The sequence below is a fragment of the Sphingobium sp. BHU LFT2 genome (assembly GCF_018604485.1).
In the GTDB taxonomy this organism is placed as follows: domain Bacteria; phylum Pseudomonadota; class Alphaproteobacteria; order Sphingomonadales; family Sphingomonadaceae; genus Sphingobium; species Sphingobium yanoikuyae_A.
The window spans coordinates 54,267-110,611 of the sequence record NZ_JAFCGW010000009.1; the positions used below are offsets into that span (position 1 = coordinate 54,267).

At 64.8% G+C, this 56,345-nt stretch carries 54 protein-coding genes and 2 tRNA genes (2 of these 56 cut by a window edge); 30 read left to right on the forward strand and 26 right to left on the reverse strand.

Translation table 11 applies throughout. The annotated features are described in order from the left end of the window. Together glyS and ppdK are read left to right on the forward strand one after the other, a co-directional pair. Nucleotides 1-1,091: the 3' portion of a glycine--tRNA ligase subunit beta gene (gene glyS / locus JQK15_RS16670; RefSeq protein WP_214866523.1), read on the forward strand. It extends 913 nt beyond the left edge of the window; the window shows 1,091 of its 2,004 coding nt (coding positions 914-2,004); its start codon lies beyond the left edge, outside the window; it ends in the stop codon at nt 1,089-1,091. Between the two features lie 138 nt (nt 1,092-1,229). Continuing rightward, complete coding sequence (ppdK, locus tag JQK15_RS16675) at nt 1,230-3,929, forward strand: pyruvate, phosphate dikinase (RefSeq protein WP_214866524.1); 2,700 nt, start codon at nt 1,230-1,232, stop codon at nt 3,927-3,929. 46 nt (nt 3,930-3,975) lie between these two features. Here the strand turns inward: ppdK and JQK15_RS16680 are convergent, their stop codons facing one another. Further along, nucleotides 3,976-4,467 (reverse strand): helix-hairpin-helix domain-containing protein, encoded by a 492-nt coding sequence (locus JQK15_RS16680; RefSeq protein ID WP_004207304.1) that lies wholly within the window; start codon nt 4,465-4,467, stop codon nt 3,976-3,978. Nucleotides 4,468-4,605: 138 nt separating this feature from the next. Here JQK15_RS16680 and JQK15_RS16685 point away from each other — a divergent pair. From JQK15_RS16685 to JQK15_RS16700, 4 genes are all read left to right on the forward strand, one after another. Beyond that, a tRNA-Arg gene (locus tag JQK15_RS16685) sits at nt 4,606-4,682 on the forward strand. A gap of 106 nt (nt 4,683-4,788) precedes the next feature. Continuing rightward, nucleotides 4,789-4,968, forward strand: coding sequence for a hypothetical protein (locus tag JQK15_RS16690; protein ID WP_004207303.1), 180 nt, complete (start codon nt 4,789-4,791; stop codon nt 4,966-4,968). Nucleotides 4,969-5,060: 92 nt separating this feature from the next. Beyond that, nucleotides 5,061-5,243, forward strand: coding sequence for a DUF4175 domain-containing protein (locus JQK15_RS16695; RefSeq protein ID WP_136187347.1), 183 nt, complete (start codon nt 5,061-5,063; stop codon nt 5,241-5,243). A 120-nt stretch (nt 5,244-5,363) separates the two neighbouring features. After that, a tRNA-Arg gene (locus JQK15_RS16700) sits at nt 5,364-5,440 on the forward strand. Nucleotides 5,441-5,512: 72 nt separating this feature from the next. Here the strand turns inward: JQK15_RS16700 and JQK15_RS16705 are convergent. The 10 genes from JQK15_RS16705 to JQK15_RS16750 form a co-directional block, all read right to left on the reverse strand. Continuing rightward, the gene (locus JQK15_RS16705; RefSeq protein ID WP_214866525.1) at nt 5,513-6,961 is read right to left on the reverse strand and encodes a cobyric acid synthase; all 1,449 of its coding nucleotides are present in this window, start codon (nt 6,959-6,961) and stop codon (nt 5,513-5,515) included. 47 nt (nt 6,962-7,008) lie between these two features. Then, nucleotides 7,009-8,652: a TadG family pilus assembly protein gene (locus tag JQK15_RS16710; RefSeq protein WP_214866526.1), complete on the reverse strand. Its 1,644-nt coding sequence runs from the start codon at nt 8,650-8,652 to the stop codon at nt 7,009-7,011. Then, on the reverse strand, nt 8,649-9,095 hold the full coding sequence (locus tag JQK15_RS16715; RefSeq protein WP_251007820.1) for a TadE/TadG family type IV pilus assembly protein: 447 nt from the start codon (nt 9,093-9,095) through the stop codon (nt 8,649-8,651). The genes JQK15_RS16710 and JQK15_RS16715 overlap by 4 nt, the downstream gene beginning before the upstream one ends. A 166-nt stretch (nt 9,096-9,261) precedes the next feature. Continuing rightward, entirely contained in the window at nt 9,262-10,170 is a 909-nt protein-coding gene (locus JQK15_RS16720; protein ID WP_010337851.1) for a histidine kinase, read from the reverse strand. A 123-nt stretch (nt 10,171-10,293) separates the two neighbouring features. Next, nucleotides 10,294-10,515 (reverse strand): hypothetical protein, encoded by a 222-nt coding sequence (locus tag JQK15_RS16725; RefSeq protein WP_029547748.1) that lies wholly within the window; start codon nt 10,513-10,515, stop codon nt 10,294-10,296. 29 nt (nt 10,516-10,544) lie between these two features. Then, nucleotides 10,545-11,804, reverse strand: a complete 1,260-nt coding sequence (locus JQK15_RS16730; RefSeq protein ID WP_214866527.1) for an N-succinylarginine dihydrolase — start codon at nt 11,802-11,804, stop codon at nt 10,545-10,547. After that, the gene (locus tag JQK15_RS16735; protein ID WP_210729757.1) at nt 11,801-12,820 is read right to left on the reverse strand and encodes an arginine N-succinyltransferase; all 1,020 of its coding nucleotides are present in this window, start codon (nt 12,818-12,820) and stop codon (nt 11,801-11,803) included. Before JQK15_RS16735 ends, JQK15_RS16730 begins: the two co-directional genes overlap by 4 nt. 16 nt (nt 12,821-12,836) lie before the next feature. Continuing rightward, nucleotides 12,837-14,054: a hydrolase gene (locus JQK15_RS16740; RefSeq protein WP_214866528.1), complete on the reverse strand. Its 1,218-nt coding sequence runs from the start codon at nt 14,052-14,054 to the stop codon at nt 12,837-12,839. 41 nt (nt 14,055-14,095) lie between these two features. Beyond that, entirely contained in the window at nt 14,096-14,995 is a 900-nt protein-coding gene (locus JQK15_RS16745; protein WP_010337856.1) for a DUF481 domain-containing protein, read from the reverse strand. Nucleotides 14,996-15,036: 41 nt separating this feature from the next. Continuing rightward, nucleotides 15,037-15,522, reverse strand: coding sequence for an RNA pyrophosphohydrolase (locus JQK15_RS16750; protein ID WP_214866529.1), 486 nt, complete (start codon nt 15,520-15,522; stop codon nt 15,037-15,039). 189 nt (nt 15,523-15,711) lie between these two features. On the opposite strand from JQK15_RS16750, the gene JQK15_RS16755 reads away from it, so the two are divergent. Beyond that, on the forward strand, nt 15,712-17,088 hold the full coding sequence (locus JQK15_RS16755; RefSeq protein ID WP_214866530.1) for a cryptochrome/photolyase family protein: 1,377 nt from the start codon (nt 15,712-15,714) through the stop codon (nt 17,086-17,088). Between the two features lie 37 nt (nt 17,089-17,125). Continuing rightward, a complete protein-coding gene (locus JQK15_RS16760; RefSeq protein WP_214866531.1) occupies nt 17,126-18,394 on the forward strand; it encodes an SAM-dependent methyltransferase in 1,269 nt (422 codons plus the stop codon). On the opposite strand, the gene JQK15_RS16765 is transcribed toward JQK15_RS16760, so the two are convergent. Together JQK15_RS16765 and purF are read right to left on the reverse strand one after the other, a co-directional pair. Then, nucleotides 18,391-19,107: an SDR family NAD(P)-dependent oxidoreductase gene (locus JQK15_RS16765; RefSeq protein ID WP_214866532.1), complete on the reverse strand. Its 717-nt coding sequence runs from the start codon at nt 19,105-19,107 to the stop codon at nt 18,391-18,393. The genes JQK15_RS16760 and JQK15_RS16765 overlap by 4 nt on opposite strands. A 96-nt stretch (nt 19,108-19,203) precedes the next feature. Beyond that, a complete protein-coding gene (gene purF / locus JQK15_RS16770; protein WP_017499557.1) occupies nt 19,204-20,664 on the reverse strand; it encodes an amidophosphoribosyltransferase in 1,461 nt (486 codons plus the stop codon). A 202-nt stretch (nt 20,665-20,866) separates the two neighbouring features. Here purF and ccmC point away from each other — a divergent pair, with 202 nt between their 5' ends. The 8 genes from ccmC to JQK15_RS16810 all read left to right on the forward strand — a co-directional run bounded on the left by ccmC (nt 20,867) and on the right by JQK15_RS16810 (nt 27,719). Continuing rightward, entirely contained in the window at nt 20,867-21,589 is a 723-nt protein-coding gene (gene ccmC / locus JQK15_RS16775; protein WP_037506637.1) for a heme ABC transporter permease CcmC, read from the forward strand. A 2-nt stretch (nt 21,590-21,591) separates the two neighbouring features. After that, the gene (gene ccmD, locus JQK15_RS16780; protein ID WP_010337862.1) at nt 21,592-21,723 is read left to right on the forward strand and encodes a heme exporter protein CcmD; all 132 of its coding nucleotides are present in this window, start codon (nt 21,592-21,594) and stop codon (nt 21,721-21,723) included. Then, nucleotides 21,720-22,166, forward strand: a complete 447-nt coding sequence (gene ccmE, locus JQK15_RS16785; protein ID WP_214866533.1) for a cytochrome c maturation protein CcmE — start codon at nt 21,720-21,722, stop codon at nt 22,164-22,166. The genes ccmD and ccmE overlap by 4 nt, the downstream gene beginning before the upstream one ends. After that, nucleotides 22,163-24,091 carry a heme lyase CcmF/NrfE family subunit gene (locus tag JQK15_RS16790; RefSeq protein WP_214866534.1) on the forward strand — a complete coding sequence of 643 codons (1,929 nt, stop codon included), beginning with the start codon at nt 22,163-22,165 and terminating at the stop codon, nt 24,089-24,091. Before ccmE ends, JQK15_RS16790 begins: the two co-directional genes overlap by 4 nt. Further along, nucleotides 24,088-24,615 (forward strand): redoxin family protein, encoded by a 528-nt coding sequence (locus JQK15_RS16795; protein WP_249258681.1) that lies wholly within the window; start codon nt 24,088-24,090, stop codon nt 24,613-24,615. The genes JQK15_RS16790 and JQK15_RS16795 overlap by 4 nt, the downstream gene beginning before the upstream one ends. Continuing rightward, a complete protein-coding gene (locus tag JQK15_RS16800; RefSeq protein ID WP_214866613.1) occupies nt 24,615-25,025 on the forward strand; it encodes a cytochrome c-type biogenesis protein in 411 nt (136 codons plus the stop codon). Before JQK15_RS16795 ends, JQK15_RS16800 begins: the two co-directional genes overlap by 1 nt. Further along, nucleotides 25,022-25,663 (forward strand): tetratricopeptide repeat protein, encoded by a 642-nt coding sequence (locus JQK15_RS16805; protein WP_214866536.1) that lies wholly within the window; start codon nt 25,022-25,024, stop codon nt 25,661-25,663. Before JQK15_RS16800 ends, JQK15_RS16805 begins: the two co-directional genes overlap by 4 nt. Nucleotides 25,664-25,796: 133 nt before the next feature. Beyond that, nucleotides 25,797-27,719 carry a potassium transporter Kup gene (locus JQK15_RS16810; protein ID WP_214866537.1) on the forward strand — a complete coding sequence of 641 codons (1,923 nt, stop codon included), beginning with the start codon at nt 25,797-25,799 and terminating at the stop codon, nt 27,717-27,719. A 7-nt stretch (nt 27,720-27,726) separates the two neighbouring features. Here the strand turns inward: JQK15_RS16810 and JQK15_RS16815 are convergent, their stop codons facing one another. Beyond that, on the reverse strand, nt 27,727-28,794 hold the full coding sequence (locus JQK15_RS16815) for a PA0069 family radical SAM protein (RefSeq protein WP_214866538.1): 1,068 nt from the start codon (nt 28,792-28,794) through the stop codon (nt 27,727-27,729). A gap of 86 nt (nt 28,795-28,880) precedes the next feature. On the opposite strand from JQK15_RS16815, the gene JQK15_RS16820 reads away from it, so the two are divergent. Next, nucleotides 28,881-29,393 (forward strand): YbjN domain-containing protein, encoded by a 513-nt coding sequence (locus tag JQK15_RS16820; RefSeq protein ID WP_004207277.1) that lies wholly within the window; start codon nt 28,881-28,883, stop codon nt 29,391-29,393. Between the two features lie 60 nt (nt 29,394-29,453). Here JQK15_RS16820 and moaB read toward each other — a convergent pair whose 3' ends face one another. Genes moaB through JQK15_RS16835 form a run of 3 tightly spaced genes read right to left on the reverse strand, consistent with a single transcriptional unit; the run spans nt 29,454 to nt 32,547 of the window. Continuing rightward, the gene (gene moaB, locus JQK15_RS16825) at nt 29,454-29,981 is read right to left on the reverse strand and encodes a molybdenum cofactor biosynthesis protein B (protein ID WP_214866539.1); all 528 of its coding nucleotides are present in this window, start codon (nt 29,979-29,981) and stop codon (nt 29,454-29,456) included. Further along, a complete protein-coding gene (locus tag JQK15_RS16830; protein ID WP_214866540.1) occupies nt 29,981-31,768 on the reverse strand; it encodes a lytic transglycosylase domain-containing protein in 1,788 nt (595 codons plus the stop codon). The genes moaB and JQK15_RS16830 overlap by 1 nt, the downstream gene beginning before the upstream one ends. Next, nucleotides 31,765-32,547, reverse strand: coding sequence for a uracil-DNA glycosylase family protein (locus JQK15_RS16835; protein ID WP_037519902.1), 783 nt, complete (start codon nt 32,545-32,547; stop codon nt 31,765-31,767). Before JQK15_RS16835 ends, JQK15_RS16830 begins: the two co-directional genes overlap by 4 nt. 81 nt (nt 32,548-32,628) lie before the next feature. On the opposite strand from JQK15_RS16835, the gene JQK15_RS16840 reads away from it, so the two are divergent. From JQK15_RS16840 to JQK15_RS16870, 7 genes are read left to right on the forward strand one after another with little or no spacing between them, the layout of a single operon-like run. Beyond that, on the forward strand, nt 32,629-34,281 hold the full coding sequence (locus JQK15_RS16840) for an electron transfer flavoprotein-ubiquinone oxidoreductase (RefSeq protein WP_214866541.1): 1,653 nt from the start codon (nt 32,629-32,631) through the stop codon (nt 34,279-34,281). 25 nt (nt 34,282-34,306) lie between these two features. Next, nucleotides 34,307-35,923, forward strand: a complete 1,617-nt coding sequence (locus tag JQK15_RS16845) for a tetratricopeptide repeat protein (protein ID WP_214866542.1) — start codon at nt 34,307-34,309, stop codon at nt 35,921-35,923. Beyond that, entirely contained in the window at nt 35,923-36,801 is an 879-nt protein-coding gene (locus tag JQK15_RS16850) for a 4-(cytidine 5'-diphospho)-2-C-methyl-D-erythritol kinase (protein WP_502956828.1), read from the forward strand. The genes JQK15_RS16845 and JQK15_RS16850 overlap by 1 nt, the downstream gene beginning before the upstream one ends. Next, a complete protein-coding gene (locus JQK15_RS16855) occupies nt 36,798-37,514 on the forward strand; it encodes an N-formylglutamate amidohydrolase (RefSeq protein WP_214866543.1) in 717 nt (238 codons plus the stop codon). Before JQK15_RS16850 ends, JQK15_RS16855 begins: the two co-directional genes overlap by 4 nt. 52 nt (nt 37,515-37,566) lie before the next feature. After that, complete coding sequence (locus tag JQK15_RS16860) at nt 37,567-37,923, forward strand: hypothetical protein (RefSeq protein ID WP_214866544.1); 357 nt, start codon at nt 37,567-37,569, stop codon at nt 37,921-37,923. Beyond that, nucleotides 37,923-39,314, forward strand: a complete 1,392-nt coding sequence (locus tag JQK15_RS16865) for an NAD(P)H-hydrate dehydratase (protein ID WP_214866545.1) — start codon at nt 37,923-37,925, stop codon at nt 39,312-39,314. The genes JQK15_RS16860 and JQK15_RS16865 overlap by 1 nt, the downstream gene beginning before the upstream one ends. Beyond that, on the forward strand, nt 39,311-40,516 hold the full coding sequence (locus tag JQK15_RS16870; protein ID WP_214866546.1) for a class I SAM-dependent RNA methyltransferase: 1,206 nt from the start codon (nt 39,311-39,313) through the stop codon (nt 40,514-40,516). The genes JQK15_RS16865 and JQK15_RS16870 overlap by 4 nt, the downstream gene beginning before the upstream one ends. A gap of 163 nt (nt 40,517-40,679) precedes the next feature. Here JQK15_RS16870 and JQK15_RS16875 read toward each other — a convergent pair whose 3' ends face one another. The 7 genes from JQK15_RS16875 to JQK15_RS16905 form a co-directional block, all read right to left on the reverse strand. Next, nucleotides 40,680-41,873, reverse strand: a complete 1,194-nt coding sequence (locus JQK15_RS16875; RefSeq protein WP_004207266.1) for a type III PLP-dependent enzyme — start codon at nt 41,871-41,873, stop codon at nt 40,680-40,682. 260 nt (nt 41,874-42,133) lie between these two features. Next, on the reverse strand, nt 42,134-43,306 hold the full coding sequence (locus JQK15_RS16880) for a carboxynorspermidine decarboxylase (protein ID WP_214866547.1): 1,173 nt from the start codon (nt 43,304-43,306) through the stop codon (nt 42,134-42,136). A gap of 6 nt (nt 43,307-43,312) precedes the next feature. After that, nucleotides 43,313-44,404, reverse strand: a complete 1,092-nt coding sequence (locus JQK15_RS16885; RefSeq protein ID WP_214866548.1) for an alpha/beta fold hydrolase — start codon at nt 44,402-44,404, stop codon at nt 43,313-43,315. A 101-nt stretch (nt 44,405-44,505) separates the two neighbouring features. Continuing rightward, nucleotides 44,506-45,711 carry a saccharopine dehydrogenase family protein gene (locus JQK15_RS16890; RefSeq protein ID WP_214866549.1) on the reverse strand — a complete coding sequence of 402 codons (1,206 nt, stop codon included), beginning with the start codon at nt 45,709-45,711 and terminating at the stop codon, nt 44,506-44,508. A gap of 82 nt (nt 45,712-45,793) precedes the next feature. Next, a complete protein-coding gene (locus JQK15_RS16895; protein ID WP_214866550.1) occupies nt 45,794-46,141 on the reverse strand; it encodes a GFA family protein in 348 nt (115 codons plus the stop codon). Nucleotides 46,142-46,168: 27 nt separating this feature from the next. Further along, entirely contained in the window at nt 46,169-47,779 is a 1,611-nt protein-coding gene (locus tag JQK15_RS16900; protein ID WP_214866551.1) for a cisplatin damage response ATP-dependent DNA ligase, read from the reverse strand. A 94-nt stretch (nt 47,780-47,873) separates the two neighbouring features. Beyond that, nucleotides 47,874-48,866 carry a ligase-associated DNA damage response exonuclease gene (locus JQK15_RS16905; RefSeq protein WP_214866615.1) on the reverse strand — a complete coding sequence of 331 codons (993 nt, stop codon included), beginning with the start codon at nt 48,864-48,866 and terminating at the stop codon, nt 47,874-47,876. A gap of 132 nt (nt 48,867-48,998) precedes the next feature. Here JQK15_RS16905 and JQK15_RS16910 point away from each other — a divergent pair, with 132 nt between their 5' ends. Continuing rightward, nucleotides 48,999-50,222 carry a BtaA family protein gene (locus JQK15_RS16910; protein WP_214866552.1) on the forward strand — a complete coding sequence of 408 codons (1,224 nt, stop codon included), beginning with the start codon at nt 48,999-49,001 and terminating at the stop codon, nt 50,220-50,222. Further along, nucleotides 50,219-50,863: a class I SAM-dependent methyltransferase gene (locus JQK15_RS16915; protein ID WP_214866553.1), complete on the forward strand. Its 645-nt coding sequence runs from the start codon at nt 50,219-50,221 to the stop codon at nt 50,861-50,863. The genes JQK15_RS16910 and JQK15_RS16915 overlap by 4 nt, the downstream gene beginning before the upstream one ends. Before the next feature lie 191 nt (nt 50,864-51,054). Here the strand turns inward: JQK15_RS16915 and hemA are convergent, their stop codons facing one another. Then, nucleotides 51,055-52,281 carry a 5-aminolevulinate synthase gene (gene hemA / locus JQK15_RS16920; protein WP_214866554.1) on the reverse strand — a complete coding sequence of 409 codons (1,227 nt, stop codon included), beginning with the start codon at nt 52,279-52,281 and terminating at the stop codon, nt 51,055-51,057. A gap of 183 nt (nt 52,282-52,464) precedes the next feature. Next, nucleotides 52,465-53,268 (reverse strand): glutamate racemase, encoded by an 804-nt coding sequence (gene murI, locus JQK15_RS16925; protein ID WP_214866616.1) that lies wholly within the window; start codon nt 53,266-53,268, stop codon nt 52,465-52,467. A gap of 99 nt (nt 53,269-53,367) precedes the next feature. Between murI and JQK15_RS16930 the strand changes: the two genes are divergently transcribed. The 4 genes from JQK15_RS16930 to JQK15_RS16945 all read left to right on the forward strand — a co-directional run. Further along, nucleotides 53,368-53,910 carry a sugar O-acetyltransferase gene (locus JQK15_RS16930; RefSeq protein ID WP_214866555.1) on the forward strand — a complete coding sequence of 181 codons (543 nt, stop codon included), beginning with the start codon at nt 53,368-53,370 and terminating at the stop codon, nt 53,908-53,910. Between the two features lie 168 nt (nt 53,911-54,078). After that, complete coding sequence (gene plsY / locus JQK15_RS16935) at nt 54,079-54,693, forward strand: glycerol-3-phosphate 1-O-acyltransferase PlsY (protein ID WP_214866556.1); 615 nt, start codon at nt 54,079-54,081, stop codon at nt 54,691-54,693. After that, on the forward strand, nt 54,690-55,772 hold the full coding sequence (gene dprA / locus JQK15_RS16940; protein WP_214866557.1) for a DNA-processing protein DprA: 1,083 nt from the start codon (nt 54,690-54,692) through the stop codon (nt 55,770-55,772). The genes plsY and dprA overlap by 4 nt, the downstream gene beginning before the upstream one ends. Nucleotides 55,773-55,788: 16 nt before the next feature. Next, nucleotides 55,789-56,345, forward strand: partial view of a YoaK family protein gene (locus JQK15_RS16945; RefSeq protein ID WP_251007822.1) — the 5' portion only. It continues 88 nt past the right edge of the window; the window shows 557 of its 645 coding nt (coding positions 1-557); it begins with the start codon at nt 55,789-55,791; its stop codon lies beyond the right edge, outside the window.

Sequence of the window (56,345 nt, forward strand, 5' to 3'; positions counted from 1 at the left end):
TGGCGATCGTCGCCGGCAACCGCAAGGTGCTGGCCGCACGCCTGAGCGACGCCCGCTTTTTCTGGCAGCAGGACCGCAAGACCCCGCTCGCCGATCAGGCGAAGAAGCTGGGCCGCATCACCTTCCATGAGAAGCTGGGCACCGTCGCCGACAAGGTGGAGCGGATTGCCAAGCTGGCCGAATGGCTGGCGGTTGAAGGCATCGTGCCGAACTGCGACCCGGCGCTGGCACGCCAGGCGGCGGACCTGTGCAAGGCGGACCTCGTCACCGAAATGGTCGGCGAATTCCCCGAACTACAGGGGGTTATGGGCGGCTATTACGCCCGCGCCGAAGGCCTGCCCGACGCCGTCGTCGACGCGATCCGCGACCATTACAAGCCGGTCGGGCAGGGCGATGACGTCCCCACCGCGCCGGTTACGGTGGCGGTCAGTCTGGCGGACAAGCTGGATACCCTGCGTTCCTTCTTCGGCATCGACGAAAAGCCGACCGGTTCGCGTGACCCGTTCGCGCTGCGCCGCGCAGCACTGGGCGTGATCCAGATCGTGACCGCCAATGGTCTGCGTATGCCGGTTGCTGAGGGCGATCTACTCGACTTCTTCGCCGACCGCCTCAAGGTCCAGCAGAAGGAAGCCGGCGTTCGTCATGACCTGATCGACGCGGTGTTCGCGCTGGGTGGCGAGGACGACCTTGTCCGCCTGCTCGCCCGCGTGAAGGCGCTCCAGTCCTTCGTCGCGACCGATGACGGCGTTAATCTGCTCGCGGGCTACAAGCGCGCCGCCAATATCCTCAAGAAGGAAGGCGTCGAGCAGGCGGAGGCGATTTCGCTTTCCTATGAACCCGAAAAGGCCGAAGCTGATCTGATCGCTGCGCTCGACGCGGCGGAACCGCAGGCGGCACAGGCTGTCGCGGCCGAGGAGTTCGAGGGCGCCATGGCTGCGCTCGCGACGCTCCGTGCGCCGATCGACGCCTTCTTTGAGACCGTGACGGTGAATGATGCTGATCCGGCGAAGCGCACGACTCGCCTCGCGCTGCTGGCGCGGGTCCGTGATGCAGTGCACAATGTCGCCGACTTTTCGAAGATTACAGGATAAGGAAACGAAATTCCAAAATCTGCGGGAAATATGCGAATTTAAGCGGGATAAGTCCTATCCCCTAATGGCTTGAGCCGCTAATTGCGGCATTATTATTGCAACGCACAACTCGGCAATCAGTGCAGGGAGAGCCGGTATATGGTTATGACGGAAGAGGCCCAGATGAGCACCACTTCGACGCGCTATGTGTATCGTTTCGGCGGTGGCGTGAACGACGGGGGCAAGGGCGACAAGAATCTGCTGGGCGGCAAGGGCGCGAACCTGGACGGCATGGCCGCGATCGGCCTGCCGGTGCCGCCGGGCTTCACCATCACCACCGAAATGTGCACCCGCTATTATACCGATGGCGGCGTCTATCCCGAAAGCCTGAAGGCGGAAGTCGCCAATGGCATCGCCCATATCGAGGCGGTCACCGGCAAGAAGTTCGGGGACGCGGCTGATCCGCTGCTGGTTTCGGTCCGTTCGGGCGCGCGCATCTCCATGCCGGGCATGATGGACACGGTCCTCAACCTCGGCCTCAATGACGAGACCGTGCTGGGCCTGGCCGCCGCATCGGGCGACGAGCGTTTCGCCTGGGACAGCTATCGCCGCTTCATCCAGATGTATTCGGACGTGGTGCTGGAACTCGATCATGGCGCATTCGAGGAAGCCCTTGAAATCGCTAAGGAAGATCAGGGCTACACGCTCGACACCGAAATGACCGCCGAGGACTGGAAGGCGCTGGTTTCGGAATATAAGGCGCTGGTCGCCAAGCTCTGGAACAAGCCTTTCCCGCAGGATGTCGCCGACCAGCTCTGGGGCGCGATCTCGGCCGTGTTCGGCAGCTGGCAGGCGGACCGCGCCAAGGTCTATCGCCGCCTGAACTCGATCCCCGGCGACTGGGGCACGGCCGTCAATGTGCAGGCGATGGTGTTCGGCAATATGGGCGACACCTCGGCCACCGGCGTTGCCTTCACCCGCGATCCTGCAACCGGCGAGAACGCCTATTATGGCGAATATCTGATCAACGCGCAGGGCGAGGACGTCGTTGCCGGCATCCGCACGCCGCAGTACCTCACCAAGCAGGCGCGCGAGCGGGCAGGGGCCAAGCCGCTGTCGATGGAAGAGGCGATGCCCGAAACCTATGCCGAACTGGCACGGGTGTTCGACATCCTAGAAACCCATTATCGCGACATGCAGGACATCGAGTTCACGGTGCAGCAGGGCAAGCTCTGGATGCTCCAAACCCGCTCGGGCAAGCGTACGGCGAAGGCCGCGCTCAAGATCGCGGTCGAAATGGCCAGCGAAGGCCTGATCTCGGAAGAGGAAGCCGTCGCCCGCGTCGATCCCGCCGCGCTCGACCAGTTGCTCCACCCGACCCTCGATCCGAAGGCGGCGCGCGATGTGCTGACCAAGGGCCTGCCGGCCTCGCCGGGTGCGGCCAGCGGCGCGATCGTGTTCGATGCCGACACCGCCGAGCGTCGCAACGAACTGGGCGATGCCGTCATCCTGGTCCGCGTCGAAACCAGCCCGGAAGATATTCACGGCATGCACGCGGCCAAGGGCATCCTGACCGCGCGTGGCGGCATGACCAGCCATGCCGCCGTGGTGGCGCGCGGCATGGGCCGTCCCTGCGTCTCGGGCGCTGGCAGCCTGTCGATCGACAATGCGAACAAGATCCTGCGCATCGGCAGCCGCGAGCTGAAGGAAGGCGATATCCTGACCATCGACGGCGCCACCGGCGAAGTCATGGCGGGCGAAGTGCCGACCGTGCAGCCCGAACTGGCCGGCGACTTCGGCATCCTGATGGCCTGGGCCGACAAGGTTCGTCGCCTGAAGGTGCGCGCCAATGCGGAAACCCCGCTCGACTGCCAGACCGCGCGCGACTTCGGGGCCGAAGGCGTGGGCCTGTGCCGCACCGAGCATATGTTCTTCGACGCGGCTCGCATCACCGCCGTTCGCGAGATGATCCTGGCCGACAGCGAGAAGGGCCGCCGCGTCGCGCTCGACAAGCTGCTGCCCGAACAGCGTGACGATTTCGCGCAGATCTTCATGGTAATGGCCGGCCTGCCCGTGACCATCCGCCTGCTCGATCCGCCGCTCCACGAATTCCTGCCGCATGGCGAAGCGGAATTCGAGGAAGTGGCCAAGGCGGCGGGCGTCGGTGTCGAGGCGCTCAAGCGTCGCGCCGCCGAACTGCACGAATTCAACCCGATGCTGGGCCATCGTGGTTGCCGCCTGGGCGTGACCTATCCCGAAATCTACGAGATGCAGGCCCGTGCCATCTTCGAAGCCGCGCTGATCGTGAAGGAACGGAGCGGCGAAGCGCCGATCCCGGAAGTCATGATCCCGCTCGTCGCGACGAAGAAGGAGTTGGAGCTGATGAAGGCGATCGTCGATCAGGTCGCCAAGGACGTGTTCGCCGAGCAGGGCGCGTCGGTCGACTATCTGGTCGGCACGATGATCGAACTGCCGCGCGCGGCGCTGAAGGCCGGTGAAATCGCCGAAGTCGGCGAATTCTTCTCCTTCGGCACCAACGACCTCACCCAGACGACGATCGGCATCAGCCGCGACGACGCTGGCCGGTTCCTGACGCAATATGTCGACAAGGGCATCTTCGCCCGTGATCCGTTCGTCAGCATCGATGTGGAGGGCGTGGGCCAGCTCATCGAACTGGCGGCCGAACGCGGCCGGGCGACCCGCCCGGGCATCAAGCTGGGCATCTGCGGCGAACATGGCGGTGATCCGGCCTCGATCGCCTTCTGCGAGGCGACCGGCCTCGATTATGTCTCGGCATCGCCCTATCGCGTGCCGATCGCACGTCTCGCCGCGGCGCAGGCCGCTCTGGCGAAGAGGTAAGCGGAAAGGGCGGGAGGGAACTCCCGCCCTTCTTCGTTTCAGGGGATCAGGCCTGGCCGGTGAGGCGGCTCAGCAGGCCTGGCTTCTCGCCCCGTTCCAGATCATGCGCCTGGCCGCGCCAGTCCTCATGGGCGATCGTGCCGGGCTTAAGCCCCAGGCGGGCTTCCAGCGTCGCTTCCTGCTCGCCATTCAGCGCCGCGATCTGGCCATAGCGATGATAGCCCGCCTCGTTGAGCGCGACTTCCTGCGTTTGGCTGATGCCGTTGATGCGGCTGAGGTCATCGCGGCCATGCACGCCGCCGGCCACGGCGGTGGCCGTGCCGGGGCCGATCGGGGCGGACTGCCGCTCCAGTTCGGCGATCCGTTCATTGGCGGCATTCAGCCGCGCATCGCGATCGCGGATGGCATGGTGGTGGGCGCTCTGCTCCTCGCGCCACAGCCGCTTATATTTGCCCCGGCCGCTCATCATCAGGCCAAGCACCAGGCCGGCCAGCAGCGCCACCAGCAGCAGCGCAATCTCATTGGGTGTGAAGCTCATGTCGGCATCCTTTCCAGCGTCGAAACGATCGGCCCGCCGGGAAGTTGCCGAAAACGCCCATGGTTGGGGCATTGTCGAAAAAAGTGAAAGAAAGTGCTTGCCAGCACCGCCGGACGCTTCTAACAGCGCCACTCCAACGCACCCGTAGCTCAGCTGGATAGAGCATCAGACTACGAATCTGAGGGTCGGACGTTCGAATCGTTCCGGGTGCACCATTTTCCTTCATCGCTGAACGATCGAACGCAACTCACTGTAGTTGCTTTAGATTTTTCTGCGTCAATCGGCATTGACGCCGGGCGCGATCTGGCGAAGCATTCCATCATGCGCACGACATTGGGCATCTGCACCCGCAAGGCACGCTATGCCACGGAAGAGGAGGCCTGGGCGGTCGTCCATCGGGCCGATATCGTCCTGCGGCCTTATCGCTGTGCGCTGTGTCGCCAATATCATCTGACCAGCCGGACCAAGGGCATGCGGCTGCGGCCGCCCTATCGGGAATGACCGATTGGAGGCCAAAGCGGCTTCCAGATTATTTTCCCTGCCGAAGTCAGCATGCTAGGATCGACGCATCGTTCGACATGCGGGGAATATCCATGGTCTGGATCGCACGCCTCCTTCTGTTCATCCCGTCGCTGATTGCGGGCTGGTTCGTGTCGCAGGAAGACCCGCGCTATTGGGTGATTGCGCTGGCGATCGGCCTCACTTTCCTGGCGCTGGGCATTGTTGCCGCCATCTACATCCCGATTCTCCATCCCTGGCCGCGTCGCAAGCAATAGGCGGCGAGGGCCAAGTCCCGGAAATGCGGGCTTTTGTCGGTGATTTTTGCATAAATTTCACATTGATGATTTTTGGGGGTTGCCAGATCAGCCGGGCCCTTATATCTGCGCCTCCACAACGCACCCGTAGCTCAGCTGGATAGAGCATCAGACTACGAATCTGAGGGTCGGACGTTCGAATCGTTCCGGGTGCACCATTCCTTCACAGGAATAAAATGGGCCGGAAACCACAAGGTTTCCGGCCCATTTGGCGTTTGGGAAGTGGGCGTTCAGTCGAGTGCCAAGGCGACGATCGCGTCGATGTCCAGATGCTCTTCCAGCTGCGCGGCGATCGCATCCAGTGCCCTGTCGACCGACTGGTCATAATCCGCCACGCCGCCATCGATGCCGAGCCGCGCAAGCAGCGCCGCGCGCAGCGGGCTGCTGGCGAGCAGGCCATGGACATAGGTGCCCATCACCCGGCCGTCGGCGCTGATCGCGCCGTCAGCATCGCCGCCAAGGCGCGCAAAGGGGCGGTCGCTGTCGGGGCCAGTCGTTTCGCCGATATGCATCTCATAGCCGCCAAACACGGCGCCCAGCGCCACGCCCTCGACCCGTTCCAGTCGTTTGCCCGCCAACAGTCGCGTCTCGACGTCGAGCAGCCCCAGGCCCGCGACGGTGCCCGCTGGTCCCTCGATGCCGTCAGGATCGGCGATATGGCGCCCCAGCATCTGATATCCCCCGCAAATGCCCAGGATCGCGCCACCGCGGCGATGATGCGCCAATATGTCGATGTCCCAGCCCTGCGCGCGCATGGCCGCCATGTCGGCGATCGTCGCCTTGGAACCGGGCAGGACGATCAGCGCGGCCTCGGCCGGTATCGGCTGACCGGGCGGCACCATGCGCAATTCCACGCCGGGATCGAGCTTGAACGGGTCGAGATCGTCGAAATTGGAAATGCGCGGCAGAATGGGGCAGGCGATGATGGTGCGCGCGGTTCCGGGCTGTGCTGTCCGCTCCAGCACCACCGCATCCTCGCTGGGCAGACGGGCGGTATCCTCCAGCCAGGGGACGACACCAAAGCCGCGCCAGCCCGACAGCGCCTCGATCTGGCGATAGCCATCCTCGAACAGCGCGGGGTCTCCCCGGAACTTGTTGATCAGGAAGCCACGGATCATCGCGGCATCCGCCGGGTCGATGACGGCTCTGGTGCCGACGATCGCCGCGATTACGCCGCCCCGATCGATATCGCCGACCAGCAGCACCGGCACGTCGGCGGCACGGGCAAAGCCCATGTTCGCAATGTCGCCGGCGCGCAGGTTGATCTCGGCCGGCGATCCGGCGCCTTCGACGACGACGATATCGCATTGCGCCTTCAGCCGCTCATAGCTTTCCAGCACGGCGCCCAATAACTGCCCGCGCGCACTGCGGAAATTGCCGCTGCCCAATGTGCCGCGCACCTGGCCATGGACGATCAACTGGGATGTCCGGTCGGCCTGGGGCTTCATCAGCACCGGGTTCATGTCCGTATGTGCCTCGACCCCGCAGGCGATCGCCTGCAGCGCTTGTGCGCGGCCAATCTCGCCGCCATCGACGGTGACGGCCGCATTGTTCGACATATTCTGTGGCTTGAATGGCCGGATGCGATAACCCCGGCGGAGCAGGGCGCGGCATAGCCCCGCCACCAGCACCGATTTGCCGACGTCCGATCCGGTTCCCTGCAGCATGATTGCGCCCATGGCCTGTTCCTGCAAGCCGGCGGCAATGATGGCAAGGGCTTAGCGCATCAGGCGACCAGCGTGGGCATCCCGCAGCGCATCTGGTGGACCTTGACCGTCGCGGTTCCCAGCTTCACGCCAAGGATGGCGGTGAGGTTGCTCAGCAAGCCGTCGAGAATCTGCGCCGTTTCACCGAGAAGGCTCATGACGGGCGAGATCAGGGGGCTGAGCGGCAGTTGCAGCCCGGCAAGCGTCACCGTGACCTTGGTCTGGTTGGCCAGGCTGGAGGCGACGCCCTGGGTCAGATCCTGGGTGCTGACGGTCTTGCTCTGCTGCCCGGAAATATCGCTGGGCGTGAACAGGACATTTTGCTGGGTCACGCCGCCCAGTGCGATATTGGCATAGGCATGGACCTGGGTCAGCGATCCGAGGACGGAAGCGAGCGTTGCGGTGCGCGGATTGGCGGGCGTCGAGAAATTGGTGAGCGCGGCTTCATCGACGTCAGCGATCACCGCCGTGCCGATCGACGGCTTGACCGCCAGCGTCACGCCATTGTTGATGGCACCCTGATCGCAGACGATATTCGACAATTGCGCTTCGGCCGATGCCAGTTCGACATAGAGCGGGATGCGGATCGTCGCGATCCCGGACAGCAAGGTGGCGACCCGGCTTTCCAGGAAGATGCGGGTCTGCGCCGTGCGCAGAATGAAATTCTTGTCGTTGGTGATGCTGATCAGGGGCGTGCTGGCCTGGCCGGTGCCGGTGATGAGCTTCAGCCGCGTGCTGGTCAGGCCCGGAACGTTCAGGGTCAGGTCCAGTGGCACCGCGGTCGAGGATGGCGGGCTCAGCACCATGCGCAGCATCGAGAAGGAGTCGAGCAGCAGGCTGGGCTGGCCGGTCGAACTGCCGGTCCCCTTCATCGGTCCCAGATCGATGACATCGCTGAGGCGGACGCTCTTGCCCGGCAGCTTGCCGCCGATATTGCGGAGTAGGGCGGCCGTGCTGCTATTGTCCGCGGTGTCGGCAATGGCGCCGATGACGTCGGACAGCGGAATATTGGCGCCGAACAACTCGCCATAGGCGGCATCATTGCGGCCGGTGCGGACCTTGAGCGCATCGGCGAAATGGAGCAGATCGACGTTCAGGTTGGCCAGCCCCTGATAGTCCATGACCGACAGATTAAGCTCCGTTCCGGCCAAGGCGGACAGGAGCATGTTGGGAAGGCCGCCGCTGAGCGAGGCAAGGCCGGTGCCGATCGAGAAGGCTGCCGCGTCGGAGCGTGCGGCGGTGGCATGGGCGCGCACATCGACGCCATCCTTGCCGACCAGCAGGCGGCCGAAGAACAGGGGGGTACGGCGCTGGACCTGGACCTGGATCGCACTGGCGCGCGGGTCGCCCGACACGAAGCGATTGCCGACCGCAACTGCGCTATTCTGGTCATAATAGCCGGTCTGGACCGCCACCAGGGATACGCCGGGCACGCCGCTCTTGGTCAGCAAGGCTTCGGCGGCCGATCGCCCGCCACTGCTGGCTGCCAGCGCGGCGGCATCGGCCACGCCCTGTAACTGGCGCTTGGCGAGATAGACCGATCCCAGGTCGACGGCGACCGTGGCGGCGCCGGCGAGCATGAACAGTGATCCCGCCAACAGAACGCTGATGCCGCCGCGCTTGTCGGCGAGCAGGCGGCGCATGCGCTTGTGCGGCTGGTTCATGACGCAATCCGCACGACGGCGCTCCGCTGGATCTGGGCGGCGGGCATCGGAAAGATGGCGGCGGAAAAGAAGGGCGCGTTGCTGAGATTATAGGTCAGGGTGACCGTATAATAGCCGCTGTTCGCATTGGCGGCGACGCCGATCGTCTGCGCCCCCGGCAACGGAAAGGACGGGCGGCTGGCATTGACGCTTTCGTCGACCAGCGCCCGGCGCTCGGTCGCGGTCATGCCGGCCACGGCCGCGCGTGCCGCGTCATTGGCTGCCTGCTGCAGGCTATGAGCGGTCATCAACCAGCCGCCATAGAGCAGGATACCGAGCAACAGGATGATCATCAGGGGGAGGGCGAAGGCGGCTTCGACAAGCACGCTGCCACGCTCATGACGGGACATGGCCTGGCCCAGTCGAGCGAGGCGAAGCACCGCATGGAGAGGAGGGTTCCGCATGTCACTCCAATAAAGGCGCAACATTCAAAAAGCGGTATGCGAAATTCACGCACCTTTTGTGCGAATTGTGTAAATCAGAGGCAGTGTTTTCGGGGCTTTTCGGACATTTCGGGGAGATGCTGAACGGTCTACACAGACAAATCCGCTACGACCGCTGGATTTTACATCATTGGGAACCGGCTTGGTCGTTTTCGCTCAAGCAGGGCGGGGTCATGACCAGCACGACACCCTCCGTTCCGTAGGTGCCGCGCAGTTGAACGAGGGCGCCCTCCATGGGAAGCAAGGCGCCGCCATTGGTGAGCAGATGGGCCTGGACGCGGCGGTCGCCCTCGCCGCGCAGCACGGCTTCCAGTTCCTGGCGGAAATGCGGCCGCTGTGGCAGGGCGATGAGGTCGGTCATATAGGCGTTGATCAGGCGGGCTTCGGGGAGCCCGACCAGGGTGCAGATGGTGGCATCGACATATTCGATGAAACCCCGGTTGGAGAGACGGGCATAACCGACGCCGCCATGGATGCCCATCGCCTTAAGGATGGCCGATTTGACGTCGGCCAGGCGATGGCGCTGCACGTCGGACGTGATGTCGCGCAGCAGCAGGCCGATCCCGTCTGCGAAGGGAAAGGTTTCGACGTGGAGCCAGCTATCGTCGCGGAAGGGGGAGGGAATATCCGCAGCGCTGATTTCGCCGGACACCTGGCTGTGCCGGGCATGCGCCTCGGTCAGCGTGCCGACCAGTTCTGGCAGCGCATCCCAAAGCATCTGCCCTTCCAGCCGGCGGTCCCAGCGCCGTGCCATGGCCAACGCGACCGGATTGATCAAGTCGATGCGAAAATCGGCGCGGCACAGGATCAGCCCCTGGGCCATGCGCACCGCCAGTTCGCGTAGTCGATCCGGATTCTGGTCGAACTCGTCCTGGCTGGCGAGCGCCTTGAAGCGGTCCAGCCCCATGAAGACATGGGTTTCGCGGCCATGATGAGTGATCAGCAGGGGGTGTCGCGCGCCGATCTCGCGCCAATGGGCAAAGTTGCGGACCAGTTCCGCAGCGGTGACACTCCTGTCGCTTATGTCGTCCGGCATGATTGACCCTCTCCCAAATCTGGGTGCAGGCACAAAGACCCTCACCAACGGGCGGCGGCTACGTAATATCCCTTATGTGCGGCGAACTGGTGTTGCTTTGCGAGCAATGGTGTTCAGGCAGTATCAAGAGCCGTAACTGCGCTGGAGTTCCAGGGCATCGAGCATTTTTCCGCCCGCCATGAAGACGGCGCCGGAGCAGGCGAGGGCGAGCAACTGGCCGCCGACGCCGGGATATTGATGCATATAGACGACGCCGCGCTCGCTGGCGCCCAGCGCGAGCGCGTAGATCACGAGGAAAGCCTCGAACTTGGTCTTGATCGTGAAGAGGCGTTTGATCCGTTCCATCAGACTCATCCGAGGCTCTCGTCCATCTTCTAAGGCATTAAGTCGCCCGAAAGTTGCAAATGGTCAACAAGGCTTAACCATGATTGTTCGATCCGGGCAATAAGGCGCGTGTCGGACAGGTCGTCGGGTGCAATGGTTTCGGGCCAATAGTCCGAAACGATGCGGGCGATTTCATCCAGGCGCGGCTCATCAACCAGGAAACGCGGGTCGATATCCTTTGGATCCGCGACCACGCGCAGGCGCAGGCAGGCGGGGCCGCCGCCATTGGCCATGGACTGACGCACATCGACAGGGATCAGGCTGCGGATCGGGCCATTGCCAGCGATCATCTGTTCCAGCCAGGTCCATACGGCCGGAACCGCCTGCGCCTCGCTCGGCAGGATCAGCGCCATGGTGCCATCGGGCAAGGTGACGAGCTGCGCGTTGAACAAATAGCTCTTGATCGCGTCGGCCAGGCTGACGGCGCTGGCGGGCACTTCGACGATCTCCGCCGACGGCAACAGCGTGCGCAGCGAGGCGTAGAAGGCCTGCTTGTCGGCAAAGGCCTGTTCATGGGTGAAGAGAACGCGTTCATTGGCGACGGCGACGACGTCATTGTGGAAGGCGCCGGCAGTAATTGCCTCCTGCGACTGCTGCACGAACAGCGTGCGGGCAGGATCGAGGCCGTGAATGCGGGCGACGGCCTTGCTCGCCTCGACATGCTGGCGGGCGGGGAAGGGACCGCCCGACTGGCCATAGACGAAAACCTCGATGCCCGGTGCGCCATGGCTGTCGCACAGGCGCATATGGTTGGCCGCGCCTTCGTCGCCAAAGGGTGCGGGGATCGGGTCATGCACGGCAAAGGCGCGGGTGTCGGAAAAGGCGAGGCGCAGTTGCGCCAGGGTCTGGGGCCATTCATGGCTGCGATGCGCCATGGTGACGAGATTGGCGACGGTCAGATGGGTGCGTCCGTCGGCGGTGTCGCCGGCCGGCGAGACGGTCGCGGCATTGGCGGCCCACATCGAGGAGGCCGACATGGCGGCTGCGCGGATATGCGGATCGGCATTGCTGATGTCGGTGCCCAAGGTCGCGAGCCAGGCGCCGTCAGGACGCCATTGCGGCAGGAAAATACCCTGGGCGAGGCCGAGGCGCAGATTGCCGCGCATCTTCTCTATCCCCTGCAAGGCTGCGGCACGGGGGTGCGACACGGCGCCAGCATTGCGGGACGAGGCCAGATTGCCAAGGCTGAGGCCGGCATAATTATGGCTTGGCCCTACCAGCCCGTCGAAATTGATCTCGCGCACGCTCATGCCCGTCCCGCCATGGTGAATGCCTGTCCGATGTCCAGCTGCAGCAGCGCGGCACTGGCTGCGTCGAGAGAGATGCTGCCATCCTCGCCCTCCTGCACATAGCCATAGGTGCAGCGATAATCGGCGAGCAGGCCGGTTGACACCAGCATCTTGTCGCCGCCCTTGTCATGGGTGGCCGCCAAGGTGACGTCGCGTGCCTGGGCCACGGTGCGGAGCTGGTCGATCTGGCCCACCATGGTCGGGCCACCGTCGAAAATGTCGACATAGCCGGCATTGGTGAAACCCTCGGTCTCCAGCATCCGCATAGCCGCGCGACCATTGGGATGGGGCAGGCCGATGACGGCGCGGGCGCTGTCGGTCAGCATTGCGGTGTAGATCGGCGTCTTGGGCATCAGGTCGGCTATGAACTGGTTGCCGTTCACCGCGTTGAACTCGTCGGCCTCCTGGAAATTCATGCCGAAGAAACGGCCGGCAAGACCGTCCCAGAAGGGCGAGCCGCCCGCTTCGTCGATCACGCCGCGCAATTCGGCGATGACCCGGTCGCCGAAGCGATCGCGATGGTTGCGGATATAGAGATAGCGGCTGCGCGCAAGCAGCAGGCCAAGTCCCTCGGCCCGTTCGCGCGGGTGGAGGAAGAGGCCGCCAACCTCGGTCGATCCTTCCAGATCGGTCGTGAGCGAGAGCATCTGCGCGCGGAAGGTGCGGGCCAGTTCGCGGCTATGCTGGGTCAGCACGCCCAGACGATAGGAGTAGAAGGGCCAGCTCTGCCCCACCGTGCTGAAGATCTGGCAGGTGCCGCGCACTTGGCCGGTCTGCGCATTGACCAGCACCAGGACGATCAGGTCGTCCTTGATCCCGCCATCCTGCCGGCTGAGCGCCTGTTCGGTGCGCTCCAGCTTGGCGGTCAGGGCGGCGCGATCGGGCGGCAGGTTGGTGAAGCCACCGCCGGTCAGCTTCGCCATTTCATACAGGGTCTGCAGGTCGTCCGCTCGCGCGGTGCGCATGTAGAAACTCAAAAGGCGGTCCTCTCTCTCAATATTGTCCTTGGGCGATCCGCAGCAGCGCCAGCGCGGACAGTTGCGCGCGCTCGGCCAGGCTGTCGCTGATCAGAAATTCGGCGTCGCTGTGGATGCTGCCGCCGCGCACGCCCATCGTGTCGACCACCGGGACGCCGCAAGCTGCGATATTATTGCCGTCGCACACGCCGCCGGTGTCGCGCCAGCCGATGTCGAGGCCAAGTTCCGCGCCGCAACGCCTGACCAGGCCGAACAGCCGCTCGGCCTTGGCATCCATGGGCTTGGGTGGGCGACCAAAGCCGCCATGGAGATGCAGGCTGACGCCATGGTCGCGGGCGACATCGGCCATGGCCCGATCCAGCAGGGCGCGGGCCGCGATTTCATCGTCCGGCGTGCGCGGGCGGAAATTGACTCGCAGCACGGCATGGTCGGGCACGACATTATTGGGACTGCCGCCGTCGATCTTGGCGGGATTGCAGGAAAAGCCGCTGCCGCTGCCGGCCTTCAGGCGCAGCGCGAGATCGGCGGCCGCGAGCAGGGCATTGCGGCCATCGTCGGGGTTGCGGCCGGCATGGGCGCTGAGGCCGGTGACGATGATCGAGAAATTGCCGCTGCCGGCCCGCGCGCCGGCCAGCGTGCCATCGGGCAGGGCCGGTTCATAGGTGAAGGCGGCGCGCTTGCCGGCAGCTGCCTGGCGGAGCAGGGCGGCGGAAGAGGGGCTGCCGACTTCTTCGTCGCTGTTGATCACCACCTGATAGCCAAGCGTCCGGGTCGCCTCGCTATGCTCGATTGCCGTCAGGGCGGCGAGCATGACGGCGATGCCGCCCTTCATGTCGGCGACGCCGGGGCCGTTGAGAATGCCGGGTTCCAGCCAGCGAAGCGTCTGAAACGGGTGGTCGACGGGAAATACCGTGTCCATATGCCCTGTCAGCAGCAACTGGACCGGCGCATCGGGGCGGACGGTCAGGCGAAGATGCTGGCCATGGCGGATCACCGATATGCGGCCGTCGGGCGCCACGGTTTCGACCGGATCGGGTTCGATCAGGTCGATCGCGCCCGGCAGCACCGAAAAGGCATCGGCGAGCGTGGTGGCCATGGCAGCGAGCCCGGTCAGGTTGCGCGATCCGCTGTTGATGCTGGCCCATGCCTCGACCTGTGCCAGCATCGGCGCGGCGGCGGCCTGTTCCAGCAGGGCGGTTTCAGGGGCTGTTACGGGCGGGTGGGTGCCGTTCATCCCGGAGGTCTATCAGAGCGCGGGCGCCTGCTCCACCCCGATCAGAAATCGTAGCTGAGGGTCAGGCGGCTGAGCGTGTCGAAGTCGCGCGCGGACAGCAGGGTCTCCGACTCATACTGCACCGTATAGGACAGGCCAGCGGACAGGCGGGTGCTCACCTTGGTTTGCAACTGTGTCAGAGAATTGACGGAAAATACGTCAGTTTCTGCGTAACCTGCAGCGGTCTGCTTGAAGGTGACATTGGGCGCCAGACGCCAGGCCAGGTCCATAGATGCACGCGCGCCCAGCTTGGTTTCGCGCGGCCCGATCACATATTTGGCATGACGGACGGACGGGCCCAAGTCTAGCGACAGGTCGATCGGCTTGCTGACGATCACCTTGTAACCGATACCGGCCGAGGCGGTGTAGCGCTCGTCATAGCCGATCGAGGGATCGCGTTCGAACTGGGTCAGGCCATAGGCGAAACCGCGCGGGTCGAACTGATAGCGCGGTTCATAGCTGGCGGTGTAGCGTTCGCGCGAGGTGACGCCATTGGCGCGGCGATAATCGACCGTGGCGCTGAGCTTATGGCTCCATTCCAGCCCTTCGCGCTTGACCTGCGCCGCGGCGCTGATGCCGATTTCGCTGGTCGAACCGGTCGAGCGGAAGCCGCCGGCTTCCAGCTTGCCGGTCCATAATTCGGTGAAGCGCGCCTCGCGAATCACCGTGTCATGGGTCGCCTTGGTCCGTTCCTTCCAGCTGTTGACCATCTGCTGGATCTGGTCAGCCGATTGCGGATTGGTCTGCTTGGCGATTTTGGCGACGGTCGCGATTTCGGTCTCATTGCCATTGGCAATCGCCGCCTCCAGCATCTCGCGAACGGACGGCGGCAGCAGCGCAGGCGCATTGGCCCAGGCCTGGGTGGCAAAGAGGAAGGGCAGGATAGCCAGACAGTGACGCATGCCGCTGTCATAGCGAACCGACCGGGGATTTTAAGCCCCCATCAGATCAAGTCGTGGAATTCCTGCAATATGTCGCGGTAAAGCTTGCGCTTGAACGGCACGATCAGTTCCGGCAGCGTTTCGGGCGCTGCCCATTTCCACTCCCGGAATTCGGGATGCTTGGTCTGGATGTCGATATGGCTGTCCTTGCCCAGGAAGCGGGCGAGGAACCAGATCTGGCGCTGGCCGCGATATTTGCCGCCCCACAGCTTGCCGATCAGTTCGGGCGGCAGGTCGTAGAAATGCTCGTCGCGGCTCTTGGCGATGATCTCGACATGTTTGGGCGTGATGCCGGTCTCTTCGCCCAGTTCGCGCAGCGCCGCCGTCTTGGCGTCTTCCCCGTCGTCGATCCCGCCCTGCGGCATCTGCCAGGCTTCCACGACATTATCGAGGCGCTGGCCGACAAAGACCTTGCCCGCCATGTTGACCAGCATGATCCCGACGCACGGCCGGTAATTCAGTTCTGCATTATCTGGCATCGACGCCATGTCTTCCCCTGCATCGCTGCAGCCATGGCCGGTTGGCGACCCATGGCTAGTGTATTGGGTTCCAGAATAGGCGGCGGCGATGCGCGCGTCCATTGGCCGAATCGACATTCATCGGATTTGCAGGTCATCTCCCGGAAGGGCGCGGAAAATTCATTTGGAACCGGGGGACTAGGCAGGCATTGGGCGATCATGCCAACCCCCACCATAATCTGGTTCCGCCAGGATCTGCGCCTCTCGGATCAGGCAGCGCTTGCCGCCGCCGCGCAGGCCGGCCCGGTCATTCCGCTCTATATCCTTGACGATGAAAGCCCGCGCCAATGGGCGATGGGTGGCGCATCCCGCTGGTGGCTGCATCACAGCCTTGCCAGCCTGGACGAGCGACTGAGGGCCAAGGGCTCGCGATTGATCCTGCGGCGCGGACGCTGCGCCGATGTTCTGGCGCAGGTGGCACAGGAAAGTGGTGCGCAGGTCGTGCATGCCATCCGCCATCATGAGCCCTGGTGGCGCAACGCCGAAAAGGCGGTGGCGAGGCAGATCGACCTGCGGCTTCATGACGGCGGGCTGCTATTGCCGGTGGAAGCGGTGCGGACGGGCAGTGGGACGCCCTATCGCATCTACACGCCCTTTTCCCGCGCGGTGATGCTGCACATGCCACCCGCGCCACCGCAGCCAGCGCCGCAGCGGATCGAGGCGCCATCGCATTGGCCGGTCAGCGACAGGCTGGAGGACTGGACGCTGCTGCCGCGCGACCCGGACTGGGCGAGCGGATTCCCTGCCGACTGGTCACCGGGCGAAGAGGGGGCAAAGCGCTATCTCGACAGTTTTCTGGGAGAAGTCGGCGACTATGCCGTCGCGCGCGATTTGCCGTCGCAGGAGGGAACGTCCCGCCTATCTCCCCATCTTCACTTCGGGGAGATTTCGCCGGCCAAGGTCTGGCATCGGGTGGCGCAGGCGCCGGGGGACGCGACCGTCTATCTCAAGGAACTGATCTGGCGCGATTATGCCCATAATCAGGTCTGGGCCTTGCCGACCTATGGATCGGAAAATGCCCAGCCGGCCTTCGACGCCATGCACTGGCGCGATCTGCGCGAAGCGCGGAGCGACTGGACGGCGTGGAAACGGGGACGAACCGGCTATCCGATCGTCGATGCCGGCATGCGCCAGCTCTGGCAGACGGGCTGGATGCACAATCGGGTGCGGATGATCGCGGCCAGTTTCCTCATCAAGCATCTGCTGATCGACTGGCGCCATGGCGCGCGCTGGTTCTGGGACACGCTGGTCGACGCGGATTACGCCAATAACAGCGTCAACTGGCAGTGGGTGGCGGGCAGCGGCGTCGATGCCAATCTCTTCACCCGGATCATGGCGCCGCTGACCCAGTCGGATAAATTCGATGCTGCCGATTATATCCGCCAATGGGTGCCGGAATTGGCCGATCTGGACGATCGCGTCATCCATGATCCGGATTTTCATGGGGTTAGGCCATCATCCTATCCCGAAAAGCGGATCGGCCATCGCGAGGGGCGCGAGCGTGCGCTGACGGCCTATCGCCAGATGAAGGGGTGATTGCAGCGACGCGCGGCATGGGGCAGAAAGAGGCCCAATGAATGCAGTCGACCCCCGTCGCGGCAAGGCCGCATTGTCGATCCGGCGCCCGCCGGCAGAGCGGACGCCGGGATGGCGGGCGCGCCTGCTCGCGCCACTTTTCCATCGCATGCTCGATCGCATCGACCAGGGACTGGAGCAGGGCTCGCTGGATGCGACTTTGCCGGACGGCACGCGCCGGCTATTGGGCGGGCGAGGGCCGGGGTTCGACTGTGTTGTGGACCTGGTCGACTGGCGCGCCTTGGTGCGACTGGCGATGGGTGGCTCGGCGGGCTGGTATCGCGCCTGGGCGGCGGGCGAGTGGCGCAGTGCCGATCCGGTGCCGCTGTTCGCGCTGTTCATGGCCAATGCGGTACCGCTGGGCCGCGTTGCCCGGCCCCATGGCCCGGCCCGTTGGGCAGGACGGCTACTGCACTGGGCGCGACGGAACAACCGTAACGGCTCGCGCCGGAACATCGCCTTCCATTATGATCTGGGCAACGACTTCTACAGCCTATGGCTGGACAGGAATATGCATTATTCCAGTGCCTTGTTCCTCAATCCTGAGGATCGTATCGAAAGCCTGGAACGGGCGCAGCAGCGCAAGGTGGACGCCCTGCTGGAACGGCTGGACCTGCGCGACGGACAGGCGCTGCTGGAAATCGGATGCGGCTGGGGCGGCCTCGCCGAACAGGCGATGGAACGCTGTGCCATCCAATATGACGGGCTGACCCTGTCGGTCGAGCAGGCAGATTATGCGCGCGATCGGCTGGGGTCCGGCGCGCAGATCCACCTGACCGACTATCGCGACGCGCAGGGGCAATATGAGGCCATCGCCAGCGTGGAAATGGTGGAGGCCGTCGGCCAACATTATTGGCCCGACTATCTGGATGCGGTCGCACGCCTGCTGAAGCCCGGCGGGCGCGCCGCGATCCAGTATATTTTGATCGACGATGCGATCTTCGATCATTATGCGCGCGGCGCCGACTTCATCCAGACCTACATCTTCCCCGGCGGCATGCTGATATCCGAAAGTCGCTTTCGGGCCTTGGCGCGGGAACGCGGGCTGGAATGGCACGACGCGCGCCATTTCGGCGGCCATTATGCCGAAACGCTGCGCCGTTGGCGCGAGCGGTTCGACCGGGCCATCGACGAAGGGCGATTGCCGGCCAGTTTCGACCAGCATTTCGTCGGCTTGTGGCGCTATTATCTGATGTATTGCGAAGGCGGTTTCCGGGGCGGCACCATTGATGTCGCCCAGGTCACGCTGGCAAAGCCGGCCGCTTAACCCTCGACGCGCAGGCGATGGCCGTTCGGCGCATCGCTCAGAACCAGATCATGGATGGCCCTGGCTACCGTTTCCGGCCCCTTGAGCGTTGCCGGATCCTCGCCGGGGAAGGCGCGGGCGCGCATCGCGGTGCGGGTGGCGCCGGGATCGACGATATGGGTGCGGATGGCGGAGATGTTCTTCACCTCCTCGCCATAGGCGCCGACCAGCGTTTCGAGCGCGGCCTTGGACGCGCCATAGGCGCCCCAATAGGCGCGTGGCGTGACGCCGACCGAGGATGTCAGCGCGATCACCCGCGCGTCGGCGCTCGCCCGCAGCATCGGATCGAAGGCGGCGATCAGCGCCTGGGGCGCAGCGATGTTGAGCATCAGCAGCCGGGCAAGTTCCTTGGCATCAATCGCCGGAACCGATGCCAGCGACCCGAGCGTCGCCGCGTTGAGGACGAGGATGTCGAGCGCCTTCCAGCGACCCGAAATGGCCTGGGCCAGGCGGCCGATGCTTTCGCCGTCGATCAGGTCGAGCGGTGCGATGGTGGCGCTGCCGCCGGCCTGATGAATGCGATCTTCCACCTCTTCCAGTCCGCCGCTGGTGCGCGCGGTCAGGATCACATGGGCGCCGGCTGCGGCCAGCGCTTCCGCAGTCGCAGCGCCGATGCCCCGGCTGGCGCCGGTGACGAGCGCAAGTTTTCCGAACAGCGGCAAGGTATCAGACATCGGCTCTCCGTTCGCCCCGGCCGATGCCGGGTGTCGTCGTGGGAAAAGGAAAGGGCGGGGTCGTGCGACCCCGCCCGGTCGGGCCTTGCCCGTGGATCAGGAGACCCGTTCTGCCAGCAGTTCGAACTGGTTTTCGACCACGGCTTCATCCTGGTCGGTGAGCTTGGTCGGATAGTCGCCCGTGAAGCAGGCGTCGCAATATTGCGGGCGGATGTCGGCGCGCTTCGCCTCACCCAGCGCCTTGTACAGGCCGTCGATCGAGATGAAGGCCAGACTGTCGGCGTGGATGAAGTCCTGCATGCCGCCAATGTCCAGCTTGTGCGCCAGCAGCTTGGTGCGTTCGGGCGTATCGACGCCATAGAAGCAGCTATGCTTGGTCGGCGGCGATGCGATGCGCATATGCACTTCGGCCGCGCCCGCTTCGCGCATCATCTGCACGATCTTCAGCGAGGTGGTGCCGCGCACGATCGAGTCGTCGATCAGCACGATGCGCTTGCCCTGGATCAGGGCGCGGTTGGCATTATGCTTCAGCTTGACGCCCAGGTGGCGGACCTTGTCGCCCGGCTGGATGAAGGTGCGGCCGATATAATGCGACCGGATGATGCCCAGTTCGAACGGGATGCCCGATTCCTGCGCATAGCCGATGGCGGCCGGCACACCGCTGTCGGGCACCGGGATGACATAATCGGCCTCGACCGGATTTTCGATCGCCAGCTGCGCGCCGATCGCCTTGCGGACCGAATAGACGCTGGAATTGTCGATGATCGAATCGGGGCGGCTGAAATAGACATGCTCGAAGATGCAGGGGCGCGGATGCACTTCGCCGAACGGGCGGATCGAGCGCATTTCGCCATCCTTGGTGACGATGACGAGTTCGCCCGGATCGATCGAGCGGACATAGTCGGCGCCGACCACGTCGAGCGCGACGGTTTCCGAAGCGAAGATGGTCGAATCGCCCAGCTTGCCCATCACCAGCGGGCGGATGCCCAGCGGATCGCGGCAGGCGATCATGCCCTCGGGGGTCATCACGATCAGCGAATAGGCGCCTTCGATCTGCTTGAGCGCGTCGATGAACTTGTCGAGCAGGGTGCGATAATTGGACGTCGCGACCAGATGGATGATGACTTCGGTGTCCGAGGTCGACTGGAAGATGGAGCCGCGGCGGATCAGTTCGCGGCGGACCTTCATCGCGTTGGAGATGTTGCCGTTATGGGCAACCGCGAAACCGCCGGAATTGAGTTCGGCATAGAGCGGCTGGACGTTGCGCAGCGAGGTTTCGCCGGTGGTCGAGTAACGGACATGGCCGCAGGCCGTGTCGCCGGGGAGGCCTCGAATCACCTCGTCGCGGTCGAAATTGCCGGCAACATGACCCATGGCGCGATGGGTATGGAAATCATGCCCGTCCCAGCTGGTGATGCCTGCCGCTTCCTGGCCGCGATGCTGCAGGGCGTGAAGGCCGAGCGCTACCATCGCGGACGCGGTTTCTGCGCCAGATACGCCAAAAATGCCGCATTCTTCGCGCAACTTGTCGTCGTCGAAAGGATTCGTCGTAATCATGGGTGTGAGCGGGTCCATTGCCGTTCCTGACCACCCCTCTGGGGCGACCTTTCGCGCGCATATAGTCCTTCCCGGTCGATTTGTCGCCTGCCTGTAACAAAAAAGCGTGGCCAATCGTGGCAACGCTGCGTTTTGCTGGCTTTTCCATGGGCTAAACGGCCACTGGCGTTGGCGTTCGGGTGTCGCTAAGAAACCTGTACTCATGCACCGTTTTGCCAATCCCGCCCGCTTCCTGAAGATCGCCCGTCCGATGACGGGCTGGCTGTTCTGGCCCGGCCTCGTGCTGCTGCTGGCCGGCTGCGCTTCGGGTCTGTTCCTGACGCCGGCGGATTATCTGCAGGGCGATACGGTGCGCATACTCTATATACATGTGCCGGCCGCGTGGCTCGGCATGGCGGGCTGGACCGGCATCGCCGTGTCCGGGCTGATGCAACTGGTCTGGCGCCATCCGCTGGCTTCCGTAGCCGGCCGCGCGATTGCGGCGCCGGGTGCGTTGTTCACCGCCATCTGCCTGATGACCGGTTCGATCTGGGGCCGGCCGACCTGGGGCACCTGGTGGGAATGGGACGGGCGCATGACGTCCATGCTGGTCCTACTCTTCCTCTATCTCGGCTATATCGCCCTGGCCAACGCATCGGCGCGGCAGGGGCAGGGCGGGGTCAGCCCGGTGACCGCGATCTTCGGCCTGGTCGGCGCGATCAACATCCCGATCATCAACCGTTCGGTGGTCTGGTGGAATAGCCTGCATCAGGGGCCGAGCATCACGATGCGCGGATCGAGCATCGACGGATCGTTGCTCTGGCCGCTCGGCCTGACGCTGTTCGGCTTCACCTTGTTGTTCGCGGCGATCGTACTGATGCGGATGCGGGCAATATTGGCACAAAATAAGGTCGAGGCGCGGATGCAGCGCCTGACGAGAGGGTAGAGATGAACCAATGGGCTTTCGTGATCGCCGCCTATGCCGTGACGGCGGTGGGTACGGCGATCGTCACCATCGCCAGCTGGCGCGCGATGCGGGCGGCGGAACGTCAGGCCGAACGACTGTCTGACCGGACATGAAAGCCAAACATCAACGACTGATCCTGGCGCTCGCAGCGCTGGTGGCGATCATCGGCGCCGGGCTGCTCGCCGTATCGGCGCTGAAGGACGAAGCGGCCTATTTCTACGCGCCAAACGACGTAAAGACCAAGGGTGTGGAGCCCGGCAAGGCGATCCGTCTGGGTGGCATGGTGGTGAAGGGTAGCCTGAGGCGTGCGGCCGATGGGGTGACGATCAATTTCGACGTGACCGACGGCAAGGCGACCGTGCCGGCGACCTTCAGCGGCATCGCGCCCGACCTGTTCAAGGAAGGCAGCGGTGTCGTGGCGGAAGGCGCTTTCGACCGGCAGGGGCGGTTCGTCGCCACCAATTTGCTGGCCAAGCATGACGAGCGCTACATGCCGCGCGAACTGGACGGCATGACCTATAATGAAACCACGCATGAGATGAAGGCCGCGCCATGATCGCCGAAGCCGGTCTTGCCGCCCTGTGGTTTGCCGCGGTCCTCGCGCTGCTCCAGCTGTTTCTGGTCGGCATGGGGCTGGCGGGCGGCAAGGGCGAGGTGCTGGGCGCCGTCCGTCCTGTCGCTGTTTTGCAGGGCGTGCTGACGGCCGCTGCCTTTGTCGCGCTGATCAGCCTGTTCCTGCGGTCCGACATGTCGGTGCTGCTGGTGGCGACCAACAGCCATTCGGCCAAGCCCTGGCTCTACAAGTTCGCCGGAACCTGGGGCAATCATGAAGGGTCGATGCTGCTCTGGGTCACGGTGATGGGCGTCGCCGGCGCGGCCGTGGCCCTGTTCGAGCGCGCGTTGAAGCGCGACGCGCATATGGCGACGCTGGGGGCGCAGGCGGCGATCAGCCTGGGCTTCTACGCCTTCCTGCTCTTCTCCTCCAATCCCTTCGCCCGCATTTCCCCGGCACCGGCGGACGGGCAGGGGCTCAACCCGCTGCTGCAGGATCCCGGCCTCGCCTTCCATCCGCCGACGCTCTATCTTGGCTATGTCGGCCTGTCGGTCGCTTTTTCCTTTGCGGTCGGCGCCTTGCTGACGCGGCAGGTGGACGCCGCCTTCGCCCGCGCCATGCGCCCCTGGGTGCTGGCCGCCTGGGTCATGCTGACGCTTGGCATCACGGCGGGCAGCTATTGGGCCTATTATGAGCTGGGCTGGGGCGGCTGGTGGTTCTGGGATCCGGTCGAAAATGCGTCGCTGATGCCCTGGCTGGCGGCGACCGCGTTGCTGCACAGTGTGACCGTGCTGGCGACCCGCGACGCGCTGCGCGCCTGGACGGTGATGCTGGCCGTCGTCGCCTTCTCCATGTCGATGGTCGGCACCTTCCTGGTCCGGTCGGGCATATTGACCAGCGTCCATGCCTTCGCCGTCGATCCGGAGCGGGGCAGTTTCATCCTGGCCTTGCTGGCGCTCTACATTGGCGGCGCCTTGGCCCTGTTCGGCTGGCGGATCGGCACGGTGCGCGAGGGCGCGCCGTTCGAACTGGTAAGCCGCGAAACCTTCCTGGTGGTCAACAACCTGTTGCTTTCGGTGATCCTCGGGCTGGTGCTGATCGGCACGCTTTACCCGCTGATGACCGAAGCATTCGGGCACAAGGTGTCGGTCGGCGCGCCCTATTTCGATCGCATTGCCGGGCCGATTGCGCTCATCCTGCTGATCGTCATGGCGGCAGGGCCGCTCACTCGCTGGCGTCGGGATCAGGCGCGCGCCGTGGCCGGGCGCATGCTCGTTCCGACGGCGGTCGCACTGGCGGCCGTGGTGCTGGTCGGTGCGCTCGCCTGGGGCCGGATCGGGCTGTTGCCCTATTGCGGGCTGGTGGTGGCGCTGGCCGTCGGCGTGGGATCGCTCGCGCCGCTGTGGAAGCGCAACCTGCGCCGCACGCCGCTCTTCACCTATGGCATGGTGATCGCCCATCTGGGCTGTGCCGTCAGCCTGGCGGGCATGGCCTGCGATTCGGCGTTCACGGTCGAGAAGCTGGTGGCAGTCCGGCCGGGCGACAGCATCGAGACGGCCGGCTGGACGCTGCGCTTCCAGCGCATCCTGCCGCTTGCCGGCGACAATTGGACGGCTCTGCAGGCGGACGTCATTGCGGAGCGCAGCGGCCGCGCGGTCGTGATCCATCCGCAATCGCGCTTCTTCGCCTCGCCGCCGACGACCACGACGGAAGCGGCGCTGCTGACCCGGTGGAATGGCCAGCTCTATGTCGTGCTGGGGCAGGAAGCCGATGCCGGCCGCTGGCAGATGCGGATCTGGTGGAAGCCGTTCGTGACGCTGATCTGGCTGGGCGGCATCATGATCGCGCTGGGCGGCCTGCTGGCGCTGGTCGGACGAGAGCGGCGCGGCTGGCTGATGAAATGGCGGGCGCGGAGGGCAATGGCATGAGGAAGCTGCTGATCTGGCTACCGCTTGTCCTGTTCCTCGGCTTCTTCGCGCTGTTCGCAAGCGGCCTGTTCAAGCCGGATGACCGCGTCATCACCTCCAAGCTGATTGGCCAGGCTTTGCCGGCCTTCACCCTGCCGGCTGCTGCCAGCGATCGTCCCGCGCTCGCCAGCACGCAATTGGCGGATGGCAAGCCGCGCCTGCTCAACATCTTTGCCAGCTGGTGCATTCCCTGCGCGGCGGAGGCGCCGCAACTGATGGCGCTCAAGCAGGCTGGGGTGGCGATAGACGCGATCGCGATCCGCGATGCCCGGCCCGATGTCGACGCCTTCCTGGCGCGCAACGGCAATCCCTATAGCCGGATTGGCCTGGATGCGCGCAGTGGCGTGCAGATCGCGCTCGGCTCGTCGGGCGTGCCGGAAACCTTCGTGATCGATGGCAAGGGCAGGATTGCCTATCAGCATATTGGCGACATCCGCGCCGATGACGTGCCGATGCTGCTGCAACGGCTGAAGGACGCGCAATGATGCGGGGGCTGCTTTTTCTCCTCCTGTTGATGCTGGCAGCGCCGGTTCAGGCGCAGACCGCCCTGCCGCCCGCGCCATATGCCGACCGGCAGCTTGATGACCCGGCGCTGGAGCGCAAGGCGAAGGCGCTGATGGAAACCATCCGCTGCCTTACCTGCCAGAGCCAGTCGATCGCCGATTCGAACGCCAGCATGGCGGGCGACATGCGTTCCGAGATACGCGAGCGGATCAGGGCGGGGGAGGAACCGGAGCATATCAGGCGCTGGCTGATCGAGCGTTATGGCGACTGGGTGAGCTATGAGCCGACGGCCGCGCCGATCCTCTGGCCGCTATGGGCGGCGCCGATCATCCTGCTTGCATTGGGGTTGTTGTTGATGCGCGGACGGATCAAGCGGAGGCCGCGGGCATGACGGGCTGGATCATTGCTTTCGGCCTCGCCATCATGGCCATGGCGGTGCTCTGCTTCATCGGGCGTATCCCGCGCGTGACGCGGGAGATCGTTGCGGCGGCTTTGCTGGTCGGCCTCGCGGGCTATGCCTGGCAGGGGCATCCCGGCCTAGCCGGCGCGCCGCGACAGGTCGCGGCCGAGAAGGAAGCGCAGTTCGACGAGAAGCTGGCGGAGCGACGCCGCAGCCTGGCGGAGCGCTATGGCCCGGCCGGCCAATGGCTGATCATGTCGGATTCCTACGGGCGGCGCGGCCTGACCAAGGAGGCGGCCAATATCCTGCTCTCCGGCCTCAAGCAGACGCCGGAAGACGCCAATCTGTGGCTCGGCATGGGGAATGCGCTGGTCGCGCATGCCGATGGCGTGGTCGCGCCGGCGGCCGACTATGCCTATCGCCAGGCGTTGCGGCTGGACCCGGAAGGGCCGGCGCCGCGCTATTTCTATGGCCTCGCCCTCGCCCAGGCCGGGCAATTGGACGCGGCGCGCAAACAATGGTTGCCGCTGGCGCAATCGGCGCCCGAAGGCAGCAAGATCAAGGCGGAACTGCAGGCCAATATCGCGCGTATCGACGCCATGCTGGCGATGGATGCGGCTCCACGATGATCCGCATCGGGGCGATCATTGCGTGAACCCTGTGCCCATGGTAGGGGCCGGCGGTTTGCTGGGCTCCGTCCTTGGAATGAGAATTGCCCTGGCAAGGGTTGCGACATGATATTGATGATCGGGCATTTCCTTCATGGCTGATGACAGCGCGGTCGCCGTCCCCGAAGACGGCGAGCAGGAAGGGCATGGCCATGCCCGCCAGAAAGCCACGGCCAAGCTGGTCGTCGGCGCGATCGGCATCGTCTTCGGCGATATCGGCACCAGCCCGCTCTACGCCTTCCGCGAAACCTTTGCGGGGCACCATCATCTCGACCTCGATCCCGACCATATATTGGGCGTCATCAGCCTGATGTTCTGGTCGATGATGCTGGTCGTGACGCTCAAATATGTCAGCATCATCATGCGCGCCGACAATAAGGGCGAGGGTGGCAGCCTGGCTCTGCTGGCGCTGATCAACGGCCAGACCAAGACGCAGCGCTGGTCGCGCGGCATCGTGCTGCTGGGCGTGTTCGCGACTGCCCTCTTCTACGGCGATTCGATGATCACGCCGGCGGTTTCCGTGCTGTCGGCGGTGGAAGGTCTGGCGGTCTACAACGCCAACCTGGCGCCGGCGATCCTGCCGGTTGCGGTGCTGATCCTGCTTGGATTGTTCTGGATCCAGGGGTTGGGGACCAACAAGGTTGCGACCCTGTTCGGGCCGATCATGCTGATCTATTTCGTGACGATCGCGTCGCTCGGCGTGCTCAGCATCGTCAAGACGCCGGGCATCCTCTACGCCTTCAATCCCTATTGGGCGGTGATGTTCTTTGCCACCGATCCGCTGCCCGCCTTCCTGGCGCTGGGCTCGGTCGTTCTGGCGGTGACGGGCGCGGAGGCGCTCTATGCCGATATGGGCCATTTCGGCCGCAGCCCGATCCGCGTGTCCTGGCTGATCTTCGTGCTGCCGGCACTGATGCTCAACTATATGGGACAGGGCGCGCTGCTCTTCCGTGAAGGTGCCGCGGCGCTGCACAGCCCCTTCTACAATCTTGCGCCGCAATGGATGCAGTTGCCGCTGATCGGCCTTGCCACGCTGGCGGCGATCATCGCGTCGCAGGCGGTCATATCGGGCGCTTTCTCGGTCACGCAGCAGGCGATCCAGCTCGGCTTCATGCCGCGCCTGCGGATCGAGCATACCAGCGCGTCGACGGCTGGCCAGATCTACATTCCCCTGATCAACTGGGGGCTGATGGTGATGGTCATCCTGCTGGTGCTGGTGTTCAAGACCTCGTCCAACCTGACCGCGGCCTATGGCATTGCCGTCACCGGTGCGATGTTCATCGACAATGTGCTGCTGACCGTGGTGCTGTACCGACTTTGGTACTGGAAATGGTATTATGCCGCGCCGCTGCTTGCCGTCTTCTACCTGGTCGATGGCGCCTATCTGGCAGCCAATCTGACCAAGGTACCCGACGGCGGCTGGTTCCCGCTGCTGATCGGCTTCGTCGTCTTCACCTTGCTGACCACCTGGTCGCGCGGGCGCCGGCTGGTGCAGGAACGGCTGCGCGAGGCAGCGATGCCGATCCCGGTATTCGTGGCTTCGGCCGCCAACAGCGCGGTGCGCGTGCCGGGCACGGCCGTCTTCATGACCTCGACGCCCGATGGCGTGCCGCATGCGCTGCTGCATAATCTCAAGCACAACAAGGTGCTGCACGAGCGGGTGATCCTGTTGACCGTCAAGATTAAGGATGTGCCGGTGGTCGAGGATGATGGCCGGTGCAAGCTGGAGGATCTGGGGCGCGGCTTCTTCCGTCTGGTGCTGCAATATGGCTTCATGCAGGAGCCGGATGTTCCGGCCGCGCTCAAGAACGTCACCGGCTGCGGCCAGGCGTTCAAGATGATGGACACCAGCTTCTTCCTGGCGCGCCAGACGCTGCTGCCTTCGGCCAATCCCGGCATGCCGCTGTGGCGCGAGAAGATCTTTGCCTGGATGCTCCGCAACGCGGAAAGCGCGATGGAATTCTTCCGCCTGCCGACCAATCGCGTGGTCGAACTGGGCAGCCAGGTCGAGATTTGACCGGCCTCTAGAAGAGCCGCATCTGCGCGCCCTCGGGCGGCCGGAACAGGTCGGTGCGGACGCTGATCCGCGCCTGCCCCAGATTGGCCTTGCGGCGGGCCTTGATGAAGCGGGTGCGGGTCAGGTCGGCCCAGACGCCCTGGCCGCGCATCCGGCTGCCGAAATCGGGATCATTGTCGCGGCCGCCGCGAATGTCCCGGATCATCGCCATCACCTTGGCGGCGCGATCGGGATAATGGGTTTCCAGCCAGGCGCGGAACAGCGGCGCGACCTCATGCGGCAGGCGGACCAGGATGTAATTGACGTCCTGCGCGCCGGCCATGGCAAGTCGCGCCACCACCTGTTCGATCTCATGATCGTTGATCGCCGGGATGATCGGCGACATGTTGGCCGATACCGGCACGCCGGCTTCGGCCAGGCGAGCGATCGCGGCAATCCGCCGTTCGGGATGGGGCGCGCGCGGCTCCAGCGTGCGCGCGACCTTGGGATCGAGCGAGGTGACCGAAATCATCACCGCGACCAGATTGTCGCGCGCCAGATCGGCAAGCAGGTCGATGTCGCGCAGGATGCGGTCGGACTTGGTGGTGATGAAGACCGGATGGCGGCATTCCACCATCACCTCCAGCAATTGGCGCGTGATCCCCCAATCCTTCTCGATCGGCTGATAGGGATCGGTATTCGTGCCCATGGCGATCGGCGAGACGCTGTAGTTGCGGCGCGCAAGTTCCTTGCGGAGCAGCGCCGCCGCGTCCGGCTTGGCGAACAGCCGCGTCTCGAAATCCAGGCCGGGCGACAGGTCATGATAGGCGTGGGTCGGCCGGGCAAAGCAATAGATGCAGCCATGCTCGCAGCCGGCATAGGCGTTGATCGACTGGGAGAAGGCGATGTCGGGCGACGTGTTGCGCGAGATGATCGTACGCGGCGTGATCAGCGAGACTCTGGTGCGCAGTTTCTGGGCCGGTCCGTCGATCGCTTCCACGGCGTCGAGCCAGTCGCCGTCCGCCTCGCGCGCGGCCAGATTGAACCGGTTGCTTGCCTGGTTGTGCGTTGCGCCGCGTCCGGGGATGTTTGTCATCCGGAAATAAGAACATATCATGAACTTATTGACAAGGTTGCTTCCGACGCGTCATGGCTGCCCCCTTGAAAGCAGGGGGAAATATCATGCGTGCCTGGTGGCTTGTTCCGGCTCTGATGATGATGGCAGGCGCGGCCGATGCCGCGACGCCGACGACGGATTGTGCTGCCAATATGGTCTGCGCCAGCCGGCCGCAGTCGGTGGTCGATGCGTTGCAGGCGGCGGGCTACAAGGCGGCGCTGACGAAGAGCAAGTCGACCGGCAATCCGATGATCGAGAGCGCTGCCAGCGGCTATAATTTCACCATCTATTTCTATGGCTGCGAAGAGATGAAGGACTGCAACTCGTTGCAGTTCGGTATCAATTTCGCAGATGATGGCGGCAACACGGTCGAACTGGCGAACAAGTGGAACCAGTCCAAGCGCTTCATCCAGATGTCGCTGGCCGACGACAAGACGCTGGACGTGTCCTATGACGTCAGCACGATCGGCGGCCTCAACCAGGAGAATTTCGCCGACGTGGTCGACTGGTGGTCAGTGATGCTCGGCGAACTCAGCAAATTCTTCAAGGAGAACCCGGCGCCCACGCTCAAGAAGTGAAGGGGAGCGGGGTGGAGCCGTAACGAAAAATCGCCCTTTCGCGATTTTTCAAACAGCCGCTCAGCGCTCGGTGAGGCGCGGCATCAGCTCTACGAAATTGCAGGGGCGGAACCGGCTGTCGAGCTGGCTGGAGAGAATGCCGTCCCATGCATCCCGCACGGCGCCGGTCGAGCCGGGCAGCGCGAAGATATAGGTGCCGCGCGCGACGCAGGCGGTGGCGCGCGACTGGATGGTCGAGGTGCCGATCGACTGATAGCTGAGCCACCGGAACAGTTCGCCGAAACCGGGAATTTCCTTGTCCTGCACCTGGACTAGTGCCTCGGGCGTGACGTCCCGGCCGGTGACGCCGGTGCCGCCGGTGGTCAGGATCACATCGATCTGCGGATCATCGATCCAGGCGTGAAGGCGCGCGACGATGGCGCTGCGATCATCGGTAACGATCAGCCGGTCGGCCAGGACATGGCCCGCGCCGGTCAGGCGATCGACCAGCGTGTCGCCGGACCGGTCATCGGCCAGGGTGCGGGTGTCGGAAACGGTCAGGACGGCGATGCGGACGGGCAGGAAGGTCCGGCCCTCGTCGATCGGCATCAGTCCGATCCGCCGGCGATCATCGCCCGGCCATCGGCCTTGCTGAGACGCACCAGCTTGACGCCCTTGGCATTGGGGAAGGTTGGCCACATGCCCTGCGCCATGCCGGTCAGGCAATCTGCCTCGCCCTTCGCCTGGATCTGGTACATCCAGTAGTTGCGCATGACGATGTTCACATAGGCGCGGGTTTCATAATAGGGCAGGGATTCGATGAAGAGCAGTGGATCGCCCTTGTCCTTCACCTCGCTGTTCCAGCGTTCGACCGGCAGCGGGCCGGCATTATAGGCGGCCATCACCTTGGGCAGCAGGCCGCCGGTCGCGCTCATGTCGCGCAGCGATTCCAGATAGCGCTGGCCATATTCCATGTTGGTGGACGGCACGAACAATTGCGATGCGTTGGACAGGCCGACATCGCCGGCGGTTCCGGGTCGCACCTGCATCAGGCCGCGGGCGCCGGCGCTGGAGACGACGTCCGAACGGAAGCCGGATTCCTGCAGCGTATGGGCGTAGATCAGCGATGGGTCGACACGCCAGCCGCCGTCCGGCCGCCAGGCCGGCGCCGGGAAGCGGGCGAAGCTGTCGGGCTGCTTGCCGGCCGGGCCATTATGGGCGAGCCAGAGCTGGGTTGCGGGCAGGTTGAGCGCGCTGGCTAAGCGTAGCAGCGCATCATATTGGGTCGTGCCGCCCAGCTTCGCCTGATAGCGCAAAATCTCGTCGGCGCGGCCATTTTCGCCAATATCGGCCAGCGCGATCGCGCTGCGGACATTGGGGCTGTCCTTGAGCTGGCGCCAGTCATTGTCGCTGAAACGCGCATTCATGGTCGCCCCGCCCAGTGGCATGCCCAGGCTTTCGCGGGCGAGCAGGCCATAGAAGGTCTCGTCGGACCGGGCTGCGAGCTTCAGCATATTCTCGACCTTCTCGGCCTCGCCGCAGACCATGTAGGCGCGCGATGCCCAATAGGCGCCGGCTGCCCGCATGTCCGCGTCGCCCGCCAGCGCGGCGACATTGGCGAAAGCCGGAGCGGCGGCGCGGCAATCATTTTGGCGCCAGGCGGCCAGGCCCGTCGTCCAGTGGGCCTGCACGGTCCAGTCACCGCCGGTACGGGTTTCGAGCGCGCGCGCCGCCATGCGGCGCGCATTGAGATCATCGCTCTCGATATAATAGGCCCAGGCAACACGCTGGCGCACCTCGGTCAGGCCTTCGGGCGTCAGGCCCGCTTCGCCGGCGGTGAGTAGGCCTTCCGCGCCGGCCGGATCATCATTCTTGATGAAGGTCAGGATCTGGGCCGACAGGCTCTGCGCGAGAACGTCCGTCTTGCTGCCGCTGACATATTGGCGGCGCGGGGCGGAGCCGAGCCATACCAGCTTCTGCACCTGCGGCAGATCAGGCAGGATGGTCGCGCCGCGCTTCTGCGCCAGGCGGGAAAGCTGGTCGGCCTTGGGCAGCCAGGCTGCCTTGTTGACGAGGTCGAGCAGATCGAACAGCTCGACGCGCGGCGATCCCTTGGCAAGATAAAGTTCCGACAGGGCGAGCGGGCGGACCGCATCCTGCGGGTCAAGTGCCAGGATCATCGCCTTGGCATCCGACCATTTCTGGTCGCGCAGGGCAGCGAAGATGGCGTTGTAGCGCGCCTTGTCGCCATCGGATAGCTGCAGCGGCGTTCCGGCGGTGGAATTGGTCGGCAAGGTGGGGAGGGTTTCGGCCGCCTTGGCGCCGGCCGGGATCGCCAGCGCCGCGCTCATGCTGAGCAGGGCAAGGCTGGAAATGCGGGTTGCAACGCGAATCACGGGCGATCTTCCTCAATCAGGCTTTGGAGGGCGCGCCAGCATTCCGCCTTGGCCGCGGGCTGGCTGAGCAGCAGGCGCGGATGGAATGTGGCAATGGCGGGCACAGTGCCGCCATCATGGTTAAAGGGGCGTAAACCGGCGGGCCGGTCCGCGCCATCGGTCGGAAGCAGCGCACGGACTGTCCGATCGCCCAGCAGGAGCAGGCGGCGCGGCGCGGCGAGATGGACATGGAGCCTGATGCGATCGGCGACATGCGCCAGATCGCTGGCCTCCACCATGCCACCGGCGGGGCGGACGGTGAACAGCGAGGCCAGGCAGATATCGTCACGGCGCAGGCCGATGGCCCGCATCATGGCATCGAACAGCGCGCCCGCGCGATCGGCGAATAAATGGCCCGCGCCGGCATCTGCCATGTCGGGCATGTCGGTGATGACCATCAGCGACGCTTCGGCCGGGCCGGTCGGCAGGATCGGGGTGCCGGGCCATTTGCGTTCGGGCTGGGCCGAATCACTGGCAAGCCATTCGAGATAGGCGTCCAGCGTCTTGGGTTTTTCGGGGGGCGGTGGAGCAAAGGCCTTCGCAGCCTGCTCGGCCAGTTGCGCGCGTGTCGGCTGGGGCCGCAACCAGTTGACTGGTGCTTCCGCTACGGCGCCGTCCACCCCCGCCAGCGACCACCACGCCAGATAGGCGTCCGGCGCTGCGGCTCCAAAGTCCCGCTCTAATCCCCGCATCACGATGCCCTTGGGCCAGAGGTTGACGCGAGGGTCAAGAATCTTCATCGCGTGGAATGTCAAAACGTTGGAGTAATAAGGCGACCGGATGGCCGGACATGTGCTGGCGGGCGCCTTTATGGAGGGATTATGAGCGAACGGGATTCGATGCCCTATGACATCGTCATCGTCGGTGGGGGACCGGCTGGCCTGTCTGCAGCGATCCGGCTGAAGCAACTGGCCAATGCCGCCGGGCAGGAACTGGCCGTCTGCGTGCTGGAAAAGGGGTCGGAAATCGGCGCCCATATCCTGTCAGGCGCGGTGGTCGATCCCAGGGCGCTGGATGAGCTGATCCCCGACTGGAAGGAACAGGGCTGCCCGATGGCCGATGTTCCGGTCACCGACAACCAGCATTGGGTCTTGTCCAAGGCGGGCAAGATGGCGATGCCGCACATCATGACGCCGGGCTGGATGCACAATAAGGGCACCTATACCGGATCGCTGGGCAATCTGTGCCGCTGGCTGGCCGAGCAGGCCGAAGGTCTTGGCGTCGAAATCTTCCCCGGCTTCGCCGCTGCCGAAATCCTCTACAATGAGGATGGCAGCGTGAAGGGCGTCGCGACCGGCGACATGGGCATTGCCCGTGATGGCGAGCGCAAGGCGGACTATCAGCCGGGCCTGGAACTGCACGCCAAATATACTTTCTTTGCGGAGGGCGCGCGCGGCCACCTGACCAAGATCCTCAAGCGCCAGTTCGACCTGGAGGCCGATTGCGAGCCGCAGGTCTATGGTCTGGGGATGAAGGAATTGTGGGACATCGATCCCGCCAAGCATCAGCCGGGCCTTGTCATCCATACGCAGGGATGGCCGCTAACTGACGCATATGGCGGCGGTTTTCTATACCATCAGGCCAATGGCCAGGTTGCGCTCGGCTTCGTCGTGGGCCTGGGCTATCGCAACCCGCATCTCTATCCGTTCGAGGAATTCCAGCGCTGGAAGCAGCATCCGGAAATCCGCAAGTTCCTGGAGGGTGGTCGCCGCGTTTCCTATGGCGCGCGCGCGATCAACGAGGGCGGCTGGCAGTCGATCCCCAAGCTGGTCTTCCCCGGCGGTGCTCTGATCGGTTGCTCGGCCGGATTCGTCAATGTGCCGCGCATCAAGGGCAGCCATACCGCCATGAAGTCGGGCATGCTGGCCGCCGAGGCTGCGTTCGAGGCGATCCAGGGCGAGCGGGCGCGCGACGTGCTGCACGATTATGAGGATCGGCTGCGTTCCAGCTGGATCGCGGACGAGTTGAAGCTGGTGAAGAATGCCGAGCCGCTGCTGGCCAAGTTCGGCAACACCATCGGCACGCTGCTGGCGGGTATCGACATGTGGATGCGCACGCTCAAGATCGGCCTGCCTTTCACCATGAAGCACAAGCCCGATTGCGAGAAATTGTGGCGCAAGGACCAGTGCGAGAAGATCGCCTATCCCAAGCCCGATGGCGTGATCAGTTTCGATCGTCTGTCCTCGGTGTTCCTGTCGAACACCAATCATGAGGAGGACCAGCCGGTCCATCTGCAGTTGAAGGATCCGTCGGTCCCGATTTCCTACAATCTGCCCCTTTATGACGAGCCGGCTCAGCGTTATTGTCCTGCCGGTGTCTATGAAGTGGTCGGTCTGGAAGAAGGGGAGCCTCGCTTCCAGATCAACGCGCAGAATTGCGTCCACTGCAAGACATGCGACATCAAGGACCCGACCCAGAATATCAACTGGGTCGTGCCCGAGGGCGGTGGAGGACCGAATTATCCGAACATGTAGGGGCCTGATTCCAGGACTGTTGCTGATGCTGCCGGTCGCGGCCGGCGCATCGGTTGATCCCGATATGGCCTTGCATGCCTATGCCCGTGCGCGCCTTGCCGATGGTGAAGGCGCGCTGGGCGTTGCGGTCGACAGCTATCGTGTGGCCCTCGCGGGCGATCCGACGAGCCTCGCCATTGCCCGTCGTTCCTATGTCCAGGCATTGGAAAGCGGCGACATGCCGCTGGCGCTGCAATCGGCCGCGTTGCTGGATGAGGGGGGCATGCTGCCGCGCGACGGCACCTTGCTGCGGATTTGCGACGCGTTGGGGCGCAAGGATTGGGCGGCGGCGCAGACCTTCACCGATCGCTTGGTGGAAGAAGGCAATTTCTCCTTCCTCGCCCCGATCGTGCAAAGCTGGATATCGCTGGGCCAGCGCCGCTATGTGGCGCCCGTCATCGACAGCAAGGACAAGTTCGGGGCGCTGGGCGCCCGCTATCTTGACGAACATCTGGCGTTGCAGGCCATGGCGCGGGGCGACAAGGAAGAGGCAATTGGTGCGATGCGCCGCGCCTTGGCCTTGCGCGTGACGGATGACGAAGCGCTGCGCCTGACCTTCGCCGCGCAACTGGCCGGGCGCCGGGCGAAGGCGGATGCCCTTGCCCTGCTGCCCGAAGATGAAGCGAGTTTCGCCAAGGCCCGTACGGACGTTGCCCACGGCAAGGTGCCGGGAGCGATTGCCGCGCCCTTCACGCCCAGGCAGGGCTTTGCCCAATTGTTGGCTCGTCTGGCGGTCGATATCGCGTCCGATGAAACGGGCACGGCGCTGGGCATTCGCCTGGCGCGGATCGCGACCTTTGCCGATCCGGCCGCGGCGGAGCCGCATCTGGTGGCGGCGAAGCTGCTGGTGGCAGGCGATCTCGCCAATTATGCCGCGGCGGAAGCGCGAAAGGTGCCGGTGACTGGCTGGTACGGCGCGCTCGCCCAGGCGGAACTGGTCGAGGCACTGGCGGCCTCGGGGGATCGCGACGGCGCGATCGCACTGGCGCAAAGCCTGGCATCGGTTCCCAACGCTGAGCCGGAACGCCTTGTAAGGCTTGGACGATTGCTAGCAGACTCCGGAGATTTTGACGGCGCTGCATCCGCTTTTCATCGTGCGCAGGCAGGCTATTCGGCTGACAGTCTGCCTTGGGCATTGCTGCTGTTCGAAGGCAGCGCGCTGGAGCAGGGCAAGCGGTGGGACGAGGCCCGTGCAGTGCTCGAAAAGGCCGCTATCATGGCCCCGAATGAACCGGTCATCCTCAATTATCTCGGCTATGCCCAGATCGAACGGCGCCAGAATGTCGATGCTGCGCTGGACCTGCTGAAAAAGGCGAGCGCGCTCAAACCTCAGGATGCCTCGATCACGGACTCGCTCGGCTGGGCCAAGTTCGTGACCGGGGACGTCAAGGGCGCTGTTCCGGTGCTGGAACGCGCCGCGGCCGGAGCGCCCAGTGACGCGACGATCAACGAGCATCTGGGCGACGCATTGTGGACCGCCGGCCGCCGCTATGAAGCGCGCTACGCCTGGCGCGCAGCGGCGGTGTTCGCGGAGGGGGATGTCGCCAATCGGCTTGACGCCAAGGCCCGTGAAGGGCTGAAACCCGAATATGCAGCGCCCTGATATTGTATCGAAATATTGTGAATATATCTGAACAACTAACTGAAATTGCTTACGCAAAGGTCAATCTGGCCTTACATGTGCGCGAGCGCCGCGCGGATGGCTATCATGCGCTGGAAAGCCTGTTCGTCTTTGCCGAGGATGGGGATATTCTCCATGCCCGGCACCGCGACGATGGCGTTATCACGCTCGCCGTGGAAGGCCCCTGCGGCGCGGGCCTGAGCGGTGACGATGACAATCTGGTGATGCGGGCGGCGAGAAGTCTTCAGGCGGCCACCGGGATAACGGCCGGCGCCGATGTCCGGCTCGACAAGCGACTGCCGGTTGCGTCGGGCATCGGTGGTGGCTCGGCGGATGCGGCTGCGACGCTGCGCCTGTTGACGCATCTCTGGAACATCACCGTGGAAGATGCTGTATTGCAGCAATTATCCCTGTCGCTTGGCTCGGACGTGCCGGCCTGCTTGGCCAGTACCACGCAACTGGTGCGCGGCCGTGGCGAGCTGCTGGAGGCGCAGGCGCTGGACGACCTGTCGGGCCGGCCGATGCTGCTGGTCAATCCGCGGGTCGGCGTCTCGACGGCGTCGGTCTTTGCCGGCTGGGACAGGATCGACCGCGGTGCGCTCGATGCGCTGGATATTGATGGGCTTGCGCGCGCCGGCCGCAATGATCTGGAGGCGCCGGCCCTGCTGTTGGTGCCGGTGATCGGTGAAGTGCTGGAGGCGTTGCAGGCGCAAGCTCCCCGGTTGGTGCGCATGTCCGGGTCGGGCGCGACCTGTTTCGCGCTGTTCGATGACGAGCAGGGAAGGGGGCAGGCGGCGGACGCACTGCGCCGCGATCATCCGGATTGGTGGGTGATGGAAACGAGGATCAGGACATCATGAGTGAAGCCTTCACCACCGTGCGCGAGGGCGATCTCGACCTGCTGATCATCGTCGATCATGCCTCGGCCCATGTCCCCGACGATATCGACTTGGGCATCGATCCGGCGCTGCTTCGCGAACATATCGCGATCGATATCGGCGTGGCGGAGGTCAGCCAGTTGCTCGCGGCGCAACTGAACTGCTCCGCGATCCTGGCCGGGATCTCCCGCCTGGTCATCGATCTCAACCGCGAAGAGGATGCGCCCGGCCTGCTGCCGGTGATGAGTGACGGCCATGCCATTCCGGGTAATCGGGACGCCGATCTGGCCGAACGGATGCGCCGCTTCCATCATCCCTATCATCAGCAGGTGGCGGCCATGCTCGACGGCATGACGTCACCCTTCATCCTGTCCGTACATAGCTTCACGCCGCGCCTGGCGAGCGATCCGGCGCAGCAGCGGCCCTGGGACATCGGCATTCTCTATAATCAGGATGATCGGGCGGCGCGGATCGCCATTCCGATGCTGGAGGCGGCGGGGCTGAATGTAGGCGACCAACAGCCCTATTCGGGGCAATTGCTCAACGCGACCATGAACCGCCATGCGGAAGGCAATGGCATCCCCTATCTGGGGATCGAGATGCGGCAGGATCTGGTTGGCGATGCTGCCGGGCAGCGCCGCTTTGCCGATCTGCTCGGGCCGATCGTGCTGGAATGCCGTAACCGGCTGAGTTGATGGTCGGGCCTGGCGCGCCGGGCCATAGAGGATGTCGAAAGGGGATGTTCTGATGGGGCTGCGATTGTCTGGCGCACTGATGCTGGCGGGGCTGGCCCTGGCGGGATGTGACGGCAAGGGCGGCGGGAGTGGGGCGATCGCCGATGACGAAAGCTTGATCGACTGCGCGATCGGCAAGGGCGATTGGTCGCGGGCGTGCGGCGTCGAACGCGAGAGCGACATGCTGACCCTGCGCCATCCCGACGGCGGGTTCCGGCGGCTGAGGATCGTGCAGGACGGGCGCGGCCTGGTTTCAGCCGATGGTGCCGAGGACGCGAAGCTCACTATCATCGACAAGGGGCTGGTCGAAGTGACGATCGGTGCCGACCGGTATCGGCTGCCCGCTACCGTGGCGGCCAAGCCGAATTGATGGTGCCCGACCCGATATTGACGGCAGCAGCCATCCGTGCGGCCGAGCAGGCGGCGTTTGATGCTGGTGTCGATCCCTATGAACTGATGGAACGAGCCGGTGCGGCGGCGGCGCAGATCATCTGGCGTGTCGGGCATCGACGGGACGCGCTGATCCTCTGTGGTCCTGGCAATAATGGTGGTGATGGTTTTGTTATTGCTCGTATATTGCGCGAACTGGGCGTGCCGGTGCGGGTCGCCTCCCTGGGGGACAGCCGAACCGCATCGGCCCAGCGGGCCAGGGCATTATGGGACGGCCCGGTAGAGGCGCTGGCCGATGCCGCGCCGGCGGCACAACTGGTCGACGCGCTGTTCGGCACGGGGCTGACGCGCGGCCTGGATGCGGCGGTGGCGGACCGATTGGGCGAATTGGTGGCGCATGCCAATCACAGCTATGCGATTGATCTGCCCAGCGGGGTGGGGACGGATGATGGCCGGCTATTGTCGGCGGTGCCGAAGTTCGACGTGACGATCGCATTGGGCGGATTCAAGCCCGCGCATCTGTTGCAACCGGCGGCCAGCCTCATGGGAAAGCTAGTGCGGGCGGACATTGGCCTGGCCATGCCGCAGGATGTGCATGTGCTTGCAGCGCCGCAGCTTCGCGCCCCTGTCGCCGCTGCGCATAAATATAGCCGAGGTCTGGCCGGGGTTGTCGGCGGTCTTATGCCGGGCGCGGCGGCGCTGGCGGCAGCCGCGGCGGCCCATTCCGGTGCCGGCATGGTGAGGCGCTATGATGCTTCGCCTTGCGAGGCCGGGCCACATGCCATCGTTCATCAGCAGATTGAGGATGTCACTGTCCTGAGCGATGCTCTTTCCGACCCTCGGCTGGCGGCCGTGCTGGTCGGTCCGGGATTGGGTCGGGAGGATGAGGCGCAGGCGCGGCTTGATGCAGTGCTGGCATGCGGGCGGCCGCTGGTGCTGGATGCCGATGCACTGACCCTGTTGGCCGGCAAAGCTAAGACCCATGTCCCGGCCGGATCGATCCTGACCCCGCATGAGGGCGAATTCGTCCGGCTGTTTGGCGATCTGCCGGGCAGCAAGATCGATCGGGCGCTGGCCGGTGCGCGCATGGCGAGGTCGGTTGTGGTCTACAAGGGTGCGGACAGCGTGATCGCCGCGCCGGATGGCCGGGTGACGATGGCGCGGGGCGCTTCGACCTGGTTGTCGACCGCCGGAACGGGCGATGTGCTGGCGGGGCTAGCCGCCGGGCGACTGGCCGTGACCGGCGATCCCTTCCGTGCGGCGTGCGAGGCGGTGTGGCTGCATGGGGACGCTGCGCGACGGGCTGGCCCGGCTTTTGTCGCGGATGATTTGCTTGCCGCGCTTCCAGCCGCTATCGGCTCGCGGCTGTGACCCAAGATAATGATCTCATCCTCCGCATCGCCGCCAAGGGCGATGGCGTCACCGCCGATGGGCGGCATTTCGCGCTGGTAGCACCGGGCGACCGGATTGCTGCCGACGGCAGCATCATCGCTGGCCCGCATCATGTCGACGCGCCCTGTGTCCATTTTCCCGGTTGCGGTGGCTGCGAACTGCAGCAGATCGACGAGCCGAGCCTCGCTGATTTCGTCAGCGCCCGCGTGACCGGTGCGCTGGCCGGGCAGGGCGTAGTGCTGCAGACGGTGCTGCCGGCCCATGTCTCGCCGCCGCGCACGCGTCGCCGTGCCTCGTTGCGCGCCGCGCGGCAGGGCAAGCGGATCACCATCGGCTTTGCCGAGCAGGGCAGCCATGTTCTGGTCGACCTGACGATGTGCGAGATACTGGATCCGCGCCTGTTTGCACTGATCGCGCCGCTGCGGACGATGCTGCTGACCTGTCTGCCCGACAAGCGCGCCGCGCATGTGCGCATGTCGCTGACCGACCAGGGCGTCGACCTGCTGCTGGAAGGCGTGAAGGTCGAGGGGCTGGCGGCGGACGAGGCGCTCGGCGATTTCGCGCGCGGCCACGGACTGGCGCGGCTGACCATCGATCAGGGCGATGGCCCCGAAACCCGTTGGGAACCCGAGCCGGTAACCGTCAGTTTTGGCGGCGTAGCGGTCGGCTTTCCACCCTATTCCTTCCTGCAGGCGACACCCGATGGCGAGGCTGCCTTGGTGAAGGCAGTGCAGGATGCGCTGCCGGCGACCGGGGCGGTGGCGGACCTGTTCTGCGGTCTTGGCACCTTTGCGCTGGCGATCGGCGCCAATCGGCCGGTCTATGCGGCGGAGGGCGCGCGCGATCTGGTGCTGTCGCTGAAGCTTGCCGGGCACCGCGCGCAGCGGCGCATGGTGGCGGATCATCGCGACCTGTTCCGTCGGCCGCTGACGCCCGAGGAACTGAACCGCTTTGCCGCCGTGGTGATCGATCCGCCGCGTGCGGGTGCGCGCGAACAGGCGATGCAACTGGCGCAGTCGACCGTGCCGCTGATCGCTTATGTCTCGTGCAATCCGGGCAGCTTCGCCCGCGATGCCGCGCATCTGGTGGCGGGTGGCTATGTGCTCGACAGCGTCATGCCGGTCGGCCAGTTCCGCTGGTCGACCCATGTCGAACTGGTCGGGATTTTCCGGCGCCCCTGAGCGATTTCCTACGAAGTTCACACCGTCGTGGAGGGGTAAAATGCCCCAAAGAAAATCCCTCGCTGCGAGGGGGCGGCAGCGAGGGATATAGTCTTTCGTTCGATCCTCGGCCTATGCGGGCCGTTGGACGGGCGTCCTCTCCTAAAGGGGAGCGGTGCCCGTCTTAACCGAGCTTGATGACAGTTGCGCGACGACGGGCCGGCAGCGTTTCGGCATAGAGGCTGGCCATCGGCTCGTCCGACACTTCGATCGTCGATTCCGACGTGAAGCCGTTGAAGCCGGTGCGCATTGCCGCGCCATAGGCGCCGAGCATGCCGATCTCGATATAGTCGCCGACCTTCACGTCCGCCGGGAGCATGAACGGGCCGACCATATGGTCCATGTCATCGCAGGTCGGGCCATAGAACGAGAAGCCTTCCAGCTCTTCCTCGCTCTCATCCTCGCGCAGAAGGGCGACGGGGAAGCGCCAGCCGATATGGGCGGCATCGAACAGCGCGCCATAGGCGCCGTCGTTGATGTAGAGTTCCTGGCCACGGCGGCGTTCGACGCGCACGATGATCGAGCTATATTCCGCCGACAGCGCGCGGCCGGGCTCGCACCACAGTTCCGACGAGTAGCTGACCGGCAGGCTTTCAAAGCCGCGATGGATCGCCTCGAAATAATTTTCGAGCGCGACCGGCTCCATGCCCGGATAGATGGACGGGAAGCCGCCGCCAACATCGATGATGTCGACCGTGACGGCTGCGTCCACGATCGCGGCGCGCACGCGCTCGATCGCATCGCTATAGGCCTGGGGGCTCATCGCCTGGCTGCCGACATGGAAGCAGATGCCCAGCGCATCGGCGGCCTGACGGGTTGCCATCAGCAGTTCGCGGGTCTCGCCCAGCTCCGCGCCGAACTTCGACGCCAGGCTGAGTTCCGAATGTTCGGACGAGACGCGCAGACGCACGCACAGCTCCAGATCGGTCGCATCACCGGTGGCGCGCATGATCTTTTCCAGCTCGTCGATCGTGTCGAGCGAGAAGGTGCGCACGCCATGGACATGGTACGCTTCCGCGATCGCTTCCTCGGCCTTGACCGGGTGCATGAAACAGAGCTTGGCCTTGCCTTCGAGCGTTTCGGCAACGAGACGCACTTCGGCGATCGAGGCCACGTCGAAATGCGTGATACCCGAATCGAAAAGCGTACGGATCAGATCAGGAGACGGATTCGCCTTGACTGCATAGAGCGAGCGACCCGGAAACTTCTCAGTGAAGAAACGGGCGGCCCGAGCTGCGGCTTCGGGACGGATCAGCGTTACCGGTGCTGCCGGTGTGAGGGCGGTCGCTACCCCCAGCGCGCTATGATGCTTGTGCAACTCAAGGGACCTCCAGTGTAGTTCAGGGCGAAAAAGCTGCCTTGCGGTGGAAGTCCCATGGGGCAGCGAGCGGCCGATATATGCGGTGGGGTCCCCCCTGTAAAGCGCATATGAAAATTTTGTTGCGCAGCCCGCTATGAAACGTGCGTCATGCTAGATGGATCGTTGAAAAGACAGGATATTTCGGCCGGACGAAAGATAGTTTCCACGGAATTAACGTGGAAATTCACACGCCCGGCCGGGCAAAATCGGGAATGGAATCAGGACAGGCGGCTCTTGAAATCCGCATAAGAAAAGCTGCGGATTTCCCGGAGTTCATCGCTCTCGGAATTCCACAGCCAGATGGCCGGCAGGGGCACGCCGTTGAAGGTGTTGGTCTTCACCATCGAATAATGGGCCTGGTCCAGGAAGGCGATGCGGGCGCCCGGTTCGGCGCCGCCAGGCACCCGATAATCGCCGATGATATCGCCCGCCAGGCAGGATGGACCGCCCAGGCGCGTGACCTGACCTTCGTCCTGCTCATGCAGCATGGCGGGGCGATAGGGTGCCTCGATCACGTCGGGCATGTGGCAGGTAGCGCTGATGTCGGTGATCGCGACGGCCATGCCATTGTCGATCACGTCGAGGATCTCGCCGATCAGGATGCCCGCATCGAGCGCCATCGCCTCGCCCGGCTCGATATAGAGTTCAAGCCCGGTCTTCGCCTTGATCGCCTGAAGGAAGGCGACGAGGTCGTCGATCTGGTAGTCGGCGCGGGTGACATGGTGACCACCGCCGAAGTTCAGCCATTTGAGACCGGCGACATGGGGCATGACATGCGGCTCGATCGCCGCCCAGGTGCGCTGGAGCGGCAGGAAATCCTGTTCGCACAGATTGTGGACGTGAAGGCCATCCACCCCGTCCAGATGCTCGGCGCGCAGCTGATCTATCGGGAAGCCCAGGCGACTGTGCGGCTGCGAGGGGTCATATTTGGGCACCTCGCCCTCCGGGTGGAGGGGGTTGATCCGCAGGCCGATGTCGAAGATGCGGCCTTCTGCGCGCGCGGCGTCGATCACCGGCTTCATGCGGGCGATCTGGCCGGGGCTGTTGAAGATCACGTGATCGGAAATCTTGAGGATTTCGGCGAGATCGTCGGGCTTGTAGGCAGCGCAATAGGTTGCGACCTCGCCCTGATATTCCTCGCGGCCGAGGCGTGCCTCGTAGATGCCCGAGGCGCAGACGCCGTCGAGATATTCGCCCAGCACGCCGCCCAGCGACCACATGGAGAAGGCCTTGAGCGCGCCCAGCACCTTGATGCCGGCGCGGTTGCCGATATCGCGCAGCACCGACAGGTTGCGCCGCACCGCCGCTTCATCGACGACGAAGGCGGGCGAAGGGACGCGGTACAGGTCGAAATGGGCGAAAGCGGCGGGGTCGCCAGCCTTGGTTTCCATGAAATATTACTCCTGATCCGCCAGCGGGCGGACATCGTTGATCAGGGCCTTGAGGACCAGGCCGGGTTCCTCGACCATCGGCATATGGGCCGAATGCTCGAACCAGATGGTCTTCTTGGCGGGAGCTTTCAACCGTTCCATCCACTGTGCGGCGAGCGGGGAGGGCACGGTATAGTCGGTGCGGCCGAGCAGCATGATCACCGGCAGCTTCATCTCGTGAACCTTGGCGAAGCTGACGTCCGCAACGCGCGGCCACAGGGTCGTGGTCGAAAATTCGCTGCCTGCGCCCCAGGCCCTGCGGTCTTCGGGCGTATAGTCGGGCGACAGGCGCGGGGTCTGGAAATAGAGCGTCGGGTCGGGCCGGTCGGCCATCAGCGAGCCATAGGGAATGGCATAGCGGCGCCAGCCATCGGCCTTGTCGATCGTGAACGGCCCGCTGTCGGGATAGGGGGCGAGCGCCTTGATCGCCTTGACGGCCTCGGCATTGCCGGCCTTCCTGGCCTTCGCGATCGTCCAGTCCATACCCATGCGTTCGCCGGCGCGGAAGTCGATCGCCTGGCCCATGCCGACATAGGCATAGAGCAGGTCGGGCCGCTTGATCGCGACCGAGAGGCCCACGGCCGAGCCCCAGCTATGGCCGAGCAGGAAGACCTTGCGCTTGCCATAGCGGGCCTTGAGATAGTCGATCAGTTCGATCGCGTCGTCGCGATAGCGATCCAGCGTCATGGTCGGCGCGATCGCCTTGGGATCGTTGAGCGCATAGCTTTTGCCTGCGCCGCGCTGGTCCCACTGGACGACGGTGAAAAAATCTTCCCATGGCCGCTGGAACGACCAGGCGAAGGGCATTTCCACCGCGCCGGGGCCGCCATGGACATAGATGAGGATCGGGTTGGCGCGATCGGCGCCGCGCACATTGATCGCCTGCCGCGCGCCGCCCAAGGTCACGACCAGATTTTCCTGCACGCCGCCCGGCGTCACGATGCGGTTGACGTCAGCGACGATGGCCTTGGCCGGGGCGTAGGGATCGGCGGGTTGCTGCGCAGAAACCGGCGCTCCAAAAAGAGAAAGCGCCAGAACGGCGCTCATCAGCTTTCGCATTCCATCCCCTCCATCATCCCGCTGTCACGGATCAACATGCCGCCCCGCTCCTATGAACGCGAGGTCCAATGAGTGGGGCGGCATGTGATATCGCGTGTCGCTTAGAAGGCCAGCGGCGCGTCCAGTTCCTTCACCTGCCAGGGCAGGCCATGCTTGTTCAGCATGTCCATGAAGGGATCGGGATCGAACTGCTCGATGTTGAACACGCCTTCACCCTTCCAGGCGCCGGTCAGCATCATGGCGGCACCGATCATCGCCGGCACGCCGGTGGTGTAGCTGACCGCCTGGTTGCCGGTTTCGGCATAGGCATCCTCATGGTCGCAGACCTGATAGATATAGACGGTCTTTTCCTGGCCATCCTTCTGGCCGGTCGCGATGTCGCCGATATTGGTCTTGCCCTTGGTGGTCGAACCCAGGCTCGACGGTTCGGGCAGAACGGCCTTCAGGAACTGCAGCGGAATGATTTCCTGGCCATTATAGATGACCGGATCGATCCGGGTCATGCCGACATTCTGCAGCACTTCGAGATGCTTGAGATACGCGTCGCCGAAGGTCATCCAGAAGCGGATGCGCTTGATTTCGGGATAGTGGGTGGCGAGGCTTTCCAGTTCCTCATGATACATGAGGTACATGTTCTTTTCGCCGACCTGATCGAAGTCGAACACCTGCTTGTGGCTGAGCGCAGGGCCTTCGACCCATTCGCCGTTCAGCCAGTGACGCGACGGGGCGGTCACTTCGCGGATGTTGATTTCCGGATTGAAGTTGGTGGCGAAATGCTGGCCATGGTCGCCGCCATTGCAGTCGAGAATGTCGAGCGTGTCGATCGTGTCGAGCAGATGCTTCTTGATGTAGCTGGCGAAGACGCTGGTGACGCCCGGATCGAAGCCCGAACCCAGCAGCGCCATGATGCCGGCTTCCTTGAAGCGTTCCAGATAGGCCCACTGCCAGCTATATTCGAACTTGGCGGTGTCGCGCGGTTCGTAATTGGCGGTGTCGAGATAGTCGGTCTTGGTCGCGAGGCACGCGTCCATGATCGCCAGATCCTGATAGGGCAGCGCCAGGTTCACGACCAGCTTGGGCTGGACCTTCTGGATGAGGGCGATGGTCTCTTCGACATTGTCGGCGTCCACCTGGGCCACGTCGATATCCACGCCGACCAGCTTCTTCACCGATTCGGCGACCTTCTCGCAGCTGATGAGGCGGCGGCTGGCTAGCGTGATGTGGCTGAAAATATCAGGGTTCATCGCCATCTTGTGGACCGCGACAGACCCGACGCCGCCTGCGCCGATGACCAGAACCTTGCTCAATTCAACTGCTCCATAACTGTGGTCGCGCCGGACGCGCGAAAGCGCCCATATAGGGGCGTCGCGTGACAGAGCAAAGTCAGAGTTAGAAGCGCGCTCCGTCAACCTTCTGGATGGTCAGTGCTTCAATATCGATCGCAGGCACGCATCGCAGGTTGATCGCGCGCATTTCGCCCTGGGGCGACTTGCCGCGCGCAAACGCCTCGGTGCCGCAGGTGCGGCAGAATTGATGCGTGATATTATGCTTGTAGAAGAGATAGTCGGTCAGTTGCTCGTCGCCGCTGTCGAGGCTGAACTGGTCGACCGGCACGAAGGTCAGGACGAAGCCCTTGCGGCGGCAATGGGAGCAGTTGCAGGTCATCGCCTCGCTCGGCGGGGCGGCATCGACCGTGAAGGTGACGGCGCCGCAATGGCAGCTTCCGGCATAGGTCATCCTCGTTCTCCTTTTGATCCCTATGGATCAACTCACCAGCCGCTTCAATCCTTCGATCGTATCCGCCTCGGCCGCCGGCTTGTCCTTGCGGATGCGGGCGATGCGGGGGAAGCGCATGGCAAGGCCGGACTTGTGGCGTTTGCTGTCATGAATGGAGTCGAAGGCGACCTCCAGCACCAGCGTCTTTTCGACCTCCCGGACCGGGCCGAAGCGGTTCACTGTATTCCCCCGGACAAAGCGGTCGAGCCATTTGAGTTCCTCGTCGGTGAACCCGCTATAGGCCTTGCCGACCGGCAGAAGCTCGCCATCCTCCGTCCAGCAGCCGAATGTGTAATCCGAATAGAAGGAGGAGCGTTTGCCATGGCCGCGCTGGGCATACATCATGACGCAGTCGGCGGTTAGCGGATCGCGCTTCCATTTGTACCAGAGCGCGGCCTTGCGCCCGGCGACATAGGGGCTGTCGCGGCGCTTGAGCATGACCCCCTCGATCGCGGCGTCGCGGGCGCCGGCGCGGATGTCGGCCAGCGCCGCGAAATCGGGCGCGTCGATGACGGCGGACAGGTCGAAACGGTCGGGGGACAGTTGCGCCATATAGGCTTCGAGGCGCGCGCGGCGGTCGGTCCAGGGCAGGGCGCGCAGGTCGTCGTCGCCCTCGATCAGCAAGTCGTAGAGGCGGACGAATGCGGGGTAGTCGGCCATCATCTTGGCGCTCACTGCCTTACGGCCGAGACGCTGCTGCAGGGCGTTGAAGCTGGCCGCAGCGCCTCCATGTTCTTTGGCGCCCTGAAATTCCCCCTTCACCAGCAATTCGCCGTCCAGCACGGCGTGACCGGTGAAGGCCTGCGCGATCTCGGGGAAGCTGCCCGTGATGTCGTCGCCCGCGCGGCTGTAGAGGCGGGTCTCGCCGCCCTGTTTTGGACCGGTGCCGACGATCTGGATGCGAATGCCGTCCCATTTCCACTCAGCGGCATAGTCGGCGAGGTCGACGCTGTCGGCCTCCAGCGGATGAGCGAGCATGAAGGGACGGAAATAGGGCGTGCCTTCCGGATCAGGGCGGGCGCTGCGGCCTTCGGCCCAGTCGAACAGGGCGATATAGGGCGGGGCGAGGGCGTGCCAGACCTGTTCGACATCATCGACGTCGAGGCCGAAGGCCTGGGCGAAGCCGGTCTTGGCGAGGCGGGCGGATATTCCCACCCGAAGCCCGCCAGTGGCGAGTTTCAGCAGGGCAAAGCGGCCCGATGCGTCGAGATGGTCCATCATCTGCGCCAGCGCATCCGGCGCGGCTGCGCGGCTGATGCTGTGGAGGCGGGCGATGACGGCGGACAGGCTGAGCGAGCCGTCGTCCAGTTCGGCCGGTTCATTGTCGGGGCGGGGCCAGAGCAGGGCGACGGTCTCGGCCAGGTCGCCTACATAGTCGCGGCTCATCTCGAACAGGACGGGATCGGTGCGGGCGCGGATCATCTCGCCGATAGCCGACGCCTTCACCGCCTTGAGGTCGAGATTGCCGGTCAGCGCGGCCAGCGCCCAACCCCGGTCGGGATCGGGCGCTTCGCGCATATAGGCGGCGATCAGCGCCAGTTTGCCGTTGCGCGAGCGGGTGTAGACGAGGCCGTCGAGCAGTCGGGAAAATTGCCTCATCCGTCTTGTCCCGTTCGGTTCGAGCCTGTCGAGAACCCATGCGCACCGGTTCTCGACAGGCTCGAACCGAACGGAGGTGGTGATGCGATATTCATCACCCTTCCTCCTCATCCTCGCGGCCCACCAGCGCGAGTGCGCGGGCGCGATATTGGTGGGTCATGCACCAGTGGAGCAGGGCTTCCTCGCGGCCATGGGTGATCCAGGTCTCGCTGGGCGCGACTTCGCGGATCGTGTCGGTCAGTTCGTTCCAGTCGGCATGGTCGGAAATGACCAAAGGCAGTTCGACATTGCGCTGTCGGGCGCGCTGGCGCACCCGCATCCAGCCTGACGCCATGGCGGCAATCGGATCGGGCAGGCGGCGGCTCCAGCGATCGTTGAGCGCGGAGGGCGGCGCCAGCACGATCGCGCCGCGCATATCCTTGGCCGGCACGCCAGTCGCGCCGCGCAACTTCCCCATGTCGACGCCGAAATCCTGGTAGAGCGCACACATGCGTTCGAGCGCGCCATGGATATAGATGGGGTCATGATGGCCGCGCGCCCGCAATTCGCAGATCACCCGCTGCGCCTTGCCCAGCGCATAGGCGCCGACCAGCACGCAGCGATCGGGATTGGCGTGAAGCGCATGGAGCAGCCGGTCCATCTCGCTGCCGGTATCGGGGTGGCGGAAAACGGGCAGGCCGAAGGTCGCCTCGGTCACGAAGATGTCGCAAGGGACCGGCTCGAACGGCAGGCAGGTGGGGTCGGGGCGTCGCTTGTAATCGCCGGTCACCACCACCCGCTCGCCGGCATGATCCAGGATGATCTGCGCCGATCCCAGCACATGGCCGGCGGGCACATAGCGGATGGTGACGCCGCCCAGCCTGATCTCCTCGCCATAGCCGACCGCCGTGCCGCTGGCCGTGCCATAGCGCAGCGCCATGATCGCCAGCGTTTCGCGCGTGGCCCAGACATGGCCATGGCCGCCGCGGGCATGGTCGGCATGGCCATGGGTGACGAGCGCGCGTTCCTGCGGCTGCGACGGATCGATCCACGCATTGGCGGGGCGGACATAGATGCCGGTGGGGTGGGGTTCGATCCAGTGCGCCATCAGATGCAGAAGATGGGAGAGGTGCTCCAAGTTCCGCAAGGGGCGTCATCATGGCGTAACCCAGCGGTCATGCGCACGACACGCGCCTGCCCTATCGGCCGACCGAACGACCCGGCAGCGAGGAGTGCGCCCATGGCCGCATCGGCCCACAAGAAAGTCACCAACGCGGTGCATCGTCACCGCCATCTGTCGAAGCAGGGGCTGCTGGAACGCGCCTTCACCTTCGCCTTCCGCGGCCTGGTCTATGCCCAGATCTGGGAAGACCCGGCGGTCGACATGGAAGCGCTGGCGATCACGCCCGACAGCCATGTGGTGACGATCGCGTCGGGCGGCTGCAATGTCCTGTCCTACCTGACCGCCGATCCGGCGAAGATCACGGCGGTCGACCTCAACACCGCCCATATCGCGCTCAACCGGCTGAAGCTGATGGCGGCGCAGACGCTGCCCGATCATGCCGCCTTCCATCGCTTCTTCGCGCGGGCGGACGACAAGGCGAACATCGCCGCCTATCGCGAGATCGTGGCGCCGCGTCTGGATGAGGCGACGCGCCGCTATTGGGAAGGCCGCGACATGACCGGTCGCCGCCGTATCGGTGGCTTTGCGCGGGGCATCTACAGGCATGGCCTGCTTGGCCGTTTCATCGGCGCGGCCCATCTGCTGGCCCGGCTGCATGGCGTGAACCCCAAGCGGATGCTGGACGCGCAGAGCCGCGAGGAGCAACTGGCGATCTTCGAGCGCGAACTGGCGCCGATCTTCGACAAGGGCTTTGTCCGCTGGCTGACCAGTCAGCCCGCTTCGCTCTTCGGCCTGGGCATCCCGCCCGCGCAGTTCGAGGCGCTGGCCGGCGACGACCGGATGGACAATGTGCTGAAGGCGCGCCTGAAGAAACTGGCCTGCGACTTCGACCTCAAGGACAATTATTTCGCGGTTCAGGCGTTCGGCCGTGGCTATGCAGGCGGCGAAGGGCCGTTGCCGCCCTATCTGCAGGCGGCCAATCATCGTGCGGTGCGCGACCGGGCCGAGCGGGTCGATGTGCGCCACATCAACTTCACCGACTTCCTAACCAGCCAGCCGGCCGCATCATGCGACCGCTACATCCTGCTCGATGCGCAGGACTGGATGGATGACGAGCAGCTGAATGCGCTCTGGGCGCAGATCACCCGGACGGCCAAGCCCGGCGCCCGCGTGCTGTTCCGCACTGCCGGTGAACCGAGCATCCTGCCCGGCCGCGTCGCCGACGATGTGTTGCAGCATTGGGACTATCGGGCCGAAGCCTCGCGCGACTATACCGCGCGGGACCGCTCGGCCATCTATGGCGGCGTGCATCTCTATGTGCTGAAGGGCGCCGACGCATGAGCGGCCATGGGCAGCTGATGGACGGGGTCTATCGCTACCAGCGGCACATTTATGACCTGACCCGCAAATATTATCTGCTCGGCCGCGACGGGCTGATCGCCGATCTCGATCCGCCCGCCGGCGGCGCTGTGCTGGAGATTGGCTGCGGCACCGGCCGCAACCTGATCGCGGTGGGCAAGGCCTGGCCCAAGGCGCGGCTCTATGGCGTCGATATAAGCGATGCGATGCTGGATACGGCGCGCGCCTCGGTCGCCAAGGCGGGCATGGCGGACCGGGTGACATTGGCGCAGGGCGATGCCTGCGGCTTCGATCCGCAGGCGCTGTTCGGGCGGGCGAGCTTCGAGCGGGTATTCATCAGCTATGCGCTGTCGATGATTCCCGAATGGGAAATGGCGCTGGTCCAGGCGGCGCGCTGCGTGGCGCCCGGCGGTAAGCTGGAGATCGTGGATTTCGGCCAGCAGGACGAACTGCCAGCGCTCTGGAAACGGGCGCTGTTCGGATGGCTGGAGCGGTTCCACGTCTCGCCCCGACGCGAACTCAACGGCGCGATCAACCGACTGGCACAGGATATGGGCGGCTTTCCCCATGTCCGGACGCTCTATCGCGGCTATGCGGTCAGGGGCGGGCTGATCCGGGTCTGATGTTGGATTTGTAGGAAAGGGCGCGCTTAACTTCGCACATTTCCCGCACATTGTGACATTTGATATCCAATGTAGGAAATCTTGTTGCGGGACGGGCGTCGGGGCGGATGGCTCCGACCTGGCTCGTCATAGCGGCTTTTGCCCCGATAGGACAGGGCGGCGCTGTGATCGGCCGCCCCGTTCCTGTCCGGTCAGGCTGCCTGGCGTTCCAGCAGTTCCAGTTCCAGCCGATCCCAGATTTCGACCAGTGCCGACACCAGATCGCGCATCATCTCTTCATTATGGGCCGGGCCGGGCGTGAAGCGCAGACGTTCGCTGCCGCGCGGCACGGTGGGATAGTTGATCGGCTGCACATAGGCGCCATATTCGGCGAGCAGAATATCGCTGATCCGCTTGGCCTTGACCGGATCGCCCACCATCAGCGGCACGATATGGGTGACCGAGTTCATCACCGGCAGGCCCGCGTCGCGCATCAACTGCTTGAGCTTGGCGGCCGACGCCTGCTGGCCTTCGCGCTCGGCGCTGGAGCCCTTCAGGTGTCGCACGCTCGCCAGTACGCCGGCAACCAGCACGGGCGAGAGTGAGGTGGTGAAGATGAAGCCGGGCGCATAGCTGCGGATCACGTCGACGATCATCTGATCGGCGGCGATATAGCCGCCCATCACGCCGAACGCCTTGCCCAGCGTGCCTTCGATGATGGTCAGGCGATGGGCGACATCGTCGCGCTCCGAAATGCCGCCGCCGCGCGCGCCATACATGCCCACTGCATGGACTTCGTCGAGATAGGTGAGGGCGTTAAACTCGTCAGCCAGGTCGCAGATTTCCGCGATCGGCGCGACGTCGCCGTCCATCGAGTAGACGCTTTCGAAGGCGATCAGCTTGGGCGCCTCGGGATCTTCGGCGGCGAGAAGTTCACGCAGATGATCGAGATCATTATGACGGAAGACGCGCTTTTCGCAGCCCGAATTGCGGATGCCCGCGATCATCGAGGCGTGGTTCAGCTCGTCCGAAAAGATGATGCAGCCTGGCAGGATCTTGGCGAGGGTCGAGAGCGTCGCTTCGTTCGAGACATAGCCCGAGGTGAAGAGCAGGGCCGCTTCCTTGCCATGCAGATCGGCGAGTTCTGCCTCCAGATCTACATGATAATGGGTGTTGCCGCCGATATTGCGGGTGCCGCCCGATCCGGCGCCGACATCATGGAGCGCTTCCTCCATGGCGGCGACCACCTTGGGATGCTGGCCCATGGCGAGATAATCGTTCGAGCACCAGACGGTGATCGGCTTAGGGCCGTTATGGCCGTGGAAGCAGCGGGCGTTGGGGAAAGCGCCCTTGTTGCGCAGGATGTCGATGAACACGCGGTAGCGGCCCTCGCTGTGGAGCCGGTCGATCGCCTGCGAAAAGATATGCTTGTAATTCACTACGCCGTTCTTCCCGTTGCTCGCGCGCCGGTTCTTCTATGGTCGCGCCATCCTCTGCCTGAGGAGTGCATTTACCTGCGCGCGCCTGCCATTGCCAGCGATAACCGCTCGCAACGATACGCAGATTCCCTATCAGTGTGATCGAAACGCTTTGCCATTGGACAAATGGCCTACCCCCTGGGGTCAGAGCGCGTCGATGCGATCAAGGCCATAGCCGGCAAGAGCGTCGCGCAGCGCATCGACCTTGTCATCGACACGGGTGAAGACGGCGATGCCGGGCGAGGGCGTGTCCGGCCAGGGTTGGCCATCGGTCAGGAAGGCGATGCGCCGAGCGATTCCTTCGCCGCCATGGACGAAGCCCATCGGATGCGGCGCGGCGGCTGCAAGTTCCTGTTCCACCAGCGGAAAATGGGTGCAGGCCAGGACGACCATGTCCATCCGATCGCCGCCCGGCTGGTCGAGAAGCCCCGCCAGCGCATCACGGGCGATAGCGGGATCGAGCGTTTCGCCGCGCAGCTTCGCCTCGGCCAGTTGCACCAGCGCGGCGCTGCCATGGCGCAGCACGGTGCAGTCGGCGCCATGTTCGGCGGCAAGCCGGTCGACATAGGGCTGGCGCACGGTGGCATTGGTGCCCAGCACGCCGAACACCCGGCTTTTGGACATTAGCGCCGCCGGCTTGATCGCCGGGACGGTGCCGACCACCGGAATGTCGAGCGCGGCGCGGACATGCGGCAGCGCGATGGTCGAGGCGGTGTTGCAGGCGATGACGGCGAGGCGCGGGCGATAGCGCTCCACCAGCCGACCGAGCAGGGCGGGCACGCGCGCCGCGATCTCCGCCTCGCTCTTTGTGCCATAGGGGAAGCCGGCGCTGTCGGCCGCATAGACGACCGGGGCGTTCGGCAAGGCGGCGCGGGCCGGGGCGAGGATGGACAGCCCCCCCACGCCGGAATCGAAGAAAAGGATGGGAGCGTCTGGTGCGACCGTCATGCGCGCCTGTGTCGCGACATGGGGCGTGAGTGTCAACGTCCGGTGCTTGCAAAGCGGGCCGGTCGCTGCCACCTCGCGGGCCGATCGAAGGAGACCAGGATGACCCAGCCCAGCATGAAGCAGAAGATGATCGCGGGTGAGCCCTATCATGCGAGCGACCCGGAAATCATCGCGGACCAGCTGGCCGCAGCGGCGTGGATGCAGCGTTTCAACGCGACCCTGCCGCCCGAGCGCGAGGCGTTGCTGCGCGAGCGGCTGGGCGCGCTGGGGGCGGGATCGACGATCCGGCCGCCCTTCCACTGCGACTATGGCTTCAACATCTTCCTGGGCGCGGGCGTGTTCCTGAACTTCAACTGCGTCATCCTGGACGTCGTGCCGGTGACGATCGGCGACGGCACGCAGATCGGCACCGGGGTGCAGATATTGACCGCCGATCATCCGCGCGATCCGGCCGAGCGCGCCACCGGCATCGAATGGGGCGTGCCGATCAGTATCGGCCGCAATGTGTGGATCGGCGGCGGCGCGATCATCCTGCCCGGCGTCACGATCGGCGACGATGCGCTGATCGGCGCGGGCAGCGTGGTGACGCGCGACGTGCCGGCCGGCGCAACCGTGGTCGGCAATCCCGCGCGGGTGCGGTAAACCGATACTGCCCATTGCTCCCCGCGCCTGTCACGCTATGGTCGCGCGCAACAATCAGAACAGGCCGGCCGATTGCATCGGCTGTCCTGTTCTGGTCTTTTGATGTACCGCGTTTTCCGAGCCAGCAGTTGTTCCACCTGCTTTGAAAACGCTTTATCGGCGAATTTCATGACACCTCCCTGGCTGCTTCCCGCTTTTGTTCTGGTGCTGGGCTATCTGCTCGGCTCGATCCCCTTTGGCCTGCTGCTGACGCGCTTCACTGGCGCTGGCGACCTGCGCCAGATCGGCTCGGGCAATATCGGCGCGACCAATGTGCTGCGCACCGGGCGCAAGGGGCTGGCGGCGGCGACCTTGCTGCTCGACCTGCTCAAGGGGGCGGCGGCGGTGCTGATCGGCGCGGCGCTGGTGGATGGTGGCGGGCCGATGGCGGGCGCCATGGCGTTCATCGGCCATTGCTACCCCGTCTGGCTGCGCTTTGCCGGCGGCAAGGGCGTGGCGACGATGATGGGTGTGGTGACGGCCATGTACTGGCCGGCCGGCATCGTCTTTGCGGTCGTGTGGCTAGGCGCGCTGTTCGGCACCAAATGGTCGTCGGTCGGCGGCATGTCGGCCGCGGTCAGCGCACCGATCGCCATGTTTGCCTTTGGCCGGATCGATCTGGTGCCGGCCAGCCTGGCGCTCGCGCTGATCGTGCTGTGGCGGCACCGCGCCAATATCGCCCGGCTGATAAAGGGTGAGGAGCCCAAGGTCGGCAGTTCCAAGCAGAAAGCCGTCACCGAGTGAGCGGGCAGGAGCGGTTCGACCGTCTCCGCCTGATCCGATCCCCGCGGATCGGCCCCGTCAGCTACCGCCAGTTGCTCGCCCGCTTCGGCAGCGCGGCCGAGGCGCTGCGCGCCATTCCCATGCTCGCCGCGCGCGGCGGGGGCGAGGCACGGGTGGCCGATGCCGCTGCGATCGAACGGGAGATTGCCGCCACCCGCGCGATCGGTGCCCGCTATCTGCTGATGGGGGATGCCGATTATCCCGCGCTGCTGGCCGAGATGGAGGGCGCGCCGCCGGCGCTGATCGTGCGCGGCGATGCTGCCATCGCGGCGCGGCCCTGCATCGCCATGGTCGGCGCGCGCAACGCCTCGGCCGCCGCCTGCCGCTTTGCCCGGATATTGGCGCAGCAACTGGGTGATCGCGGTGCGGTGGTCGTGTCCGGGCTGGCGCGTGGCATCGACACCGAAGCGCATCGCGGGTCGATCGACAGCGGCACGATCGGCGTGATCGCCAGCGGCATCGACATCGCCTTCCCGCCCGAAAATGCCGCCTTGCAGGAGGATGTGGCGCAGCGCGGCCTGCTGGTGACCGAGCATCCGCCCGGCACCCAGCCGCTTGCGCGCCATTTTCCAGCGCGCAACCGGATCATCGCCGGCCTCGCGCTGGGCACGGTGGTGGTGGAGGCGGCGCCCAAGTCGGGGTCGCTGATCACCGCAAGGCTGGCGACCGAGGCGGGGCGCGAGGTGATGGCAGTGCCGGGATCGCCACTCGACCCGCGCGCCCAGGGCTGCAACCTGCTGATCCGCGAGGGCGCGACATTGGTGCAGAATGCCGACGACATTTTGGAGGCGGTCGGCGGGCTTGATCCCCGCATGGTGCGGCAGGGCAGCTTCGACTTCATCGGCCAGCCGGTGTCGAGCGATGTCGCCGATACCGATCGCGCGGCGGTGATCGCCTTGCTGGGGCCGGTCGCGGTGGCGGTGGATGAGGTCATCCGCCTGTCCGGCCTGTCGCCCGCTATCGTGCAGACGGTGCTGCTGGAACTGGAGCTGGCGGGCGGGCTGGAACGGCAGGCGGGTGGCCGGGTCAGCCTGATATGAGGCGGCGGCGCGCGCGATGATCCGGTTCGATCGGCCGATGCAGGGCTTCGCCATCGCTCTGGCCTTTCTGGCAGGTTATGTCGATGCGCTCGGCTTCCTGACGACATCGGGTTTCTTCGTGTCGTTCATGAGCGGCAATTCGACGCGGCTGGCCGTCGGCATTGCGAGCGACAGAAGTGATGCGGCGGCGGCGGCAATCCTGATCCTGTGCTTTGTCGCGGGCGTTGGCGGGGGCGCGATCGTCGGCGCGGTCGCGGGGCGGTGGCAAAGCAGCGCCATATTGATCCTCGTCGCGATGCTGCTGGCTGTGGCGGCGCTCATGGTCGGGCAGTCGGCACTTGGGGCTGCAGGCCTGCTGGCGCTGGCGATGGGCGCAGAAAATACCGTGTTAGAGCGCGAAGGGGAGGCGCCGCTGGGGCTGACCTATATGACCGGCAGTCTGGTGCGCATCGGCTTTGGCCTGGCCGGACTAGTCACGGGGCGGCGCTATCCCGGCTGGGGCAGCTATGCGCTGCTCTGGCTGGGCCTGGTGGTGGGCGCGGTGACCGGCGCATGGCTGTTTCCGATGCTCCA

Coding starts and splice junctions, on each gene's coding strand:
- ppdK (WP_214866524.1), top strand. CDS start 1,230: ATGGTTATGACGGAAGAGGCCCAGATGAGCACCACTTCGACGCGCTAT.
- JQK15_RS16680 (WP_004207304.1), bottom strand. CDS start 4,467: ATGAGCTTCACACCCAATGAGATTGCGCTGCTGCTGGTGGCGCTGCTG.
- JQK15_RS16690 (WP_004207303.1), top strand. CDS start 4,789: ATGCGCACGACATTGGGCATCTGCACCCGCAAGGCACGCTATGCCACG.
- JQK15_RS16695 (WP_136187347.1), top strand. CDS start 5,061: ATGGTCTGGATCGCACGCCTCCTTCTGTTCATCCCGTCGCTGATTGCG.
- JQK15_RS16705 (WP_214866525.1), bottom strand. CDS start 6,961: ATGGGCGCAATCATGCTGCAGGGAACCGGATCGGACGTCGGCAAATCG.
- JQK15_RS16710 (WP_214866526.1), bottom strand. CDS start 8,652: ATGAACCAGCCGCACAAGCGCATGCGCCGCCTGCTCGCCGACAAGCGC.
- JQK15_RS16715 (WP_251007820.1), bottom strand. CDS start 9,095: ATGCGGAACCCTCCTCTCCATGCGGTGCTTCGCCTCGCTCGACTGGGC.
- JQK15_RS16720 (WP_010337851.1), bottom strand. CDS start 10,170: ATGCCGGACGACATAAGCGACAGGAGTGTCACCGCTGCGGAACTGGTC.
- JQK15_RS16725 (WP_029547748.1), bottom strand. CDS start 10,515: ATGGAACGGATCAAACGCCTCTTCACGATCAAGACCAAGTTCGAGGCT.
- JQK15_RS16730 (WP_214866527.1), bottom strand. CDS start 11,804: ATGAGCGTGCGCGAGATCAATTTCGACGGGCTGGTAGGGCCAAGCCAT.
- JQK15_RS16740 (WP_214866528.1), bottom strand. CDS start 14,054: ATGAACGGCACCCACCCGCCCGTAACAGCCCCTGAAACCGCCCTGCTG.
- JQK15_RS16745 (WP_010337856.1), bottom strand. CDS start 14,995: ATGCGTCACTGTCTGGCTATCCTGCCCTTCCTCTTTGCCACCCAGGCC.
- JQK15_RS16750 (WP_214866529.1), bottom strand. CDS start 15,522: ATGGCGTCGATGCCAGATAATGCAGAACTGAATTACCGGCCGTGCGTC.
- JQK15_RS16755 (WP_214866530.1), top strand. CDS start 15,712: ATGCCAACCCCCACCATAATCTGGTTCCGCCAGGATCTGCGCCTCTCG.
- JQK15_RS16760 (WP_214866531.1), top strand. CDS start 17,126: ATGAATGCAGTCGACCCCCGTCGCGGCAAGGCCGCATTGTCGATCCGG.
- JQK15_RS16765 (WP_214866532.1), bottom strand. CDS start 19,107: ATGTCTGATACCTTGCCGCTGTTCGGAAAACTTGCGCTCGTCACCGGC.
- purF (WP_017499557.1), bottom strand. CDS start 20,664: ATGATTACGACGAATCCTTTCGACGACGACAAGTTGCGCGAAGAATGC.
- ccmC (WP_037506637.1), top strand. CDS start 20,867: ATGCACCGTTTTGCCAATCCCGCCCGCTTCCTGAAGATCGCCCGTCCG.
- ccmD (WP_010337862.1), top strand. CDS start 21,592: ATGAACCAATGGGCTTTCGTGATCGCCGCCTATGCCGTGACGGCGGTG.
- ccmE (WP_214866533.1), top strand. CDS start 21,720: ATGAAAGCCAAACATCAACGACTGATCCTGGCGCTCGCAGCGCTGGTG.
- JQK15_RS16790 (WP_214866534.1), top strand. CDS start 22,163: ATGATCGCCGAAGCCGGTCTTGCCGCCCTGTGGTTTGCCGCGGTCCTC.
- JQK15_RS16795 (WP_249258681.1), top strand. CDS start 24,088: ATGAGGAAGCTGCTGATCTGGCTACCGCTTGTCCTGTTCCTCGGCTTC.
- JQK15_RS16800 (WP_214866613.1), top strand. CDS start 24,615: ATGCGGGGGCTGCTTTTTCTCCTCCTGTTGATGCTGGCAGCGCCGGTT.
- JQK15_RS16805 (WP_214866536.1), top strand. CDS start 25,022: ATGACGGGCTGGATCATTGCTTTCGGCCTCGCCATCATGGCCATGGCG.
- JQK15_RS16810 (WP_214866537.1), top strand. CDS start 25,797: ATGGCTGATGACAGCGCGGTCGCCGTCCCCGAAGACGGCGAGCAGGAA.
- JQK15_RS16815 (WP_214866538.1), bottom strand. CDS start 28,794: ATGACAAACATCCCCGGACGCGGCGCAACGCACAACCAGGCAAGCAAC.
- JQK15_RS16820 (WP_004207277.1), top strand. CDS start 28,881: ATGCGTGCCTGGTGGCTTGTTCCGGCTCTGATGATGATGGCAGGCGCG.
- moaB (WP_214866539.1), bottom strand. CDS start 29,981: ATGCCGATCGACGAGGGCCGGACCTTCCTGCCCGTCCGCATCGCCGTC.
- JQK15_RS16835 (WP_037519902.1), bottom strand. CDS start 32,547: ATGAAGATTCTTGACCCTCGCGTCAACCTCTGGCCCAAGGGCATCGTG.
- JQK15_RS16840 (WP_214866541.1), top strand. CDS start 32,629: ATGAGCGAACGGGATTCGATGCCCTATGACATCGTCATCGTCGGTGGG.
- JQK15_RS16845 (WP_214866542.1), top strand. CDS start 34,307: ATGCTGCCGGTCGCGGCCGGCGCATCGGTTGATCCCGATATGGCCTTG.
- JQK15_RS16855 (WP_214866543.1), top strand. CDS start 36,798: ATGAGTGAAGCCTTCACCACCGTGCGCGAGGGCGATCTCGACCTGCTG.
- JQK15_RS16860 (WP_214866544.1), top strand. CDS start 37,567: ATGGGGCTGCGATTGTCTGGCGCACTGATGCTGGCGGGGCTGGCCCTG.
- JQK15_RS16865 (WP_214866545.1), top strand. CDS start 37,923: ATGGTGCCCGACCCGATATTGACGGCAGCAGCCATCCGTGCGGCCGAG.
- JQK15_RS16880 (WP_214866547.1), bottom strand. CDS start 43,306: ATGGAAACCAAGGCTGGCGACCCCGCCGCTTTCGCCCATTTCGACCTG.
- JQK15_RS16885 (WP_214866548.1), bottom strand. CDS start 44,404: ATGCGAAAGCTGATGAGCGCCGTTCTGGCGCTTTCTCTTTTTGGAGCG.
- JQK15_RS16895 (WP_214866550.1), bottom strand. CDS start 46,141: ATGACCTATGCCGGAAGCTGCCATTGCGGCGCCGTCACCTTCACGGTC.
- JQK15_RS16900 (WP_214866551.1), bottom strand. CDS start 47,779: ATGAGGCAATTTTCCCGACTGCTCGACGGCCTCGTCTACACCCGCTCG.
- JQK15_RS16905 (WP_214866615.1), bottom strand. CDS start 48,866: ATGGCGCACTGGATCGAACCCCACCCCACCGGCATCTATGTCCGCCCC.
- JQK15_RS16910 (WP_214866552.1), top strand. CDS start 48,999: ATGGCCGCATCGGCCCACAAGAAAGTCACCAACGCGGTGCATCGTCAC.
- JQK15_RS16915 (WP_214866553.1), top strand. CDS start 50,219: ATGAGCGGCCATGGGCAGCTGATGGACGGGGTCTATCGCTACCAGCGG.
- murI (WP_214866616.1), bottom strand. CDS start 53,268: ATGACGGTCGCACCAGACGCTCCCATCCTTTTCTTCGATTCCGGCGTG.
- JQK15_RS16930 (WP_214866555.1), top strand. CDS start 53,368: ATGACCCAGCCCAGCATGAAGCAGAAGATGATCGCGGGTGAGCCCTAT.
- plsY (WP_214866556.1), top strand. CDS start 54,079: ATGACACCTCCCTGGCTGCTTCCCGCTTTTGTTCTGGTGCTGGGCTAT.